The organism is Desulfoferrobacter suflitae, assembly GCF_022603395.1.
Lineage (GTDB): Bacteria > Desulfobacterota > Syntrophobacteria > Syntrophobacterales > Syntrophobacteraceae > Desulfoferrobacter > Desulfoferrobacter suflitae.
Window position 1 is genome coordinate 1 of the sequence record NZ_JAIBKA010000019.1, and the last position, 42,959, is coordinate 42,959.

The 42,959-nt window shown below is 54.3% G+C and carries 38 protein-coding genes and 1 pseudogene; 15 read left to right on the forward strand and 24 right to left on the reverse strand.

Features of this window, described 5'->3' with window-relative positions:
* A partial coding sequence (locus tag K1V27_RS21465; protein WP_258932307.1) for a hypothetical protein occupies positions 1-899 on the reverse strand: 899 nt, incomplete at its 3' end.
* A gap of 424 nt (positions 900-1,323) precedes the next feature.
* On the opposite strand from K1V27_RS21465, the gene K1V27_RS21470 reads away from it, so the two are divergent.
* The 5 genes and pseudogenes from K1V27_RS21470 to K1V27_RS21500 all read left to right on the forward strand — a co-directional run bounded on the left by K1V27_RS21470 (position 1,324) and on the right by K1V27_RS21500 (position 12,053).
* Positions 1,324-6,447 carry an Ig-like domain-containing protein gene (locus K1V27_RS21470; protein WP_258932308.1) on the forward strand — a complete coding sequence of 1,708 codons (5,124 nt, stop codon included), beginning with the start codon at positions 1,324-1,326 and terminating at the stop codon, positions 6,445-6,447.
* Positions 6,448-7,006: 559 nt separating this feature from the next.
* A pseudogene (locus K1V27_RS23205) lies at positions 7,007-8,233 on the forward strand (ISAzo13 family transposase).
* 43 nt (positions 8,234-8,276) lie between these two features.
* Positions 8,277-8,843 (forward strand): TaqI-like C-terminal specificity domain-containing protein, encoded by a 567-nt coding sequence (locus K1V27_RS21490; protein ID WP_258932312.1) that lies wholly within the window; start codon positions 8,277-8,279, stop codon positions 8,841-8,843.
* A gap of 213 nt (positions 8,844-9,056) precedes the next feature.
* On the forward strand, positions 9,057-10,685 hold the full coding sequence (gene hcp, locus K1V27_RS21495) for a hydroxylamine reductase (RefSeq protein WP_258932313.1): 1,629 nt from the start codon (positions 9,057-9,059) through the stop codon (positions 10,683-10,685).
* Between the two features lie 180 nt (positions 10,686-10,865).
* Complete coding sequence (locus K1V27_RS21500; RefSeq protein WP_258932314.1) at positions 10,866-12,053, forward strand: anaerobic nitric oxide reductase flavorubredoxin; 1,188 nt, start codon at positions 10,866-10,868, stop codon at positions 12,051-12,053.
* A 163-nt stretch (positions 12,054-12,216) separates the two neighbouring features.
* Here K1V27_RS21500 and K1V27_RS21505 read toward each other — a convergent pair whose 3' ends face one another.
* The 6 genes from K1V27_RS21505 to K1V27_RS21530 all read right to left on the reverse strand — a co-directional run bounded on the left by K1V27_RS21505 (position 12,217) and on the right by K1V27_RS21530 (position 20,619).
* Positions 12,217-13,263 carry a tellurite resistance/C4-dicarboxylate transporter family protein gene (locus K1V27_RS21505; RefSeq protein WP_258932315.1) on the reverse strand — a complete coding sequence of 349 codons (1,047 nt, stop codon included), beginning with the start codon at positions 13,261-13,263 and terminating at the stop codon, positions 12,217-12,219.
* A 23-nt stretch (positions 13,264-13,286) separates the two neighbouring features.
* Positions 13,287-13,964 carry a respiratory nitrate reductase subunit gamma gene (gene narI / locus K1V27_RS21510; RefSeq protein ID WP_258932316.1) on the reverse strand — a complete coding sequence of 226 codons (678 nt, stop codon included), beginning with the start codon at positions 13,962-13,964 and terminating at the stop codon, positions 13,287-13,289.
* A 335-nt stretch (positions 13,965-14,299) separates the two neighbouring features.
* Positions 14,300-14,842 (reverse strand): nitrate reductase molybdenum cofactor assembly chaperone, encoded by a 543-nt coding sequence (narJ, locus tag K1V27_RS21515; protein ID WP_258932317.1) that lies wholly within the window; start codon positions 14,840-14,842, stop codon positions 14,300-14,302.
* A gap of 195 nt (positions 14,843-15,037) precedes the next feature.
* The gene (gene narH, locus K1V27_RS21520; protein ID WP_258932318.1) at positions 15,038-16,474 is read right to left on the reverse strand and encodes a nitrate reductase subunit beta; all 1,437 of its coding nucleotides are present in this window, start codon (positions 16,472-16,474) and stop codon (positions 15,038-15,040) included.
* Positions 16,464-20,168 carry a nitrate reductase subunit alpha gene (locus K1V27_RS21525; RefSeq protein WP_258932319.1) on the reverse strand — a complete coding sequence of 1,235 codons (3,705 nt, stop codon included), beginning with the start codon at positions 20,166-20,168 and terminating at the stop codon, positions 16,464-16,466. Before K1V27_RS21525 ends, narH begins: the two co-directional genes overlap by 11 nt.
* 13 nt (positions 20,169-20,181) lie before the next feature.
* On the reverse strand, positions 20,182-20,619 hold the full coding sequence (locus K1V27_RS21530; protein ID WP_258932321.1) for a PAS domain-containing protein: 438 nt from the start codon (positions 20,617-20,619) through the stop codon (positions 20,182-20,184).
* Positions 20,620-21,111: 492 nt separating this feature from the next.
* Between K1V27_RS21530 and K1V27_RS21535 the strand changes: the two genes are divergently transcribed.
* Entirely contained in the window at positions 21,112-21,471 is a 360-nt protein-coding gene (locus K1V27_RS21535) for an SHOCT domain-containing protein (protein ID WP_258932322.1), read from the forward strand.
* On the opposite strand, the gene K1V27_RS23210 is transcribed toward K1V27_RS21535, so the two are convergent.
* A complete protein-coding gene (locus K1V27_RS23210; RefSeq protein ID WP_435051689.1) occupies positions 21,388-21,765 on the reverse strand; it encodes a carboxymuconolactone decarboxylase family protein in 378 nt (125 codons plus the stop codon). The genes K1V27_RS21535 and K1V27_RS23210 overlap by 84 nt on opposite strands.
* Before the next feature lie 3 nt (positions 21,766-21,768).
* On the reverse strand, positions 21,769-22,554 hold the full coding sequence (locus K1V27_RS23060) for a methyltransferase domain-containing protein (protein WP_272483575.1): 786 nt from the start codon (positions 22,552-22,554) through the stop codon (positions 21,769-21,771).
* Between the two features lie 591 nt (positions 22,555-23,145).
* Here K1V27_RS23060 and K1V27_RS23065 point away from each other — a divergent pair.
* The gene (locus tag K1V27_RS23065; protein ID WP_353740643.1) at positions 23,146-23,376 is read left to right on the forward strand and encodes a type II toxin-antitoxin system Phd/YefM family antitoxin; all 231 of its coding nucleotides are present in this window, start codon (positions 23,146-23,148) and stop codon (positions 23,374-23,376) included.
* Entirely contained in the window at positions 23,376-23,753 is a 378-nt protein-coding gene (locus tag K1V27_RS21545) for a type II toxin-antitoxin system VapC family toxin (RefSeq protein WP_258932324.1), read from the forward strand. Before K1V27_RS23065 ends, K1V27_RS21545 begins: the two co-directional genes overlap by 1 nt.
* Before the next feature lie 77 nt (positions 23,754-23,830).
* On the opposite strand, the gene K1V27_RS21550 is transcribed toward K1V27_RS21545, so the two are convergent.
* The 15 genes from K1V27_RS21550 to K1V27_RS21615 all read right to left on the reverse strand — a co-directional run bounded on the left by K1V27_RS21550 (position 23,831) and on the right by K1V27_RS21615 (position 37,217).
* The gene (locus tag K1V27_RS21550) at positions 23,831-25,405 is read right to left on the reverse strand and encodes a TolC family protein (RefSeq protein ID WP_258932325.1); all 1,575 of its coding nucleotides are present in this window, start codon (positions 25,403-25,405) and stop codon (positions 23,831-23,833) included.
* Between the two features lie 30 nt (positions 25,406-25,435).
* Positions 25,436-26,566 carry an ABC transporter permease gene (locus K1V27_RS21555; protein WP_258932326.1) on the reverse strand — a complete coding sequence of 377 codons (1,131 nt, stop codon included), beginning with the start codon at positions 26,564-26,566 and terminating at the stop codon, positions 25,436-25,438.
* Positions 26,567-26,568: 2 nt separating this feature from the next.
* A complete protein-coding gene (locus K1V27_RS21560; RefSeq protein ID WP_258932327.1) occupies positions 26,569-27,702 on the reverse strand; it encodes an ABC transporter permease in 1,134 nt (377 codons plus the stop codon).
* Positions 27,699-28,682 (reverse strand): ABC transporter ATP-binding protein, encoded by a 984-nt coding sequence (locus tag K1V27_RS21565; protein WP_258932328.1) that lies wholly within the window; start codon positions 28,680-28,682, stop codon positions 27,699-27,701. Before K1V27_RS21565 ends, K1V27_RS21560 begins: the two co-directional genes overlap by 4 nt.
* Positions 28,679-29,617: an ABC transporter ATP-binding protein gene (locus tag K1V27_RS21570; protein ID WP_258932329.1), complete on the reverse strand. Its 939-nt coding sequence runs from the start codon at positions 29,615-29,617 to the stop codon at positions 28,679-28,681. The genes K1V27_RS21565 and K1V27_RS21570 overlap by 4 nt, the downstream gene beginning before the upstream one ends.
* 108 nt (positions 29,618-29,725) lie before the next feature.
* Positions 29,726-30,730 carry an HlyD family secretion protein gene (locus K1V27_RS21575; RefSeq protein ID WP_258932330.1) on the reverse strand — a complete coding sequence of 335 codons (1,005 nt, stop codon included), beginning with the start codon at positions 30,728-30,730 and terminating at the stop codon, positions 29,726-29,728.
* Between the two features lie 200 nt (positions 30,731-30,930).
* Positions 30,931-31,197, reverse strand: coding sequence for a hypothetical protein (locus K1V27_RS21580; protein WP_258932332.1), 267 nt, complete (start codon positions 31,195-31,197; stop codon positions 30,931-30,933).
* Positions 31,198-31,338: 141 nt separating this feature from the next.
* Positions 31,339-32,904, reverse strand: a complete 1,566-nt coding sequence (locus K1V27_RS21585; protein ID WP_258932334.1) for a hypothetical protein — start codon at positions 32,902-32,904, stop codon at positions 31,339-31,341.
* Positions 32,905-33,015: 111 nt separating this feature from the next.
* Entirely contained in the window at positions 33,016-33,654 is a 639-nt protein-coding gene (locus K1V27_RS21590; protein ID WP_258932335.1) for a DUF6448 family protein, read from the reverse strand.
* 65 nt (positions 33,655-33,719) lie between these two features.
* Positions 33,720-34,085 carry a ferredoxin gene (locus K1V27_RS23070; protein ID WP_353740642.1) on the reverse strand — a complete coding sequence of 122 codons (366 nt, stop codon included), beginning with the start codon at positions 34,083-34,085 and terminating at the stop codon, positions 33,720-33,722.
* Entirely contained in the window at positions 34,024-34,623 is a 600-nt protein-coding gene (locus tag K1V27_RS21595; RefSeq protein WP_258932336.1) for a TetR/AcrR family transcriptional regulator, read from the reverse strand. Before K1V27_RS21595 ends, K1V27_RS23070 begins: the two co-directional genes overlap by 62 nt.
* A 55-nt stretch (positions 34,624-34,678) precedes the next feature.
* A complete protein-coding gene (locus K1V27_RS21600; RefSeq protein ID WP_258932337.1) occupies positions 34,679-34,930 on the reverse strand; it encodes a hypothetical protein in 252 nt (83 codons plus the stop codon).
* 170 nt (positions 34,931-35,100) lie between these two features.
* The gene (locus tag K1V27_RS21605) at positions 35,101-36,192 is read right to left on the reverse strand and encodes a M24 family metallopeptidase (RefSeq protein WP_258932338.1); all 1,092 of its coding nucleotides are present in this window, start codon (positions 36,190-36,192) and stop codon (positions 35,101-35,103) included.
* A gap of 203 nt (positions 36,193-36,395) precedes the next feature.
* Positions 36,396-36,590, reverse strand: coding sequence for a ferredoxin (locus tag K1V27_RS21610; protein ID WP_258932339.1), 195 nt, complete (start codon positions 36,588-36,590; stop codon positions 36,396-36,398).
* Between the two features lie 27 nt (positions 36,591-36,617).
* On the reverse strand, positions 36,618-37,217 hold the full coding sequence (locus K1V27_RS21615) for a TetR/AcrR family transcriptional regulator (RefSeq protein WP_258932340.1): 600 nt from the start codon (positions 37,215-37,217) through the stop codon (positions 36,618-36,620).
* A 310-nt stretch (positions 37,218-37,527) separates the two neighbouring features.
* On the opposite strand from K1V27_RS21615, the gene K1V27_RS21620 reads away from it, so the two are divergent.
* The 7 genes from K1V27_RS21620 to K1V27_RS21650 form a co-directional block, all read left to right on the forward strand.
* The gene (locus K1V27_RS21620; RefSeq protein WP_258932341.1) at positions 37,528-39,174 is read left to right on the forward strand and encodes an IS1634 family transposase; all 1,647 of its coding nucleotides are present in this window, start codon (positions 37,528-37,530) and stop codon (positions 39,172-39,174) included.
* A 181-nt stretch (positions 39,175-39,355) separates the two neighbouring features.
* The gene (locus K1V27_RS23245; protein WP_492226231.1) at positions 39,356-39,559 is read left to right on the forward strand and encodes a hypothetical protein; all 204 of its coding nucleotides are present in this window, start codon (positions 39,356-39,358) and stop codon (positions 39,557-39,559) included.
* Between the two features lie 333 nt (positions 39,560-39,892).
* Positions 39,893-40,105: a hypothetical protein gene (locus K1V27_RS21630; protein ID WP_258932343.1), complete on the forward strand. Its 213-nt coding sequence runs from the start codon at positions 39,893-39,895 to the stop codon at positions 40,103-40,105.
* Positions 40,106-40,108: 3 nt separating this feature from the next.
* A complete protein-coding gene (locus K1V27_RS21635) occupies positions 40,109-40,612 on the forward strand; it encodes a hypothetical protein (RefSeq protein WP_258932344.1) in 504 nt (167 codons plus the stop codon).
* Positions 40,609-40,959, forward strand: a complete 351-nt coding sequence (locus tag K1V27_RS21640; protein WP_258932345.1) for a hypothetical protein — start codon at positions 40,609-40,611, stop codon at positions 40,957-40,959. The genes K1V27_RS21635 and K1V27_RS21640 overlap by 4 nt, the downstream gene beginning before the upstream one ends.
* Positions 40,960-41,567: 608 nt before the next feature.
* A complete protein-coding gene (locus K1V27_RS21645) occupies positions 41,568-42,470 on the forward strand; it encodes an HDOD domain-containing protein (protein WP_258932346.1) in 903 nt (300 codons plus the stop codon).
* A gap of 268 nt (positions 42,471-42,738) precedes the next feature.
* Positions 42,739-42,959: CopG family ribbon-helix-helix protein (locus K1V27_RS21650; RefSeq protein ID WP_258932347.1), on the forward strand; the 221-nt coding region annotated here is incomplete at its 3' end.

Here is a 42,959-nt window from a genome sequence, read left to right on the forward strand (position 1 = left end):
CCTGATGCTTGGATCGAGCCTTGAGAAGTCCAATGATCTTGCGCTGTGCCGTAATGGGTGATCCCTCCGGAGTAGGTGCCCCCACTCAAGGCAACGTTTGTGTTGTAGGCAAATGCGTCGCTTTGAATGGAAAAGGGAGTGTATTTGTAAGTAAGCACGGAACCATCAGCTTGCGTTTCTGTCCAGCTCCTCGAAGTGCCCATGGCTGGATATGCCAGGCCAAAAGTTCCGGTGAGGGTGCCGGCGACAATGCTGGTAATTGAAAGGATAGTCTGTGTCTTCATGTACTGAAAACTGAGAGACCGCGTAAAATCACACCCGTCAAGGGATGTATACACACCATGGCAGGTCGAAATATCGACTTGATGGATCGTCTTTGTGGTAGTGCCGTGTTGGGTTTCCTCGACAGTACAGCCGCCAAACAGGGCATTGGCAGTCGCATCGGTGCCGTTGGAGATCGCTTCGCTGGTCGCTAGAAGATCGATAACGAGCTCGTCTCCGGAAAGGTCGGAAGGCGGATTCTCGCTTGCAGCATTGTTGATCGCCGAAAGTGCGCTGTCAAGGTCCGCAAGTGTAGCATTGTAGTTGTCAATCGAGCCCTGCATCATATTCTCGGGTTCTTCGATGTACCCCTGAAGAGTTGAAGTGTCTCCGGTGCCACCCGGAAGCATCTCTTCGAGATAAATGTTGGAAGCACTCGATTGCTGATCGGGGGTTGGCGTGGTCGTCTGGACGCTTGGCAGCTCGGACGCCTGGAATAGGAGATCTACGCCAAATGACTGCCCTGAGGTGGCGGAATCGAGAAAATCGTCCGCACGGGACTCCCGGCAAAAGGGCGTCCACGCCATCGGTGGCACCACCTGCAAAAGACAAAGAAAAACTACAATCACTGCCCGCATTATTTCGCAACTCCTCAAACTTCTGAAGCATCAATTGCTGTGCGAGCATCCTAAGAGAAAGCTAGAAAACGTTCATTCAATGGGGATTGAAAAGGGTCCGTCGAGAAGCAACTTTTTCCGAAAATCGAGCCAATTTCGAAAGATATGCTTTGTGCTGAGCGTCTCCATAGCTAAAGGCAGGGCGTTGGGCTACGCATTCATTGTTGGAAAAGAGTGTTTTGGCGTTTTTCGCAATCTGCGTTTGCTCCGATATATCAGCAACTAACCGAGACGCTGGATAGTCTGGACAGCTGGAACGGGAAAAGGTGCATTTGGCGAGAGGGTTTTCGTGCCCACGAGGTTTCAGTGTTCCCGCACGGCTTTGTAAGATGGCACTCTGGAGTAGTGTGATAACGACAGAGACTGTAATTACAAGGAGGAGGGAATGGAGAATCTGTTAAACCGGGTAATGGTAGGGCTTGTCTTATTTATGGGCTTGTGTGTTCACGTAGCGCATGCCGATCTGGTGGCGTTGGAATACTCCGACCCATCAGGAACAGCTAAAAGTGATGTGCCGTCGCAACATTACATCAACCCGGCCGGGGAGATCAAGGCGATAGTATCCGCCGGTCTCCAACGAAAAGCCAACCTGCAAGTGATCAATAGATCTGGCGTTTTCGTTTTTGATTCAACCAGTTCGGTGATTGGATCATCTGATACGGTAATATTCGGGGGGCAAACATACTACGGAGCGCCGTTCAGTATCCCCACCCTCGATGAGGGTCAGTACACTTTCAGGGCGCGCATTCTTGATTCTCTCAATAAAGAAGTTGCCTCAGTAGATTATGCAATTACGGTGGATCGCGCAGCACCAACCTATGGTGAGTTTTATTCCAATGCACATGGTACATATGAAATTGTAGGTCGTGGAGATTTGTTTAAGCTCGGCATGAGGGGAGCCAGTACGGATAGTTTTTTTTGGAACGATTTGGATGATAGCAATGGAATTGCAGGTGTTGAAATTGAGATTACAAAGGCAGACGGCAGTGTGTTGACAAAACAGAATATGGATTATTTGCAGGCATCAAAGAGTGCCTCAATCGTTTATATCTATTATGGGAACTGGCAGTGGCCTATGCCAGAAAGTAATCTCGATGAGGAGTTTACGTTAAAAGCTCTTGTTTATGATAAAGCTGGAAATCGGGCCACTGTGGCTAAACATTTCCAGTACGATAATTATGGCGGTGCTCCTGCACCATTTGGAGTATTTGATCCGGACAGCAATAATGTTCTCGGTCCTGGTTTAAATGGTTTTGTAGCATATGCACCTGGGATGACGGTAAAGACAAATCCGATAAAGCTGGCTTATAAGATTATCAAATCTAACTGGCGTGAATACAATGAAGGCGGTTTAAGTATCTATAATGGTCGCGGTGAGTTTCACAAGGTGGGAGAAGACACGGAATATGTTTATTGTTGGATTAGCTTGCCATTCGGATATACAGATACAAATTATTTAAGATTTGTAGATTTTGGCCGATGGATCGCTGGTTCTGTATCTTATTCATTGGTTCTCGCTGATTCGGCGCCTAAAACTCCTGCTTTAGCTGGTGTGGATTTTCTTTTCTCAGACATCGGCTGGGCGAGTGGGATCAACCGTAGATTGGTTCCAGACTCTTCCCTTCCTGTTACCATAAGCCGAGTCCGAATCAGGGCGACACCACAGAACTACATTCAAAAAGCCTACATGTTTGATAAGACATGCAATATAAATCCAGGGGAGGCTTCGTGCGAATTTGTTCATTCAATCACTATGAACAGTGGCACGCGTGGTTATATCCATAATGGAGTGCTAATTTATAATGAAGACGGATCATTGATTGGAAATCCGAGATGGGCTGAAACGTATTGGGATGGTAAGAATTATCCAGTTATTTCAGATTATTCTTTAGATTTCTATAATAAACAGGTGATAGTAACAGCAGAGTTGCCGGAATGTCGCTGGTTCTGGTCTTCTTGGCCCACGATAGGATCTGCTCATTTAAATTATGGGTCGGGAAACATTTCAGGGAGTCTGGTAAATAACATAGGATGTACATTTCAGTACAAATTCGATCTAAGGTCTATTCCTGATGGAAATTATGACATAAAAGCGATTGTCAAACGTACTGATACAAATAAGGCGACAGAGCTGGGCCTGGGGCCTCTCACAATAGACAACACTCCGCCTTCCGCCATTTTTTACACCATTAACGGAACCGTCCTAGACGATGGTGACAGCATTGAATCTCTTGATGGGATGTACGTACAATTGAATGATGCGATGGACAGTGCACCTGTCCTTACAGACGTAAACTTCACCGGGGGGCCGGATTCCATCGACTTTCATGTCGGTTGGCGCGAAACCGTAATCGGTCTGTACAAACTCGAATATCCAGTGCTTCTCCCGACTCTTGACATAGGTTCCAAATACACCATCACCGTGAAAGCGAAGGATGCCTCGGGGAATACCTCGGCGTCTTCCCTGCAATTTGTCTATGCCTCGAAAATGGTGGATCTCTCTACCAACACTTCGCAGACCATCAGTATTCCGGCTATCGGCAAAAGTCTGAAATACACCAAATTATTGTGGCCGCTCACAAGCAAGCAAATTCTCTTCGGCGACAGCACGCTGACCGGTAAATACAACGTGTACGCCTTTTATCGCGGCACTGACCTTGGCATGACCGTAGGCAATGTCGCCATCACGCCCGAGCATAAGATCCTGATTGCCGCGAACTACGACTTTGAAGCAAGTGGGAGCAAGTATGTATTCTCAGTCTCTGCAAGTGAGGTTGGAACCGGAGAGCTCATAATCATGAGCGACGCACCCAGTGCGCCAGTCTTGCGGGTCGCCGTGATCAGTTGGCTGCCAACCCTCACTCTCACAAACGACAACAACTGGCAGATCACTACCGGCTATAATACGACCAACGTATACGCCAGTGATTCATCAAACCATTGCACCCTCGTCAAGGATGAGGAGTCCGCCAGAAACAATCTTTTGGCAACTCCGAAGTGTCTCTTGAGATGGGTGGAAGTCCCCAATGGATTAGGTGCGCGTCAGATTGCCCCGATCGGTCTGACCGGGAAGATCATGACAAAAGGGGAATACCAGGTTGCAGCTCGGCTAATCATGTTCGATATGGATGGCGTCGAGCATAAAGTCGCGACGCAAGAAGCGACTCTCACTGTGGTGGACCCGGATCCGATCTCGTTTGCATTTGAGTATTTGTACTCTTATAAAGATCTATCGGGGTCAGACAACCTGTATACCTATACTGGGACAAATATTGTAGGGAAGGCATTCGTGACGGGGTCTAAGCCGGGTCTGTCGGTCACGATAAAAACTGCGAGCAAATCAAAAACGGCCGAGACGAAGGCAAGCACGTTCAATGATTTTGTGACAACCAACATCACCGATCTATGGGGAACGGAAGATATCACAGTTGAGGCATACTACACGTTTCTCTCCGATCGGGTGTATTCTGAGACGTTTCACTTCATTGCTGTTCCGAAAAGCCTGACCGTAACCCTCAATGCCACTTCCGGCGTAACCACAGAGGACATTGTCCTTAAAGGGAATGCAGGTCTTTACCAAGGAGGCGGCAAGTATCTTTATGCTTCCGCGGCGTGCGGGGTATGGACACTTCAAGCGAACCTGAACAGCTATGCCGGCGGCAAATTGAATCAAACTGCGCTTGGCACAACGGAGACAATCAACTCCGATGGGTCCTTCGAAATCAATGTCGGCAAGCTCGCGGCAGGTACTCACCGGATATCCGTTACGGCGACGCTCAAGGAAACCGAGGACTACTCGCTGTCGAAAAGTGTCGCCAGCATGCCCGTCACGGTGGTGGTGAGAGACGGCAGTGCAATTCCTGCAACGCTTTCCATACGGGAGACCACAAGCGCTACGCCGTTTTACCCGATCATCAGCGTAGTGATGAGCGACTACAAACGCTATCAGGATATCAGCTCAATAACATGGCAGACTTCTAAGAATGGAACAGACTTTGAAAAAGCAGAAGGGATGGGCGGGGTTGCGATCCGCCCGACCATCACAGAATCAGGAAAATTCTGGTACAAGGCCACGCTTACGAACCGATGGAGCAATACGACCGCAGAGACCGATTCTGTCATGGTGCAGACGTTTGCTCGGCCGGTCATTACCGTAACCGGACCAAACGCGACGATAGTCGGGAATCCGGTAACCCTCAAAGCTTCGGTGCAAGATGGCGTAAGCGCCAACTTCACCTGGTTGGTCATGCAAAACATGAATGACACAAGCGGTACGGTCCAATCGGGAGACAGCTTGACCTTCTCGCCGGAATCAACCGGAAACCTTATTGTGCGGGTGACTGCACAGGAGGTGGACGCTCCGGGAACGAACAAGGCCTCAACAGCAACCACCTATTACATTGTGCGCGTAAGTGCACCTACGCTTCAAAAAGCGCTCATAAGCGGGCCGCGTTATGTGGAAACAGGAAAAACCTACACATACGAGGTTACTGTGCCGGGTTTGTTCCCGTCCACTTATGTCTCCAATCTGACAGCGAAGGGTAATTGGGTGCTTCCGGATGGAACAACCGCAGAGGGGGAGACTCTCGATTACACTCCAAAGGCTGGAGAAAACACTCTGAAATATGTGACGTGGATTGAGCAATACCCTGAAATCATTGCCAAGGCGGAGCTCTATTTCAGTTCGTGGACGTACAAGTGGCCGGACTGGCAAGTCATTACACGAATCATTGATAACAGGGTGCCGGCGGAAGTCAGATTGCAGGTGCTCACGAAGAGCTCACAAGATTTGCTGAATCTCGGGGGTGAAACAATCGCCTATGATTGGGTTTTGCCCGAAGGTGTGGAACTTCTGGAAAAACAGAGCTCATATGCCGTCCTTCAGTTCAACACGGTCGGGACCTATCAGCCGGCCGTTACGATTTCTGACACCCGGGGAAACAGTACCACGATCCGAACGGACATGATTCAGATCCTTGCCTCACCGGTACTGGACGGCACACTGATCACGACGGTAGGGGACCGATGGAACCGGGCGCCATCAGATGTGAACGTTCGAGTGATCGTAACGAGTCTGCCAAAGAAAGATTCCTTCGCGAGCGCAACGTACAAGCTGGATGGAGTCACCTTGGTCGAAAGCGGCTCAAGCAGCACCCAGATGAAAGTCCCGGCAGCGGGGGAACATGAAATTGGGGCGACTATAAGATCAAGAAACGGCGCCACGGCAGACTTGAGAACGCAGGTGACTCTGGTAACCGGAGATAATCCTTACTGTACGATCAAACCGGTTGGAGACGGGGTGAAGAGTCTCAGCCTCATAGCTCAATGTAACGTGAGCATGGGATATGTCGCTTCTTATCAATGGAGAGTGAACGGCGAAGAAATGCCATCCAAGGGTGCGACGATCACCTTTGCGGTGTCGGATTTGGAGAAGGGAGTGGATGAAGTTGAAGTAACAGCCACGACAGACAAGGGGCAGACCGGAACCGCAACCTGGAAAAAATCCTGACCTGAATGTCGAGTCTTTGCGGCCTGACTTTGGTGTTGACTTGAAAGTCAGGCCGCCATAACTCGACCTGCCCAGATTTTCTGGCATTTCAAGATTCTCCCCGACTGAATGATGGAATTGGGGCATTACCTCGAACTTGACTGCATGAATCTGTATAATGGATTGATTTGTAAAATGATGACCCTCTGATTGAAATCTGGTGCAAGGCTTAAAAGAGTTGACCCAGTGGAAGCGAACTTGAGATCGAGAATGAACAGGGCATGCAAGAGGACAGCGAATCAACCATAGATTTGGGACCCCACCTCGCCAGAGAGCTAGATGAGGTGCTCAAGATCTTCCGGGCCAAAGAACCTACAACTGAATGGACTCCCGAGCGGCATCTGATCACAGGGTTCACTTCGTGCATGGTGGCAGGCACTGGATTGGCAGGCCGGATATTTTGACCTGTAGCGCGCCGGCATTCATTTTCCAATGGCGGCACAAAAGGAAAAAAAAGGTGTATGGCATGGGAGAACGACTGTAGACAAAGGAGGTTCCCATGCAGGACGTCGTTAGTTCGATGGATTCAATCCCTCGACGGGATGTGCGGCGGCATCTCATAGATGGCATCAAGTCTTTGTTGAAGAGCGCTGCAGTCAAGCTGAAGGGCAGTGCGCGTCGCCGGTTCTAGGCCGAGACTGTTCGAGAGCTCGGACCCGGTGGGCAGACTGTTGCGGAGCGAGAGTTCGGCTGGAACCGTGGCACCATCCGCAAGGGAATGCACGAGCTCACTGCAAACGTTGAATGCGTGGACGCGTTCTGCCTGCGTGGACGCAAACGCTCCGAAAACCACTTGCCCAATTTGCTCGATGATATCCGCGACATCGTTGATCCCAATGTTCAGGCGGATGCTACACTACGTACGTCCCATCTGTACATTAAACTGACAGCTCGTCAGGTGCGAACGCAACTGATCGAGCAAAAAAACTACAAAGATGATGATCTTCCGAAACGGCGTACCATCAGCACGATTCTCAACAGGCTGGGCTACCGCCTGCGAAAGGCAAAAAAACAAACCGTTGAAAAAAATCCCTGAAACAGACGCCATTTTTAACCAACTTCATGAGGTCAACCGTAAAGTCGATGAAACTGAGGGAGTCCTGCGTCTGTCAATGGATGCCAAGGCCTCCGTGAAGCTTGGCTCTTTCTCCCGGGGCGGCTACAGCAGAGTTGAGGTAGAGGCAGGCGATCACGACTTCGGTAGCGAGGGCTCTCTTATACCTTTCAGCATTCTGTTGCCGCAATACGGTGACTTATTTCTCTCCTTTGCACACTCGAAAGTAACGAGCGACTATATATGGGATCGCGTAGAGGAGCAATGGTCCGAGTGGGAAGCCAAGCACCACCCTTCGACACTGGTTATCAATCAAGACAATGGTCCCGAAAGCAGCAGCAGGTGCACGCAGTTCATCAAAAGAGCCGTGGACTTCGCAAACCAGCACGGGATAAACATCCAGCTCGCATACTATCCTCCTTACCACAGCAAGTACAACCCGGTCGAGCGAACTCATGGAGCCCTCGAACAATATTGGAATGGGATGTTACTAACCGACGCCGAAACCACCATCAAGATTGTAGAGAACATGACATGGAAAGGCAAACATCCAGTCGTGACGTTCTGGTAACGCGGATCTACGAAAATGGAGTCAAATTGACAAAGAAGGCCATGGCTGCCTACGAAAAGGTCATCAACCGAAACCCGGGACTCGAAGACTGGTTTGTCGATATCAGTCCCTCACCAATATAGTAGCCGGTGTTTAGTTTTTGCCATTCACCTTAAAGAACGCCTCATGCCAAAACCGAAGGATTGGAAGGCGGGAGCATGGCCAGGCCGGAAGCCCGGACATTACCAATGGCATGAAATCCAAGATACTGTTGCCTATTATGAAGAGTTCGAAAAACCCAAGATCGTCATTCCAGCCATCGTCCAACGAGCCTCCTACACGTTCGAAACGCAAGGATTCTATTCGAACGACAAAACCTCGATCCTGGTGGCCGATGACTTCTATCTGCTTGGCATACTGAATTCAAGAGTTGCCGATTTTGTGATTCATTCGATTTTTTCAACCAAACAGGGCGGCTACTTCGAATATAAGCCAATGTATGTTCAGCAAATCCCCATCCGCGCTGTTGAAGATTCTAGCCCTGCGGGGGTTAGTTTAAGCGATGGCATCGAAGACCAGGTCAGGGCCATGCTGGACCTGCAAAAGCAACTCAAGGCGGCTCGAACCGGCCACGACCAGGCGGTCATCCAGCGCCAAATTGAAGGCGTCGATCGGCGCATCGATCTACTTGTCTACGAGCTGTACGCCCTGACCGATGAGGAAATCCGGATTATTGAAGAGACAATTGTCTGACAATGCAGAAGCTTTCCGCTGGCGTGGTCTTCGTTTGCCGCTTCGAGTCATTTTTGTCACTGGCTCGCCATTGCCACATTCCTTTAGGGCTGTTTAGTTCTTGACTTAAATCAAAGCGTCTATTCTAAGTATTTTAGTAATCTCTATATCGCGTATTGCTCAGATTCAGTCAAAACGATTCACTTTTGTGAACCGGCAAACAAGGAGGATGCGATGTTTTGTTTTCAGTGCGAGCAAACGGCGAAGGGTGAAGGCTGCACCAAGATCGGCGTATGCGGCAAGCAGCCCGATGTGGCCGCCCTGCAGGATCTTTTGATGCATGCCCTCAAAGGGCTTTCGTTGTATGCCGTCGAAGGCCGAAAAGTTGGGGTGAGCGATCCAAAGGTCAATACCTTTACCTGTGAGGCCACCTTTTCTACCCTGACCAACGTGGATTTCGACCCGGAGCGCTTCGTCAAATTGATCGATCGCTGTGTGGAACTGCGCGAAGCCCTTAAGGAAAAGGTACGGGCCGCCGGCGGGAAGGTCGACTTTGCCGAAGGGGCGGCCACCTTCAGGCCCGACCAGAGCCTCCATGGACTGGTCAAGCAAGGTGAGGCCGTCGGCATCAAATCGGACCCCGATATCAATTCGGATATCCTCTCCCTTCGGGAAACATTGGTTTACGGCCTGAAAGGCGTTGCCGCCTACGCCGACCATGCACACATCCTTGGACAAGAAGACGATGCGGTGTACGCCTTTATTCACGAAGGGCTGGCCGCAACTCTAAACCGCAGCCTCGGCCTGCAGGAGTGGGTCGGCCTGGTTTTGCAGTGCGGCGCGGTGAATTTGCGCGCCATGGAATTGCTGGATGCCGCCAATACGGAAACCTACGGTCATCCCGTTCCGACCCGGGTGCCCCTCGGCGCCAAAAAGGGCAAAGCCATCCTGGTCTCGGGCCACGACCTCAAGGACCTGGAAATTCTGCTCAAACAGACCGAAGGCAAAGGCATCCACGTCTACACTCACGGCGAAATGCTTCCCTGTCACGGCTACCCTGAGCTCAAGAAATATCCCCATTTCTACGGCCATTACGGCACTGCCTGGCAGAATCAGGCCAAAGAGTTTGCAGAATTTCCGGGCGCCATTCTGATGACCACCAACTGCATTCAGAAGCCGCGCGAATCCTATCAAGACAACATTTTCACCACCGGACTGGTGGGCTGGCCGGGGGTGAGTCACATCGCCGACAAGGATTTCACGCCTGTCATTGAGAAAGCGCTTGCCCTGCCGGGTTTCCAGGAGGAGAGCAACGGCCGTCAGGTCATGTGCGGATTCGGCAGAAACGCGGTCCTGGGTGTGGCCGACAAGGTGATAGAGGCGGTCAAGAGCGGGGCCATCCGCCACTTCTTTCTGGTGGCCGGGTGTGACGGCGCCAAACCGGGGCGCAACTATTACACCGAATTCGTGGAAAAGGTACCCAAAGACTGCGTGGTCTTGACCCTGGCTTGCGGCAAATTCCGCTTCTTCGACAAAGACCTTGTCGACATCGGTGGCATTCCGAGGCTCTTGGACATCGGCCAATGCAACGACGCCTACTCAGCCATCCAAATCGCCGTGGCCTTGTCCAAAGCTTTCAACATCGGGGTGAACGAACTGCCCCTCTCCATGATCCTTTCGTGGTACGAACAGAAGGCGGTGGCCATCCTGCTCACCCTGCTACACCTGGGCATCAAAGGCATACGGCTCGGTCCGTCGCTGCCCGCCTTCATCACGCCCAACGTGCTCGATGTGCTGGTCACGAATTTCAACATCAAGCCCATCACCACCCCCGACGAGGATCTCCAGGCCATTCTGGGTTAAAGCTCGCTGAGCGGGGTAGATCTGCGGACTCCGCCATCCCCGCGGCGAACCGTTACGAGATTCTCATCGCAACCGGTATGACATGAGCTCAGCCGGCGTCATAACTTGAGGGAACATCACGATCTGAGCCGGCATTAATCACAGCAAGCCGCAATGAACCAAGATAAGCGGAGGAACAACATGAGCTTCAGTATCCGCGATCACATCGCCTGGGTTGGAAAAATAGATTGGGAGCTGAGAAAATTCCACGGGGAAGAGTACTCGACCCATCGAGGAACGACCTACAACTCGTATCTCGTGCAAGATGAGAAGACAGTCCTGATTGACACGGTGTGGGAGCCTTTCAGCCGGGAATTCCTGGAGAGCCTCAGGGCGCGAATCGATCTGAAAAAAATCGATCTGATTGTGGCGAACCACGCCGAGATCGATCACAGCGGCGGCCTCACCGATCTGATGCGGGAGATACCCGACACCCCCATTTATTGCACGGCCAATGGGCTCAAATCGTTCAAAGGACATTTTCACCAGGACTGGAATTTCAAACCGGTGAAAACCGGCGAGAAAGTCTCCATCGGCTCGCGCGAGCTGGTTTTCATCGAGGCCCCCATGCTGCACTGGCCGGACACTATGTTTTCCTATTTGACCGGGGACAGCATTTTGTTCAGCAACGATGCGTTCGGCCAGCATTACGCCTCCGAGCTCATGTACAACGACCTGGTCGACCGGGCTGAGCTTTTTCAGGAATGTATCAAGTATTACGCCAACATACTGACGCCGTTCAGCAGGCTGGTGGACAGGAAGATCAAAGAGGTTGTGGCCATGAACGTCCCCGTGGATATGATATGCACCAGCCACGGAGTCATCTGGCGCGACGACCCGCTCCAGATCGTCCGCCAATACGCACAATGGGCCGACGATTATCAGGAAAACCAGATCACCCTGCTGTACGACTCCATGTGGCAGGGCACTAGAAAGATGGCCGAGGCCATTGCCGGCGGAATCCATGCGGCGGACGGGGACGTGGCCATCAAACTGTTCAACACCGCCCGTTCGGACAAAAACGACGTGATCACCGAGGTCTTCAAGTCCAAAGCCATCTTGGTCGGATCGCCCACCATCAACAAGGGAATCCTCTCGTCCATTGCGGGTATTTTGGAGGAGATAAGAGGCCTGGGCTTCAAGAAGAAAAAGGCGGCCGCCTTCGGCGCCTACGGCTGGAGCGGAGAGTCAGTCAAGATGATTGCCCAAAAGCTCGAGGAAGCGGGCTTCGAGGTCGTCAATGAGGGCATCCGCGAGCTTTGGAGGCCCGATGAGGCGGCGTTGGATCGGTGCGCGGACTTTGGCCGGGATCTGGCGCGCCGGGTGTGACGCCAAGGTGACACGGAGAGGGGGGACGCGTTGACATGGGGCCTTACCATCGTTTGGCAGGTCGCCGCTCAGTGTGGACACCTTGACGTACTCGCCGCCATGGAGTGCTTCGCACTCCCTGTCGTGCGATGTCTCCGCGTCTTTTCCATCGCGGAGAATCGTATCAGGGTCCGGCCTTCAATAATCTCATTTGCGACCGGGCCCAGCCCATAAAGGTGGCGCACCAGGCAAGCAGCGCGGCATAAATGAAATACTTCGGGATGTGGAATAGAAAGTCTAGTCCGGTCACCTGCGCCAGCCTGAATGTGCAGGTGGTGTACATCCCCAGCGGGAAGACCATTCCCCAGTACTGCGGCTCATAGGAGAATCCGCCTCGCCGAACGATGAAGCGCCAGGCTCCGAGCAGCAGCAGCAAAGGTATCCACCAGCTGGCCGTGGCCCAGAAAAAGACCGTCAAGCCCACGGTGAACGGCAGCAGAGGCAGCAGAAACGCAGACTGGGAACTGTTTGCCGCCAGGGTTGCACCGGCCAGAGTGGTGATGGCGACCGCGCCCATGTTGATCCAGTAAGGATGACTCAGGTCCTCCGGTTTCAAATGAAAAAACATGATGCGGTAAAAAATGAGGGTGATGATCATCAGGTAGAGCATGCAGCCGATGGAGAACATGCAGAAAGAGAAAAAAATGGTGATCTCCCGCTCAATCGGCATATGACCGGTCAGCAGTCCGCACAGGATCGACACGGATTGCGTCGCCACAACCGCGACCAGCCACACCCCGTTGATTCCCTCCTGCAGGGTCGGCTTATTCTCCTGCACGGCAAATGCGGCAAAAACCATGTAGAGCAGCATCGCCCATAAACCGATTCCAACCACCAACAGAATAAAGGCCGGTCCGTGGGCACCCCGTAAGATCACCAGCTGGCTTCCCAATATACAGGTCCCCGCCGCCATGGTGAAAAATCCGACTCCGCGGCTGTGACTGCGCAGGTCCGCATAAAAGCGCTCCCGGAACAGCAGCACACGCATCAAGGTCAGCAGCCACAGTCCAGTATAAAACAACATATTCAGCCAGAAAAGCGGCTTGGCAAAAAACGCCAGCCCCATAAGATGCGAAGCGATACAAACGATCCCCGTCGACATCACCATGGCGAAATAGGCCGGCGGGAGACCGGCAATGGAAGATTTTAGGGCATCAGTTAGCACTCGCATACTACAAACTCAAAATTCAAAACTCAAAACTTATAATTCCTTCTGCGGAACAGCAAGTAGCTGCGCGGTAAATACTGTATGGGCAGGCTCCAGATGTGAATCAAGCGGCTGAAAGGGGAAAAGGCGAACAGCAGGAACGCGGCCAGGATGTGAAGCTGATACGCGAACGGCACCTCGGCCATGAGCTCCGGATTGGGGGAGAAGGAGACGATGCTGCGAATCCACGGGGCGAGGGTGTCGAGCAGGTGATAATGGCCGAAAAAGACATTGTAGGTGCCGACCAGTATGACAAACAGCAGCAGCGCCAGTGTGACGGTATCGTTTGCGGTAGACGCCGCTGCAACCCGGTCTTTTGCCCTCCGGCGCCACAATAGCAGAATGACTCCCGACAGGGACATGACGCCGAAAACCATGCCGAGCACAATCGCAATGCGGGTGTGCTCGTCGGCATCGATGCCGACCGCATCGTAGATGGTCTGCGGGATCAAGAGTCCGCCGAAATGGCCTATGAAAGTCAGAACGATCCCATAGTGAAACAACGGGGAGGCATATTTCAAGCTGTCTTTTTCAAGAATCTCGCTCGATTTCGCATTCCAGTGGAACGGATCGGTCAGATACCGCCAGGCATGCCCCACCGTAAAAACCGCAAACGACAGGTAGGGAAAAATCAGAAACGCAAGCGTGTTCCAATCGAATTTCATGTCCCCCTCCCTCCTTACCTTTCAAACCGCTGCGTCAGGGAACTCTCCCCCGGCGCATCAATAATGCTGATAGTGCAGTGATGTAAAACGGATAAAATTACCCGCATCGCGTTGCGCAACCAATCAATAACCCACGCAAAAACGAAACATCCAAACTTAATGGATTACCGCACCGTAGGGTGGGCTGTGCCCACCGAAACCAAGCATTACACCCCTGTCTGGTGGGCATAGCCCACCATTGTACGCAGTCTTATCACTTTTCTGAGATGAGCCATTATTTCTTCCGTGCTTCCCTGCGCCTCTGCGAAAAATGAAAAATAAAGTTGCCGTTGTTTTCAGTCTTTCGTATTTTCGCGCTCCTTGATTTGTACGTCCAAAAGCTCCCCGGCCAACCTTAGCAGCCCGGCGTAGGGGCTTTGCACCTCCTGCAAGCCTGCGGCCAGTGTCGCCAGCGGTTTCCGATATGCCACGGCCATCTCCCTGAAGACCTCGGCAGGGCATAAGGACCAGAACTCGAGCATGACCGGCAGGTAATCGGGCAGCTCGCCCAATAGCGGCTCATAGCCAGCCTCCCGGTAGACCTGCAGCAAGCTCGCCAGGGCGGCGCCCCTCTTTTTGCCGTCTCCCACCAGATGATAGGTCAGGTTCAAGCTCATCGCCGTGTTCATGTCAAACGTTTCGATGTATTCTTCCTGCACTCGAATCAGCGGCCTGCTTTTCAGATAAGCCAAAAATCCGGTCACGATCTCTTTTTCAGGCAGCGACGAAAATCGCCCCATCTCTCCTTCAATTTCGTGCAATGATCCCGCAAGCTCTTCATCCGGATAATGCAGCAGCAAAGCAAGCAGTTTAAGAATGATTCTTCCAGGCTCCGGCATTTTCCATCCTGTCGCACACTAGTCCAATCTCCCCGACCTAGCTCCCAAACTCTGTTTGGGAACTCAAGTGATGAGTAACTCTGTTTCATCGCCACGCCACTTACCCGCCAAACCGCAAACGGTGTTCGGGAACGAGCAGAACGAGATCGATCTTCGCTACTCCTCACTCCTTGCTCCTCACTCCTCACTCCTTGCTCACCCCAGGCTGGCCGGCGGATAGCCGCATTCGCCCTGCCGGCGGTGGAGGTCTTCGACGGTCTCACGCCTTACCGTTGGAATGACGTTGCGCTCATCGTATTTGGCAACGGCAAGAAGAGCGTACATCTCTTTGGCTGTTGCCTCGTCCAATCCGACTTCTTCCAGAAACGACGCATCGGGCTGCAGCTCGACACGGACCGAGCGCATATAACGGCGTAGCGCCATGAGCCGCCTTAAGGCAAGCCGCACGGGAGCCTCTTCGCCGGCGGCCAGAACATTTGCCAGGTATTTGAGCGGAATGCGCATGTTGTCACTGATATCGATCAGTTCCCCGGAACGATCCGCCTGATCCACCAGCGGACTCAATGGCGGAATGTACCAGACCATGGGAAGTGTTCTAAATTCGGGATGTGGCGGCAGGGCCAGCTTCCATTTCACAATCAGTTTATAAACCGGCGAGCGCCGGGCGGCATCGAGGTAACTTTCCGGTATGCCGTTCTCAATCGCCCGAGCTGCAATATCCGGGTCGTTTGGATCGAGGAAAAGCGAAGTTTGAGCTTCGTAGAGAAGCTTCTCGTTTATGGTGGAAGCGGCGCGAAAGATCCGGTCGGCATCGTAGAGCAGCACGCCGATGTAGCGGATGCGCCCCACGCAGGTTTCCGCACATAAAGTCGGCAATCCCGCCTCGATTCGAGGATAGCAGAAGATGCATTTTTCCGACCGGCCGCTTCTCCAGTTGAAGTAGACCTTTTTATAGGGGCAGCCCGACACGCAGTAGCGCCAGCCGCGGCACTGCTCCTGGTCCACCAGCACAATGCCGTCTTCATCCCGCTTGTAAAGCGCCCCCGAAGGACACGACGCGACACAGGAAGGATTCAGGCAATGCTCGCAGATCCTCGGCAGGTAAAACATGAAGACTTTTTTGAACTGCAGATAGGCGTTGTGCTCCTTGACGCTTCGAAAATTGACATCCTCGAGTCCGGTGACGTTCACCCCCGCCAGGTCGTCTTCCCAATTGGGGCCCCACTTGATCTGCAGGTTCTTCCCGGTGAGCAGGGATTTGGGACGGAGCGCCGGCTGGTTTCGTTTGCGCGGGCTGGAAGCGAGGTCGCCGTAGTTGTAGGTCCACGGCTCGTAGTAATCGTCAATTTCCGGAAGGTCGGGATTATGAAAAATGTTGAGCATCTTGTTCGACTTGCCGCCCGCCCGAAGGGAAAGCCTGCCGAACTTGATTCGCCAGCCGCCGTTCCATTCGGACTGATTTTCCCATTTTTTCGGGTAGCCCACCCCGGGCTTGGTTTCCACATTGTTGTACCATATGTATTCGGCCCCTTCCCGGTTGGTCCACACATTCTTGCACGGGATGCTGCAGGTGTGGCAGCCGATGCATTTATCCAGATTCATCACCATGGCGATCTGGGCCTTAATCTTCATACCATTGCACCTCCCTAGCCTTGCGCACCACGATCACTTCATCCCGCTGAGCCCCGGTCGGTCCGTAATAGTTGAAGGCGTAGCTCAGCTGAGCATAGCCCCCGATCATCTGGGTCGGCTTCATGAGGATGCGGGTTACGCTGTTATGGGTGCCGCCTCTTTTGCCGGAAATCTTCGAGCCGGGGGTGTTGATGAGCCGCTCCTGGGCATGATACATGAACGCCTTGCCGGGCGGGATGCGGTGGCTGACCACCGCCTTGGCCATCACCACGCCGTGCACGTTGTAGCATTCCACCCAGTCGTTGTCCTTGACCTCAATTGAAGCAGCGTCCCGATCGCTGATCCAGATGGCCTCGCCGCCGCGAAACAGGGTCAGCAAGGTGAGCACATCGGAATAGGTGCTATGAATCGACCATTTGGAATGCGGAGTGAGATAATTCAAGATGATCTCCCGCTGCGACCGGTCAACCTCGGGCACACGGGTCGAGCCCATGGCCTGCATGTCGAGCGGCGGGCGGAAGATCGGCAAGCCTTCTCCAAACTGCAGCATCCACTCGTGATCCAGGTAAAATTGCGCGCGACCGGTTAGGGTGCGAAACGGGACCTTCTCCTCGATGTTGATGACAAACGGCGAATAACTGCGCTGTTCCGATTCGATGCCGCTCCAGGTGGGACTGGTTATGACCGGCCGCGGACGGGCGTTGATTCCATCGAAAGTATACTTTTCCCCTTCTTCAGCCGCGCTCAGATGCACCAAGTCCAGCCCGGTTTTTTGTTCCACGGCACGCCACGACTTGACGGCGGCCGTTCCATTGGTCTCGGGAGAAAGCACCAGGATGGCTTCGGCCGCCTGCCTGGCCGTCGTCAAATCAGGCATCTGCTGGCTGATCCCGGCTTCGGCCACCGCTCCGTTCCGCCTTTTCAGCTCCTCGTATTCTTCCTCCGCCTGCCAATTGATTCCTTTGGCGCCGATTCCCGCCTGTTTGACCAACGGCCCCAGGGCGGTCATCATCCGATACGTGTTGGGATAGTCCCGGGTCACCACCTTGAGGTTCGGCATGGTCCGTCCCGGAACGGCTTCCACTTCGCCTTTTTTCCAATCTTTCACCCGGCCCAGCGGCTGAGCGATTTCGCCCAGGGAATCGTGCAGTAGCGGAAAGGCCACCAGGTCTTTTTTCACGCCCAAGTGATCGGTCGCCAGGTGCGAGAATTTCTCGGCAATGAATTTGAACTGGTCCCAGTTGGTTTTGGTCTCCCAGGGAGGATCGACGGCCGGGTTGAAGGGGTGGATGAAAGGATGCAGGTCGGTGGTGCTCAGATCGTGCATTTCATACCAGCCGGCGGCGGGCAGCACGATATCGGCGTACAGGGCGCTGGTGCTCATGCGCAGCTCGGTGGTCACCAGAAGGTCGAGCTTGCCGCCGGCGGTTTCGTCCCGGTTCAGCATCTCGCCCGGCTCGACAGCCATCTTCTCTTCGTTCAAAACCGAATGGTCGGCTCCCAGCAGGTGCTTCAGGAAATACTCGTGCCCTTTGCCGCTCGCCCCCAGGAGGTTCGCCCGCCAGAGAAACAAAATGCGCGGGATGTTTTGCGGATGGGCGGGATCCTCCAGGGCAAATTTAAACTCGCCTTTTTTCAGCTTATCCACCGTATAGGAAACAATGTCGTCCTCACTCTCGGCGCCGTTTTCCTCAGCCTCTTTGCAGATATCCAGCGGGTTTTGGTCGAATTGCGGATAGGAGGGCAGCCACCCGAGCCTCGCCGCAACGACGTTGTAGTCCGCCAGGTGCTTTTCCTGCAGGTCCTGATAGAGCGGCGAAGTGAGCGCCTGCGTGCTCAGGTTCTCGTAGCGCCAGTGATCGGTTGCAAAGTAGTAAAACGAGGTGCCGTTTTGCTGGCGCGGCGGACGCAGCCAGTCCAGGGCAAAAGCCAGGGTCGTCCAACCGGTTAGCGGCCGCACCTTTTCCTGGCCGACGTAGTGGGCCCAGCCGCCGCCGTTGACTCCCTGGCAGCCGCACAAGGTGGTCAGGCTGACGATGGCCCGATAAATGGTGTCGCTGTGGAACCAGTGGTTGGTGCCGGCTCCCAGGAAAATCATCGATTTGCCCCTTGTTTTCTCGGCATTTTCAGCAAATTCCCGGGCCACCCGGATAACCTCCCGGCGGTCGACACCCGTTATGCTCTCCTGCCATGCCGGGGTGTACGGCAGATTGGAATCGTAGACCGCCGCCACGTCCCCGCCCCGGCCTCGATCGATCCCGAGCTGGGCCGCCAGCAGATCGAATACCGTGGTGACCAGCATTTCGCCGTTCTCTCCGCTGATCCTTTTAACCGGTGCCGCACCCGTTTTGATCCCGGCGCCCGCAGCTTCGAACAACGGAAATTTGACCGGCACCCAGTTCTCTTCGGCAGCGAAGCTCAGCAGCGGATCGAGCTCGGTGCAGGTTGCACCGTCCCGCATCTGCAGATTCCAGCAGCCGGGCGTGCCGTAGCGGAAGCCGATGCTGCCGTTGGGCACGGCAAATTCGTCCGTCAATGCATCGTAGACCGCCGTTTTCCAATCGCCGTTTTCAACCTCTTCACCCAGGTCCGAGGCGCGCAAAAAGCGATCCGAGACGTAGCCGTCCCCTTCCTTTCTCAGCACCACGGCAAACGGGAGATCGGTGAACCTTTTGGCATAATCGATAAAATAGTCGCACTGGCGGTCGATGTAGAATTCCTTGACGATAACGAACATCATGGCCATGGCCAGCGCCGCGTCGGTGCCCGCTCGGGCCGGCAGCCAGGTATCGGCGAATTTGACGTATTCGGCGTAATCGGGGGCCACCGCAACCACTTTGGTTCCGCGGTAGCGCGCTTCGGTATAAAAGTGGGCATCGGGGGAGCGAGTCATGGGAATGTTGGTCCCCCACACGATCATGTAGGTGGATTCATACCAGTCGCCGCTCACCGGCACATCGGTCTGCTCCCCCCAGATCTGCGGCGAAGCCGGCGGCAGGTCGCAATACCAGTCATAGAAGCTGATCATGGGAGCACCGATCAGCGACAGGAAACGGGCGCCCGACGCGTAGCAGACCATGGACATGGCGGGGATGGGAGAAAAGCCGAAGATGCGGTCGGGCCCAAACTCCTGAAGGGTGCCGACCAGTGAGGCGGCAATCAGCTCAGCCGCTTCATCCCAGGAGAGCCGGACGAAGCCGCCCTTACCTCGCGCCTTCTTGTAGCGGGCCGTTTTGTCCGGGTCGCGGGCAATGCTCTGCCAGGCGGCAACCGGGTCCGGTTGAGCGGCCAGGGCCTGTTTCCACAACCCGTACAGCTCCGAGCGGATGTAAGGATGTTTGACCCGCACCGGGCTGTAGGTGTACCAGGAATAGGTGGCACCGCGCGGACAGCCGCGCGGCTCATAGTCGGGCATATCGGGGCCGGAACCGGGGTAGTCGGTCTTCTGCGTTTCCCAGACGATAATGCCGTCTTTCACATAGACATTCCAAGAGCAGGAGCCGGTGCAGTTGACCCCGTGAGTAGAGCGCACCACCTTGTCGTACTGCCAACGCCTGCGATAGAGGTCCTCCCAGTCGCGCTCGCCGTACCTGAGCTCGGCCCAGCCGTCGGATAATTTTTCCTCCCGACAATGCTCCCCGTCCGCCCGCCGACGGAAAAAGCGCAGCGAGGCAAGCAGCTTGTTCGTTCCCATAGATCGTTCCTTGTCATTTCGACTGCGATTCGAGCGCCGCCAGCTTCTCCTTGAGCTCCTTTTCCTTCTGCCAGCGGACGGTTACGTCGCGAATAACGGCGGCAGAGCCGATCGGTTCGCCTTTTTCGTCCCGCACCAACACAATGGTGAACTCGATTGAGATGCGGGTCCCATCCTTGCGCACCGCCGGTACCGCCAAAAGTTGCTCGCCGTAGCGAGTGACGCCGCTTGCCATCACTTGCCGATAGCCGCTCCAATGGCGGTCCCGTAGCCGCTCGGGAATGATGATGTCCAGAGATTGCCCCAGCGCCTCCGAAGAACTGTAGCCAAACATCTTTTCGGCACCGCTGTTCCAGAGCCTGATAACGCCCTCCCGGTCGGCAAAAATGACGGCGTCCATGGCCCCGTCCACGATCTGTTGACACAATCGGGCATGGTCATAACTCGGCATGTTCTACTCCTCGCAAGCTACCGGTTCTTCACCGCACAGGCGCAGACATTTACGGCCCGGCGCGGATTCCCCTATAACAAAATACAGAAGTCAGCAGTCAGAAGCCAGAATTAATACAAAGTCTTATCCCATATTCATCAGTGTTCTGATTTTTCGCTGTGACCTCGCCCCGGCGGGATCTTGGCAATTCATAGGTGTTGAGCATGATAAGTTGCGCTTTTCCTGCAGAGATTGATTTCATCAGTCTTTCCTTGCGTCCTTGCGGGAAATGAAAAATAAGGATTTCATCCTGCGCAGGTATAGCAGGATTAATGTTAGGTACTAAAGTTAAGATTGGCTAGCCTTCGTGTTGGTTCGAATCGAGCCTTTCCGGTTTGGAGTTGGGTCCCCTTAAGGTTGGTTTTCCTGGCAAGCCCGACTCGGAACCATAGCGGCGCAATGAAATGAAAACGTAAGCGAGAGGGATTTAGTCACAGCAAAGGAGAATAAGAAATGACAGCGAAAATCAGTAAATCTATGTGTACTGGATCGGCAGCAGCGCTATTGTTTGTCCTTGGGCAGGTAAAGGATGGTTTTGCGCAAGCGGGTTTTTGCCCCTTTTGGGGCTCCGGCCCGGGAATGATGGGCGGCACTTGGGGCTGGATTGGAGGGATATTCATGATGCTTTTCTGGATCGTGATCATCGCCGCGGGTATATTCTTCATCCGTTGGTTGATAACTGTCGGTAAAGGTGACGGTACAGTTTCCTTTTCGAATCGGGATTCTGCTTTAGACATATTGAAAAGTCGTTATGCCGGAGGAGAAATCAGCAAGGAACAATTCGAATTTATGCGACAAGATCTCCTCACATAGGCCTGAGTGACACCTCCACTTAGGTTTGCCGGCCTTCCTCTCGGGCATGGGAGCCAGAGCTGACTCCTGCAATATCCGGATCTTGGTTGCCCCCACGGTCATGGCGATTGCCATGGTCTCTTTCAGTTGATCCTCCGTTGCGCCAAGTGCCCTTGCAACTGCAAGGCAGTAACGCGTTCGGGGGTCGCATCCGGCAGCGAGCGATGCTCCAAGCGCGATCAGATGTTTTGTCCTGCGGTCGATGGCTCCCTCCGCGTACACCACATTGAAGAATCGCAGGTACTTGCCGAGCAGGTCCTACGATGACACTTCCACCCTTGCGTCATTCGTGATCGCTGGCCGCCTGGCCCGAAATAAAACCCCTTTGGTCACCGGAGAACTATTGAAGCCGGTTTGGGCACCCAACTCGACCTCCGTAAAACCCGCCTCGCGAATCATGTCCAGGAAATCCTTTCCTGGTAAAGCGCCTCCCTGTCACCTGGCCCAGTTCTCTACCACGGATCCGGTGTCGGCCGGCTGTTCGGCCGTGAGGACCTGATCGGCCAGCATGAATCGGCCATTCGGCTTTAACACCCTGAACACTTCACTGAGTGCTCTCGCCTTGTCCGGCACCAGATTGAAGACGCCGTTGGAAATCACCACATCGAAGCTTGCATCCGGGAAGGGCAAGTCCTCGGCGGAGCCTTCCTGCAAGGTCACGTTTTCAAGCGACACCTTCTTCAAGTTTTCCCTTGCCCGCTCAAGCATCTCTGGTGTGAGATCCATGCCGATCACCCTGCCTTCAGGGCCGGTCATGACCGCGGCAACAATTGTATCCACTCCAGCGCCGCATCCTATGTCCAGGACTGCCTCGCCCTTCCGGACCGGTCCAAGGGAGAAGGGATTTCCCACACCGCAGTATGAGGCCAGAACCTCTTCAGGAAGCGCCCTCAGAATCCCGCGATCGTAGTTCTGCCCCTCAAGCCCGGCCAGCCCGACAGGATACTTGAAGTTCCCTTCCGGGCTGACAGCGACTTTCCTGTATTTTGCGGCGATGCCCTCCCTGATCCGCTTCCTGTCTTCACCAGTAAGTAGATTTTCCACCGTTTTCATCCTTACTTTATTGATCGCACCGTCCATACAAAACCGTCTGTCTCTCTGCCGTTGGAAAAGACGATCCCTTCTCTCAGGGCGTGTCTGAAAAAATGTCGCTTCGGGCGGGTGTAAACTCAGCTCCTACCAGTGGCGTAGCGAATATAACTCAGGGGTGGGCTTTATGACCGCCCGCCGGGCGTTAATTCAGCCAGGCAATGAATTTTTAGACAAGCTCTCAGAATATCGAGGTTCATCCATTCAGCCAATAAAAGGGTGGCTGAATCTTTTTTATTTTACACCTTTAGCTGGCCTCTGCCCACGCTTATTGAGAAGCTGCCAAATTTTAACCGAGCATCCCGAGCACCGCTGCGCATAGATCTTCACTCCCTGTCGCAGCCAGGGGGAGAATTTTGTTTTTGACCGCACAACATTTGGGTGCCCCCTCCGGTCTTTATGACTTGACCAACTTAGTCAATTAGACTAACTTCTCTGAAGAACTGGCAAACTGAACAGGCATGCCGACAGCCTATGATTTCGACTGGGTGTAAAATGATACCCGGCCAAATTTGAACAAGACCGGATTCAGAAAGGAAGGAAATGATGAAGGTTGTCAATGTTCACGAAGCAAAAACGAAACTTTCGGCTCTCCTGGCTGAAGTGGAAAAAAAGGGGGAGCGAATCTCCATATGTCGGAATGGCAAACCCGTGGCTGACCTGGTGCCTCACCGGCGTCCAGATCGTCTTACGCCGCATCCAATTATGGGCGCCATAAAGATCAAGTATGATCCGACAGAGCCTCTAAAAGATGATGAATGGCCGGAGACTGACTGATGCTGCTTGATACATGCGCCTTGCTCTGGTTGGTCCTCGGGGGTGGCGAGCTTTCCCCGGACACCCTGCAAAAGGTGGCTGCGGCGCCGTTTGTCTATGTTTCAGCCATCAGTGGTTTTGAGATCGGCATCAAATATAGAAAGGGAAAGCTCGAACTACCCACCCTGCCTTTCGATTGGTTTAAGGTGATAATTGAGCATCACGATCTTCAGGTCCTGCCCCTTGATCTCGAGCTTTGCATCCGTTCCACACAACTGCCGCCTGTTCATAGCGATCCATGTGACCGTATGATCATCGCCACCGCTCAGATCCATAAACTCCCGGTGGTCACGGCGGACCCTATTTTCAACCATTACGACATTGAAACCCTTAACTGAGCCCGGATATGGAGCCTTGGGAGGACTTTCCCGTAGGGCGCAGATAAGCCATGAGTCGGAAGCACCTTCTTACTACCTCACTGCGCCTTAGCGGCCAGGGCGCCGGTGGCCCGTTCAAATTCCGTCATGGCGATGTGATAGCTCCACTGGGCCGCCACCAGATCGGCTTCGGCCCGGGCCAGAGCAGTTTGGGCATCAAGCAGATCGGTTATGACGGACACTCCCACCCGATAGCGCTCCCGGGTCAGACGCAGACTCTCGGCGGCATCGGCCACTTCCGTGCGCGCCGCATGGATGCCCTCGAATGCCTCCAGGAGTCGCGAATGGCTGTTCCACACCTCGCGGCGAACCTTCAAGACGAGGTCTCTCGTTTTCGCTTCCTCCTGCGCCGCCTGCGCCCGGGCCTTGCTCAGTTGGTGGACCCTGGAGAAACCGGTAAAGATAGGCAGCTCCACAGCGACCCCTACCAGCCATTCTTCATCTTCCGGCAAAAAGTCGGCATCCCGCCAGCCGAAGCCGCCAGCCGCCTTCAGTTTGGGCCCGAAGGCGCTCCTGGCGCCATCCACCTCATAGCGGGCGGCGGCGATGCTGCGCAGTGCGGACTTGACCTCCGGGCGGGTATGGACGGCCCGCTCGAAGCCCTGATCCAGGTCGATGGCGGTGGGCGAAGTAACTTCGCTCAAGGTGGCATCGATTTCCAGGGCGAGCTCGACCGGCAGCCCCATGGAGGTATTCAGCTCACCCCTGGAGACGCGCACCCCGTGTTCGGCTCGCACCAGCGCCAGCCTGGAATTGGATACCTCGGTTCGCGCCCGCAGCACGTCGGCCTGCGGGACCGCCCCCACAACCAAGCGCTCCTCGGCCAGCCGCAGGTTGTCCTCGGCCCTTTGCAGGTTCTCCTTCTGCACCTTGAGGTTTTCCAGGCCGGCCGCCAAGTTGTAGTAGGCCTTGGCTACGTTCAGCAAAATATCCTGGCGAATGGCTTCGGCATCCTCTTCGGCCACCCCCTGCATGGCCAGGGCCGCCCGCAGCTGAGCCTGCCGGTTGCCGCTGTCGAACAGCACATAGCCGGCACTCAGTCCGGCCGACCAGTCATCGGTCGGGCCGATCACGCTGGGAATGTCTTCTCTCACCTCCAGCAGCCCATCGGGCAGGAAAGCGTGCTTCTGCCAGCGGGAGTACCCGGCCTCGAGGCCCAGTTCCGGATAATACGGCGCACGGGCTACCCCTACTTGCTCTTCGGCCATCACTATACCTTCGCGGGCAACCAGCTCCAGCGGGTTTTGCGCCAGGGCGATGCGATAGGCCGAAGCGAGGCTCAAGGGTTGCGGCCTTGCAGTTTCGCCGGCGGCTGCGGACTGCTCTTTTGCAGGGGCCGCCCCCATTTGCCCGGTCGCCGGCGCCGCTGGCGGAAGGTAGGTCTCGACCGGCGGAATCATCGGTTCATTTCGGCCGGCACAGCCTGCCGCCAGGACACTCGCCAAAAGCAGAATGGTAAACAGTGAACGATGCAAGACGAAGGGCGAACGACGAAGAGCTGGAAGCCACTTTCCCATGGTTCGTTGAAACCAGCCGCAAAGGGTCGCGATTCGCCTCTCCGGCATGAATGGTGCGCCGAGGAGTCGATGGTGATGGTGGTGGTTTGGAATCATGATCTTTATCCTTTACTGTTCGCGGGGTCGTTACACACTGGTTTTCTTGAACCGTTTGGAGGCGAACCACAGAGTGATCAGGCCCATCACCAGCAGGGCCGCCATCTGCGGCCACAAGATCAGGGGCCCAATGCCCTTGAGGAAGATGCCGCGCACGACAACCAGAAAATAGCGTAGCGGGTTCAAATAGGTAAGCCATTGCACTGACTCGGGCATGTTGGCGATGGGAAACATGAAGCCGGACAGGAGCACCGCCGGAAAATAGAAGAAAAAGGTGCTCATCATGGCCTGCTGCTGAGTGTCGCTTACGGTGGAAATGAGCAGCCCCACGCCGAGAGTGGTCATCAGGTAAAAGCCGGTGGCGAGAAACAGCAGCGCCAGATTGCCGCGAATGGGAACCTCGAACCAAAAAACCCCGACCACGGTCACCAAAATCACGTCGGCAATGCCGATCAGGGCGAACGGCACGGTTTTGCCTAAAATGAATTCAGCCGGAGTGATGGGGGTGACCATGATCTGTTCCATGGTGCCGATCTCCTTTTCGCGCACCACGGCCATGCTGGTGAGCATCAAGGTGATCAGCATGACGATTATGGCAATGACTCCGGGCACATAAAAGTTACGGCTCTCCAAATTGGCGTTGAACCAGGGCCGGGTGTCCAAAACAACCCGGGGGGGATCCACGGGCTGCCCCTGCAGTCGTGCGTAGCGCCGGCTCAAAACCTGCTTGGAATATTCGCGAGTAATGTCGGTTGTATAGTCGAGTACCGTGCCAGCAGTATTGGAGTCGGTCCCATCGACGATGACCTGCAGCTGCGGAGTTTTGCCTGCGCGCAGATCATCGCCGTAGCCTTCCCGAATGCGGATGATCGCCCGCACTTTTCCATGGTCCAGCAGTTCTGTTACACGGCCTTCATGGTAGATATACTCCGCCACATCGAAGTATTCCGTACCAGCAAATCGACTCACCAGCTCCCGGCTGGCCGGACTGTTATCCTGATCATAGACTGCCGTGGCCACATGCTTTACATCGGTGGTCACCGCATAGCCGAAAACCAGCACCTGGATAACGGGCATCAGGAAAATCACCCCTTTCATCTTCGGATCGCGAAAAATCTGGATGAATTCCTTGATCAGCATGTGTTTGATTCGCTCAAACATGGCTACTCCAGTTTCTTCTTGAACTTGTCATTGGCAAGAATGACCATCACTACCCCAAAGGCTCCGAGCAGTCCCGCCTGGATGGCCATTACCTCCAGTCCCACCCCTTTTAGGTAGATTCCCTTGAGAAGACTCACAAAGTATGTGGCCGGTATGACGTAAGTGATGATTTGGATGGGCTGGGGCATATTGCTGATGGCATACATGAACCCGGACAGTAAAAAGGAGGGAAGAAAGGTCAGCACCATGGCAAGCTGGCTGGCCAGCAGCTGACTTTTAGTCACGACACTGATAAGGATGCCGAGCGATAGTGCCCCCACCAGAAAAACGGCGGCCATCCCGAACAGCAGCGGGACGCTGCCACGCAGGGGAACATCGAACAGAAATTCGCCCATGAGGACCGCCAGCAAAACGTCGAACATGCCGATGGTGAAGTAGGGAAACAGCTTTCCCAGGATCAGCTCGGGCCCTTTGACCGGAGTCGAGATGAGCTGCTCCATGGTGCCGCGCTCCCACTCGCGGGCTATGGTGAGGGAGGTCAAAAGCGCTGCAATGACCATCATGATGACGGCAATGAGTCCCGGCACGATATAATTTTTGGACTCCATGTCCTCGTTGTACCAGGTCCTTGGCCGGTAATCGAGCGGCAGATCAAGGGTGCGTCCCGTTTTCCTTTGAACCTCGCGCACGGCCACCTGCTGCGAGAAGCTCTGGGCGACCGTCTCCGCATAGCCTATGGCGGTGTCCGCCGTATCGGAATCGCTCCCGTCGACGATCAGCTGAACCGGCGCGGCCCGCCCCGCTTCGATGAGCTGCGCGAAATCACGAGGGATAATGAGGGCCGCCAGGGCCTCGGCGGAATTGATGGCACGGTCGACCTCGCCGTAGCCGTGCACAAATTTTACAATCGAAAAATAGGGCGACCCCTGAAAACCGCTCAGAAAATCGCGGCTCACCTGCGATTCACTTTGGTCCCAGACCACCGTCGGCACGTTGTCCACGTCCAGGCTCAAGGCGTAGCCGAACAGCAGCAGCAGGATCACCGGAATGACGATGCCCATTCCCAGGCTGCGGGGGTCTCTGATGATGTGCAGGTATTCCTTGCGAGCGACGGCCCAGGTTCGATAGAGCTTCATCGCTTCACCTCCTGTTGCGGCTGCTCGGCCCGGTCGCGGGCTTCGATGAGGGAAACGAAAACGTCTTCCAGGGAGGGAACGATGCCTTCGACGCGCGTCACTGCGTAACCTCTGCGCTGCAGCAGATCGGAAATTGCAGCGACCGCCCGTTCGGTCTCTTCCACCACCACGTGCAGCCCCTTGCCGAATAAGGCCACCTCTTTGATCCCTTCGATCTGCTCGATCTCACCCATGGCATCCTGCGGACGCTCACAGATCACTTCCAGCACATCTTCCTGCATCAGTTCGGTTTTCAAAGTTTCAGGGGTTCCTGCGGCAATCAGCTCGCCTCGATAAATCAGCCCCAGTCGGTCGCAGTATTCGGCCTCATCCATGTAATGGGTGGTCACAAAAACCGTCACTCCCTTTCCGGATAATTCATAGATCAGGTCCCAAAACTGGCGGCGGCTGACGGGATCCACTCCCGAAGTCGGCTCATCCAGGAAAATGACCGGCGGCTCGTGCAAAATGGCGCATCCCAATGCCAGCCGCTGTTTCCACCCGCCTGATAGAATGGCGGTTCGGGAGTGCCGGTGATGTTCCAGTCCGGCCATCTCGATCACCCATTCTTTCCGCGCCTTTTTCCTGGCGGGATCAATGCGATAGATGCCGCTGTAAAAATCGATATTCTCGGAAACCGTCAAATCGTCGTATAAAGAGAATTTCTGGCTCATGTAGCCGATATGTTTTTTAATTTCTTCAGCCTGGGTGCGAATGTCGAAGCCCGCCACTGTGCCTACCCCGTCCGTCGGCGCAAGCACTCCGATGAGCATGCGGATGGTGGTCGATTTGCCGGCGCCGTTGGGCCCCAGGAAGCCGAAAATTTCTCCTTTTTTCACCTCAAAGCTCACCCTGTTGACGGCGATGAAGCTGCCGAACCGGCGCTCCAGGTCTTGAACGACCACAGCGGTCTCATTCGAGTTCTTCTCGACGCTGTTCATCGGGCTTGCTCACTCCTCTCTTGTTCTGCCAGCACCGAAACAAAAACGTCCTCCAGGCTTGGCTCGATGGGGCGAGGCGCGCTTGCATCAATTCCGGCATCTTGCAGTATTTTTGCGGCCTCGGACTCGACTTTTTGCGGGTCCCTGGTGACGATGTGAATCCGCTCTCCAAAGAGCCCCACCGACTCTTCCCGGAGCTCTTTTTTGAGCAGCTGATAAGCCTTGCGCGAATCCGCAACACGAATTTCCAGAATGGCTCCGGGCATGATTTGCTTGACTTCGTCCGGTGTTCCCAGAGCAAGGATCTGCCCCTTGTAAATGAGGCCCAGACGGTTGCAGCGCTCGGCTTCATCCAGGTAGGCGGTGGAGACAAAGATGGTCACCTTCTCACGCAACAGCTGATAGAGAATGCGCCAAAAGTCTCGGCGTGACACGGGGTCCACTCCATTAGTGGGCTCATCCAAAAAGAGCACTTTTGGTGTGTGAATGAGGGCGCAGGCGAGGCCCAATTTTTGTTTCATGCCGCCCGAGAGATTCCCTGCCAGGCGCTGTTTGAAAGGCGTGAGGTTGCTGAAGGCGAGAAGCTCGTCAATTCTTTTGCTGCGGCCTTTACGCGGAACTCCATAAATGTCCGCATAGAAATTAATATTTTCCATCACCGAAAGGTCCGGGTAGAGGCCGAACTTCTGACTCATATAGCCGATCCTTTCCTTGATTGCCTCGGCTTCTTTGACGACGTGGAAGCCGGCCACCCAGGCATCTCCTGAAGTGGGCTCCATGATCGCAGTGAGCAGCCGCATGGTGGTAGTCTTGCCGGCTCCGTCCGGGCCCACCAGTCCGAAGATCTCCCCCTCGGTTACGGTGATGGTGAGGTCATCGACGGCAACGACTTCGTCAAATGTTTTTTTAAGCTTGGAGGTACGAATGGCACTCATAAGGCGTAAACTCGATCTGGTCTCACCACGGACACGCAGAGGATGCAGAGAAATACACCGAAAAAGCTGCGTGCGGCGGCCTGATCCTTCTAAGGACATTTGTTTTAATTACCGGCAAGATTGGTCGAGTTTTATCTCGGCATCGGCGGGCATGCCGGCCTTGAGCTCCATATCCGGATTTTTGACATCGATTTTCACCCGATAGACCAGCTTGACCCGCTGCTGCTCGGTCTGGACCTGCTTGGGGGTGAATTCCGCTTCCGGGGAGATGAAAGAAACGCAGCCCTCGAAGCGCTTGCCGGGATAGCTGTCGCAGGTTATTTCGGCGCGCCGGCCCACCTTGACCCGGCCGAGATCGGTCTCGTTGATGTAGCCCCGCAGCCATACGTTGACCAAATCGCCAACGGTGACCACAGGGGTACCGGCGGAGACGTATTCTCCCGGCTCCACATTTTCGGACAGCACCAGGCCGGACAGAGGCGAAGCCAGACTGGCATAGCCCAGGCGGGTTTCAGCCAGCCCCAGTTGCTCGCGCGCCCGCTCGAGCTCCGCACGAGCCTGCTCGATTTCCTCCTCCCGCGGTCCGTTGCGCAGCCGCTCGAGCTCCGCTTCCGCTTCACGGGCGGCGGCCGCGGCTACCTGGTAGCCGGCTCGGGAGGCTTCGAATTCGCGCTGCGAAATGACTTTTCTGTTGAAGAGGGTTTGATCCCGCGTATAATCTGATTTCTGCCGGGCTTCCTCGGCCCGGCTCTTGGCCAGCAGCGCCTCCGCCTTGGCAATCTCTTCGGAACGATAGCCGGCCTCGAGCTCGGCAAGCCGCGCCCGGGCCGCTCGCACTTCCGCTTTCCTGAGGGCCGTCTCGCGCTCCAACTCGCGGCCGTCGAGGCGGGCAATCAACTGGCCTGATCGGCACATCTCGCCCTCCGCAACCAGCCGCGCCTCGACTTTTCCCGGAATCTGAAAGGCCACTTCCGCGTCCGTGATCTCAATGTTTCCGGAGGTACGAACGATATTCCGATCTTTCTCAGGCCCCTTCCAGATGAACAGGTAACTCGCTACTCCCCCGCCCGCTAACACAGCCAACAAAACGATCATCCCAATTTTCTTTTTCATCGGCCCCCCCTCAGTGACAATGACCTTGGCTTCCTAATCTGAAACTATTTTGAGCATCTCCGAATATTCGAAATTCAGCCTCTCATCATCGTCCCCGCACCGGCATCCGGGCACATGGCCCGTATTTGGATTCCCGCTCGAAGATCCCGCTACCGTGGTATTGCGCGGAAATGACAGAAGAAGGATATCGATATGTGTGTTTAAGCCACCCGCCTGACGTTTCTGAATGCCGGCTCAGGAACGATATCCGGTTTCGGCGCCAATTCGATCTTCCTCACGGCGCTGCGGTGAATCACGACCAGTCGATCATCCAGCTCCAGGAGTATTAGAGGTTCGGCTCTCGATTCGTGGATCTGGGTCAGGATATCCCTGGGGCGCTCCGGGTGTGACGGGGCAAATTCATAAATTTCTTCAGACCCATCCGTGAAATACAAATGCAACTGTCGTACTTCTGCTGCTTGTGGCATCCCGCCCTCCGTTGAGCCATATTGGCTGCAGTCTGATCACTGAACAATTGCTTTATGTTCGTCATTGATTCCCCACATCCCCGTTATACAGAGGATTGCCGGAACTGACCGATTCTAATTGGATCCGTCCGCATTAATTAGCTATACTTCTATAATTTCCTCACCGTGCTCATACAGAGCCAATGGTCCGTCCGCACTGATCTTGATAACAAAGCCCTGTTTGGATAGCTCGCGAGCCACTCCAGATCGAGTACCTTCAGATCCACTCGGGCGATTTGGAATCACTGCTCCGTACGTGAGGAGCTTTCCGTTATTGCTGACAAGGGTAGCACCATCGATTGAAGCCAGCATTGCAATGGTCGATGCCCCCAGTAAAACCGCATCGTCGGTGGGTAACAACCTGTGAAATAACCATTCGGGATGTACACCTTGAGCCTCCCTCGGTGAGGCTCCGGGGACTTCCAGTCTGCCGCTCGCGCCTGAAGACGACCCCTCAGCGGTTGAGCGAGAAACACTTTCCCTGGCGATCTCGATGCAATCCTTCTCATGCAACCCGTCGGGGTAACTCTCTACCAGACCCAATATACCGCCGTGCCCGTATGCTGATAAAAGTAACGCCGCATCAAACATGACCATCCCAATCTGTCCATACTTCTTGCCTATTATTTCCCTTACAGTCCCCCATAGCATCGCCTTCCACTTCCCGGAGTGTCGAACAAAAAGAGGCTTCCCTTTTTCGAACAGGACAATCGCACCATTTTTACGCAAAGCCAGGGAAAGCCCGCCCAGCGCTTGTGAAGCTTGCAGCAGAAAATCCAGACCCCCGAATCGATATCCTGTTGGGGCAGTATGTATGTTTAGATTCTGCAGTGAATCTGTCGTGATCCACCCGACAGGTTCACCGACGGGTGAAATCCATAGTGCTGCATTGATTCCGTCTGCCAGAAGAGGGGTTCGTTTCAGCTTCCTAAAGTCGTCGGGATAAACACCTTCCTTGAGCGGCCTGGCCGTTCTTGAGGGAGGTGCAATGACAACTCCGTGGGATAATTCTCGATGCTCTACACGACTAGTAGCCAGGCTTTCGAAGTATCTGATAACTTCGGCTACGGTCCGGGCCAACCTCTCTTGATCCACCTGCATACCTCGGTGAACTCCAGACGAATAATAAAGCCCCGCTGCGATGCGAGAGATCAGCCAGAGAGGAAGCTGAGTCGTGATAGATATCTTTATCTCGTGTGCTGCAGCCCTATAGATGCGCATCGACCAAACGCGTGAGGCCTGGTCACAAATAGCAACTGCAAGATCCAGTTCTCCGGGTATATTCTCCCGAAAGGCGATGTCGTTAATCCTTAGAGTCTCACCGACTGCCTGAGCCGAAGGCACTTCGACATTCGATTTTTCCGAAGGAAAACCCAAAAAGCGTCTCCCTGTATCGCTCATTAAAAGAAATCTCTCACGCCACCATCCGTGATGGCCGGGCACCGGCATAATGGTCTTCCTCAATAGACTCAACGGATAAAACGAGCTGTTTCTCAACGTTTTCTTCTCAGGGTTCTTCACGTTTTTCTCCACGTTTTTGTACCTGAGAATGACACGTATGCCCGGGAAAAGCTCAGTCAGGAATTCGGCGGCCTTTTTCCCCACGAAGTCGAAGTGTTCCCCCGCCCTGTAATGCGGCGGATCAAATTCAATACGCACCTTACCCATTTTGTTTCCTTGTGCAATCAAGCCTCCCGTATGACCGGAAAGCTAACTATCGTTGCATCTGCCTTGAGCATCCGGTCCGAGCGACAGGGTCTTGCAGGGCACAATTACTCCTTAATTATGCTGATGCTCAGTTTCAGCTTTACCCGTCTCGGCCTCGCTGTGATGTGCCTTCAACCCCGCAGCATCAAGGTGCAACCGCTCCACGTAGTGAACGAACTCAACATAAGATGCTACAAACTCCCGCCCTGCTTCAAGGCTGTCGCCAGCATGCTTTTTCTTCTCGACGGTTTGATGAAACCGTTCGCGTACTCCGGTGGCCACATTGTTCGTCAACTCGGTCACCAACTGGTCCGCCGAGCCTTTTTCCAACGCCCTGTCGGCTTCTTTGACCGCCGGGTCCAGATCCATCCCTGCAGGCTTCAGGCCCGTGTAGGGCGCACCCTCGCCAGCCCGGTGAATGCGAACCAGCTTCTCGAAAAAATATCTGTCTGCGAGCTTTTCCGCTTTGGGACCTAACTTCCGGACAGCAAGAGTCTCTTGAAAGGATCTCTTGATTTCAACTTCGTCCCCTTCTTGCACCCAAATAAGCACCGGATCAACGTTCTCGGTTTCCAGGGCTTCTTTGGCAGCCTTGACCACGGGGCCGTCCATGGTGTCGCAATGTGCAAAGCACTTTGCGGCCCCCGCAAATGTAACGATTGACAGGACAATAAAGACATTACTCAAAGCGACGAAAAGCTTATTTTTCATAATAGTTTTCTCCTTATCTGCTGATGTCGTTGGCTCATAATCGTCGTGGCTTACCCCATCCAGTGTTACTTGACTGAACCTTCCAACACCCGCCCGAAGACTTGTTGAGCGCCGGCACGAGGTGGCGCATGCAATTCATCCAGGTTGTTATTCCTCCCGGGAAATACACTCCTCAGGGCAGGTGACGATGGCTTCCTCAATGCACTCCTCATCACCGCCCTCGGACAAAATACGTAGGCCTTCTCCGCATCCTCATCCATCTCGAACACCTCTGGGCAGAGCTCAGCACAGCTCCCACAAGCGATACAACACTCTTCGTCCAGCAAAACTCTTCGTCCCATTGCTGGCTCCTTTTCTGCTTGAAAATCTTTATTTCGTCCGGATCGCCTCACAAAAAATCTCCCAGGCCCTGGATACCTGGCCAGTCGCATCGAAGCGACCGGCGCTCACATGCCACAGAATCGCAGCCGGTTGAATCAGCCCCAAAAACATAACCGCGACGGTCGCCGGATCGAGGTCGTCTCTGATGGTGCCCTCCCGCTGCCCCCGGCGTAGGATCTCTTCCACCTGTTTGAGATACCCCTCGATGATGCCGTACAGTCTGGCCCTTCTTGCCGGATCGCCGAAACCCACTGCTTCCGAGAAAATGATCCGGGGAATGGCTTCATTTTCCCGAATCAGTCGGATATGGCGCATCAAAAGCAGCCTCAGGCGCTCCAGGCAATCCGGCGACTCCTGGTAAACCGCCTGCACATTTCCGAGCAGCCGTTGTTCAATAAGCTCCAGCACCGCGACCAGGATCTCGTCCTTGCTTTTGAAGTGGCGATAAATCGCCGACGGCACCATCCCGATGCGCTGGGCCACACGCTCTATATTGAGCCCCTGCAGGCCATGTGCGGCCAGTAGGCTCAATGCGGCCCGGGCAATCTGGTCTTGTCTGACCTGAGTCCCCAGTTTTTTAGTCATCATAGTCTCCTCATGTGAATGCTTATTCACATAAACCATAGCACAAAAAATCCTTGTGTCAAGAGGCTAACGACGGATGCGCTGGACCGGGAATCGCATCAAGGCTGAATTTGAGATCGGGACAGAGCGCTTGCAGTTGGTTGGCCAAATCGCGGCCGTTGATCTCAAGCCGCCAGGCCAGCTCAAGGTCCTCCCCGATCAGAGGCCGGGGCATCTTGAGCATGCCTTCCACAGTCTCGTTCAAATCAAGCACCCGCGTCGCTACGGTCAGCTTGCAGGCAACAGCCGACAGTTGGCTGGTAATGACCACTGAGCGACAGAAGTCCTGGAGGATCTCCTCCAGGCAGGCAGCGTGTTCGACGGGTCCGTCCTCAAGAAGGCCCGCTAAGTTCTCGCACCATGAACAAGGAGATTCTTTCGTGTCGCAAAGCAGGATTAGCCCTCAGGCAGTATAACTTTGCAGCGTGCGCGGATATTCGGTCAAGACGATTGGCCGGTCGGGCCCACCACCACGGTATCTTCCACGCGCACGCCCCACGGGCCGGTGTACAGGCCGCAATTGCCGATGGCTATGACCACATTGGCATCGAGGGGCGGAGGCGCCGCTTCGCCATGGAAGAAGGCATGCCCCGGCGGCAGTGGAGATTCTTCGAATTCGATGCCGATGCCGTGGATCGGCGGGCCGAAGATATGATCTTTGTGCCCTGCCGCTTCGAGCGCCCCGTGCATCGTCCGCTCCAACTCCGTCATTTCCACCCCGGCCCCGGCTTTGGCGATGGTCGCTTCAAGAGCTTCCACATAGAGATCGTGGGCGGCCTGCTGCTCCGAGGCAGGCGTGCCGACACACGCCATTCGACACATGTCCGCACTGTAGCCGTCCACTACGGGATGAATGTCGATCATCACCAGATCGCCCTCTTGCAGCTTGCGTAAAGTGGGCAGCCCGTGGGCGACATTGGTGCGCGGCCCGGACGACACATAACTGCGGTAGAAATCCACCGCTCCGTTCAGCCGCATGGCATACTCGGCCGCCGCCACCACCTGGCTCTCCGTCACCCCATACGTGACCGCCTCCAGCGCAGCCTCCATCCCTTGCACTGCCACTTGCGCCGCTTTTTTCATCGCCTCGATTTCACCTTCATATTTCACCAAACGGAGCTCCGACATGATGGGCGTGCAGTCTTTGGCAACCACACCTTCGGGCTTGGCATGGGGGTGGGTGAGCATCCCCATGCGGGGCTGCGGCAGAAAAGCATACTCCAGGCCCACGACTCCCTGGCGAATGCCGAACCGCTCAAAATAATGGGCGATGGAGTGAATCATACCCACTTCATCTTCAAACCCGGTTAGATGGTCAAAATGGGCCAGCCGCCTGACATCTTCAAGATCGGTTGAGGGGACGCCCAGCGCCAATTCCCCTTCCCGGGTGATCATCGCATAGGCGCACAGGCGGCCGTCGCCCGTCAGATAAAACATGTTGGCCGGTTTGGTGAGCACCATGACATCCAGCCCGGCTGTTTCCATCAAACGGCAGCATCGCCGGATGCGCTCTTGATAGAAATCATTCGCCATCTCCCCCTCCTTTCTTCTTACCTATACCCGTTAAGGTTTGAGAGCTTCGTTTTTGAGCTGTTCGCGGATTACCGGGATATCATCCTATACGCCGCCCTTTGGTTGGTCCAAGTCGTCTTCAGTTTCGTTGGTTCAAGTCTCCGACTTGAACCAACCCGAATGCCGTTAATCCGTGATGAGCCTCAAACCCTCAATTCACCATGTCAATCCTCCCAGGAGATGCACTCCTCCGGGCAGGTGGCAATCGACTCCTCGATGCACTCCTCATCGCCACCTTCAGTGAGAAGTACGCGGGCCTTCTCCGCATCCTCATCCATCTCGAACACCTCCGGGCAAAGCTCGGCGCAGCTCCCACAGCCAATACAGCATTCTTCGTCCAGTACAACTCTTCGTCCCATTTCTTGCTCCTCCCTTGTCTGCAGAAATTATCTGGTCCGGATGGCCTCACGAAAGATCTCCCAGGCTTTGGATGCCTGGCGGGTCACATCGAATCGGCCGCTGCTTACATGCCAGAGAATCGCAGCCGGCTGAATCAGTCCCAAAAACATAACCGCAACGGTTGCCGGATCGAGCTCCGCTCGGATGGCTCCCTCCTTCTGGCCTCGACGCAGGATCTCTTCCACCTCCTGGAGATACCTGCTGATGATACCGTACAGCCTGGACTTTTTGGCGGGATCGCCAAAACCAACTTCTTCCGAAAAGACCACTCGGGGCACGGCTTCATTTTCCCGAATGAGCTGGATATGGTGCATCAGAAGGAGCCTCAAGCGCTCCAGTGAATCCGCCGACTCCTCACAAACCGCCTGCACATTGCCAACAAGCCGTTCTTCGATAAGCCCCAGGACCGCATCCAAGATTTCTTCTTTACTTTTGAAATGGCGATAAATTGCCGACGGCACCATCCCGATGCGCTGGGCCACACGCTTTATATTGAGCCCCTGCAGGCCATGAGTGGCCAGCAGGCCCAGTGCGGCCCGCGCAATCTGCTCTTGTCTCACCTGCGTGCCCAGTTTTACAGTGGTCATACTGTCCTCATGTGAATGGTCATTCACATCAAACATAGCACAAAACATTCGACTGTCAAGAGGCATTGTGGCAGAGGCATTGTGGTGACTTGAGGGACTGTAGCATTCCCGCAACACGATCAAGAAAGTAATACTGATCTTTAACAGCGGAAGGTCCCAAAAGGCCCTCCGGCAGCCGCAAATCCGCATGAAATCTAGGTGATGTTTTTTGGAGGGTCAAAAATGTAGTGCCATGAATAGGTATGAGTTTACTTGTACTTGGCATTGGACCAAAGTATTCTGGGAGCACCAAATTGTAGTGGAGGCTCCCATGTTTGCAGGTATCAAGAAGTCCGGTCCACATCAGTATGTTCAGATCGTTGAGAACCGGCGAGAAGGAACCAAGGTGGTTCAGCGAGTCGTGTCTACCCTCGGCCGCCTTGATCGGCTCAACTCCAAGGGTGACATCGAAAGCATCGTTCGGTCCCTTTCGCGGTTTTCCGATCAGGTCCTGATGGTGATTTCGGGAAAGAGCGAACTCCTTGCCGAGGCAAAGAAGATCGGTCCCGCTTTGATCTTTGAGCGTCTTTGGGCGGAGCTCGGGATCGGAAAGGTGCTCAGGGAGCTTCTTGCGAACCGGCTGTTCAGCTTCGATGTGGAACGAGCCGTGTTTCTCACAGTGCTTCACAGGCTCATGGTCTGCGGCTCCGATAGGTTCTGCGACAAATGGCGAAGCGACTACCTCATTCGGCAAACGGGCGGACTGTCTTTGCACCATCTTTACCGGGCCATGGCTTTCCTCGGAGAAGAGACCGAAGATCAGAAGGATGCCACACCTTTTTCCCCCCGGTGCACCAAGGATCTGATCGAGGAGCGGCTGTTCCGGGGGCAGCGGCACCTTTTCACGGGGCTCGATCTTGTCTTCTTCGATACGACCTCCCTCTACTTCGAAGGCCAGGGTGGAGAGAGCCTCGGGAAGAGGGGGTTTAGCAAGGATCACCGACCGGATCTCAACCAGATGGTGGTGGGAGCGATCCTTGATAGCAACGGCAGACCCATTTGTTGCGAGATGTGGCCGGGCAATACCACGGATGTGAAGACCTTGCTCCCGGTGGCTGAGCGGATCAAGCAACGTTTCCAGGTGGCCCGCTTCTGCCTGGTGGCCGACCGGGGGATGATCAGCCGTGAGACCCTCGCTGCTTTGGATGATCTGAAGACGGGGCTCCCGCACATTCTGGGTGTGCGGATGCGTAAAGTGAAGGAGGTCCGAGAGGAGGTCCTCTCGGATGCGGGAGACTACCGGGAGGTACACACGGAGGGCAAATCCTCCAAGGACCCTTCGCCCCTCAAGGTCAAAGAGGTCAAGGTAAACGGCAGGCGCTACATCGTTTGCCTCAACTCCAAACAGGCACGAAAGGACAAGGCGGATCGGGAAGCAATCATTGCCTCCCTCGAAGAGCAACTGAAGGGCGGAGCAAAAAAACTCGTTGGAAACCGCGGCTATAGGCGCTACGTCAAGACCGAACGAGATGCCTTCTCCATCGACTATGAGAAGATGAAGGAAGAGGAGCGATTTGACGGAAAGTGGGTGCTCACCACCAACACCCACTTTACCGCCGAGCAGGCAGCGCTCAAATACAAGGAGCTTTGGCAGGTTGAGCAGGTCTTCAGAGACGCAAAGTCTCTTCTCGAGACCAGGCCGGTGTTTCATCAGCGGGACGATACGATCCGTGGCCACGTGTTTTGCAGTTTCCTTGCTCTCCTTCTCAAAAAGGAGCTGTACCGGCGCATCGAGGCGGCCGGCCATAGCTTTGAGTGGTCCGATATCAAGCAGGACCTCAGGGCGCTCCAGCAAGTCGTCATCGAAGAGGAAGGCAAGCGGCTTGCCATCCGCACCGAGTGCCGCGGCACCTGCGGAAAGGTATTCCAGGCCGTCGGTGTCGCCATACCTCCGGCCATCCGCCACCTGGAGCCCTGACGATGTGGCCGGGCGTAGATCGGATTTGTAGTGCCAAGAACGAGATGTGTACATCTATGTTAGCAATATTGCAGAATATTTTTATGCGTGCTGTTAAAGATCAGTAATACGCGGTGAGCCATGGAGATACAAGGAGCTGAATCATCAGCCGTTCGCGGCGCTGGGGAATTATCTGGCGATTATCGACAAGTGGCTCGAAAGTGACAAGGAGAAGCCGGCAAAGCAGCGACATACGGCGCATCGGATATACAACCGGCTGGTGGATGAGCAAGGTTTTAAAGGGAGTGAATCCACTGTACAGCGCTATGTGCGACTTGCCAAGATGAGGCTCGGTATTGCAGTTCCTCGCGCGTTTATTCCATGCGACGCCGAGGCCGGTTATTAGGGCGAGGTGGATTGGGGCACGGCGATGGCTATCATATCGGGAGAAGAAGTGCGGCTGAAGTTTTTCTGCATGCGGAGCAAATACTCTGGTAAGCACTTTGTCCGACTGTACCCTTGCGAGCGGCAGCAGGCGTTCTTTGATGCGCATGTACGTGCAGTTGCTTTTTTGGACGGAGTTTTTCCGGTGCTCGTTCCAGTCAAGCTCCGTACGGAAAGTGATGCAAGGCAAGGATCGCCAGGAGCAGGAAGCATTCATCAAGTTAAGGGGTATTACAGTTTTGAGGCGCGTTTCTGCAATCCTGACAGCGACCACGAGAAAGGCCGGGTGGTCGGCATGGCGCGGCGGAACTACATGGTTCCCGTTCCGGAGGTGGGGAGCCTTGAGGAGCTTAATGGAATGATTCTGCGCCAGTGTCTCGCCTACGGGAATCACAAGATATCGGGACGAGATCGGAAAGTAAACGAATTGTATGAAGATGAGAATGTGCAAGTCTGCGACGGACGCGCCGACAAGTACGCCACTGTTATTGTGGACAAGAATCGATAATCCGTGCCGAGTTGTTACGCGGGTTTCAAGGTAAAGGTGCTGCTTCACGTAGATCGGGTGGAGATCTTCACCGGTGGAAAGAAGCTGGCCACTCACGAGCGGATGTATGGCAACAACAAATGGTGCCTCAATCCGGATCACTATCTTGAACTGATCCAACAACGACCGATGGCTTTCTTCCATAGCGCCAGGCCTATCCGGCAGTGGCGGAAGAGTTGGCCAGAGTCCCTACACGTGCTTTTGGAGCGCTTTTGTCGCGCTCAAGGCGAGTCAAAAGGAATCAAGGACTTCATCACCGTTCTTATGCTCTACAGAGATCATACAGCCGACGAGATAGAAGCCGCGGTGGAGTTGGCCGGCAAAAACAATATCAGCACCAGCGAAGGAGTATGTCACATTTTGACCCATGCGGGCGATGCCGATACAACCATCGCTCCCCTGGCCGCCTGGTCGTCTCTGCCTGCTCCCGATGTGGCCGTTTACGGACAACTGGGAGGTATCCAATGACAATAGGAACATTGATAGAGCTTAAAGCTAATCTCAAGGCGTTGAATCTTTCCAGCATGGCTCGAAACCTTGAGGGACATCTTCGGCAGGTCAAAGAGAGCGGAACCGACTACGATGAGTTTCTTTTGGATCTGACGGCCGCGGAGCTTCAGGCCAGAGGGGAAAGCAGGCTGAATCGGCGCATCAAGGAATCGAAGTTCCCCCTCTTGAAGCCCATCGGTATTCTTTTTCATGGCAGCTTCCGTTTTATTTGTGGTTGTGATGACTTAGGAAAATCAACACAACCACATTTGGGGCTGCCTTTTCATCAAAAACCGTTAAATTTCACATGGTTTACATACCCATAACGTAATTAAATGGTGTGCGAAACTCAAGATAATAATTTGTCCAGAGTACGTAAGATTTTAATTTTTCTTATATTTATTATATGCTAGATGGGAACAATTTTTTGCCCAGAAATACCAAAGTTGTTTGAGTATAAGAAAGGGTCAGACCTCTGGAATCTTCCTGAGCAAGGTCCGAGGACGGCTTATGCATATATCTCACGCTTCCCGAAACTTATCGCTTTCATCGAAAAGCACGAAGGGGAAATCCAGTCTGACCTATGGGGGTTGCTGTACGGCTATCCATTGGATGAGGTACACCAGTCCACATATGCGCATAAGAGATGGGAAAAGACCCAGGATCAAGTCAGAAGAAGCAAGGACTCTTCGGGCAAACGAGGATTGAATCAAAGTCCGTCAAATCTTCCTGAAAGATAATCTACAAGCGCCTTCCCATCGCTTAGGACTGCCAGGATTTCGTTGTAGTAGGTCCCCATGACCTGCACTCGATACATTATAATCCATTATGGAATGAAAAAAATTTATGGTAAAAACAGATTGAGCATTGTTTTCGGCGTGCCTATTCCCCCATCCTTTAGATAGAACTACTATCAAGGTGTAACGGATTTGTTATGTCATTTGGACCGATCAGCGATTCGGCCATCATAAAAGACGCGGAGTCTTTGCCGCCCTTTCCGCGGGTGGTGGATAAGGTTATTCCTCTGCTCCACTCGTTGGCTCCAATGAGTGAAGTGGAGCAGGTGGTTCAGTACGACCCGGTTATAGCCGCTCGTGTACTCAGGGTAGCGCGGTCCCCGTATTACGGAGGGTCCAGGGTGAAGACCCTGCGGGACGCTGTCATATTCCTTGGACAAAGAACGCTTTGCGAGACCATTCTTGCCGCATGTTCCATGGGCTACTTTAAAGACCTTGACGCGTACAACGGAACATCTGCCCATCGGGTCTGGCAGCATTCTATCGCCGTGGCGGTCATGTCGCAGACGTTGGCGACCCGGCTGGCGTTACGAACAGCCCTGGCCAACTTCATGGCCGGACTGCTGCACGATTTTGGCAAAATGGTGCTCAACTCGTATTTGCGACCTCATAAAGAGGCCTTCGCTCAAGCTCTCGCTTCCGGTCTCTCGATGAGACAGACGGAAGAAATGATTTTAGGTACCGATCATGCCATCGTCGGTGGGATCATCGCATCAAGCTGGAAGCTGCCGAACGTGGTCATAGCAAGCATCCGGCACCACCACGCACCTGAAGAGGGCGGGGAATTCCGCCGAAATGCGGCAGTGGTCTGCGCGGCTGATGTCATCGCAATGCAGGCAGGCTATGGCTATGAAGGTGAATGGCACACTGAAAAGAACCACCAGTGGGTTTTAGATGATTTAAAGATCACTCCCGAGGGACTGGCTGCACTGGTAAAGCAGGTCAAGCAGGCCGTAAAAGGCGCAATGACCTCTTTTGGTGAGAACCCCGCAAACTCTGCAAAAACCTTTTCAGACTTGCGTGGGATGCCCCGTAGTTAATCTAGAGCTCTTCATCAACAACCGCATTAGTCCTCTCCAAGATGCATGGGATGAGAAACCAGTGAATCATCGGGTGAAAATGTGATTCGAGTTATCCCCCGTGTATCCCCATTGTGCGTGTTGGGTCAATTATGTTAAGGTACAACGTCTATATGAAAATGATGATTGGTATTAATGATTCCGAATAGTTACCGATTATACATTTTCATGCTTCGTTGTGACCTACCGGGTCATGGCCGTTAGTAGACAGAATGATGGAGGAGGCAAAATGTCCAAGGTGGTGACAATCCGCATCGATGAAGAAATTAAAGAACGGCTTGATAGACTGGCAAAGGCGACTGCTCGCAGTCGATCTTTTTTAGCTGCGGAGGCTATTCGTAATTATTTGGATGTGCAGGCCTGGCAGATAGACCAAATCTTGCAGGGCATTGAAGAAGCCGAGACTGGTAAGTTCGTAGAGCATGATCGGGTAGTGCAGCAGTGGGAGAG

Bases quoted from the DNA above. Each gene is read 5' to 3' on its own strand.
- K1V27_RS21470 (WP_258932308.1), top strand. From the start codon at position 1,324: ATGGAGAATCTGTTAAACCGGGTAATGGTAGGGCTTGTCTTATTTATG.
- K1V27_RS21490 (WP_258932312.1), top strand. From the start codon at position 8,277: ATGCCAAAACCGAAGGATTGGAAGGCGGGAGCATGGCCAGGCCGGAAG.
- hcp (WP_258932313.1), top strand. From the start codon at position 9,057: ATGTTTTGTTTTCAGTGCGAGCAAACGGCGAAGGGTGAAGGCTGCACC.
- K1V27_RS21500 (WP_258932314.1), top strand. From the start codon at position 10,866: ATGAGCTTCAGTATCCGCGATCACATCGCCTGGGTTGGAAAAATAGAT.
- K1V27_RS21505 (WP_258932315.1), bottom strand. From the start codon at position 13,263: ATGCGAGTGCTAACTGATGCCCTAAAATCTTCCATTGCCGGTCTCCCG.
- narI (WP_258932316.1), bottom strand. From the start codon at position 13,964: ATGAAATTCGATTGGAACACGCTTGCGTTTCTGATTTTTCCCTACCTG.
- narJ (WP_258932317.1), bottom strand. From the start codon at position 14,842: ATGCCGGAGCCTGGAAGAATCATTCTTAAACTGCTTGCTTTGCTGCTG.
- narH (WP_258932318.1), bottom strand. From the start codon at position 16,474: ATGAAGATTAAGGCCCAGATCGCCATGGTGATGAATCTGGATAAATGC.
- K1V27_RS21525 (WP_258932319.1), bottom strand. From the start codon at position 20,168: ATGGGAACGAACAAGCTGCTTGCCTCGCTGCGCTTTTTCCGTCGGCGG.
- K1V27_RS21530 (WP_258932321.1), bottom strand. From the start codon at position 20,619: ATGCCGAGTTATGACCATGCCCGATTGTGTCAACAGATCGTGGACGGG.
- K1V27_RS21535 (WP_258932322.1), top strand. From the start codon at position 21,112: ATGACAGCGAAAATCAGTAAATCTATGTGTACTGGATCGGCAGCAGCG.
- K1V27_RS23065 (WP_353740643.1), top strand. From the start codon at position 23,146: ATGAAGGTTGTCAATGTTCACGAAGCAAAAACGAAACTTTCGGCTCTC.
- K1V27_RS21545 (WP_258932324.1), top strand. From the start codon at position 23,376: ATGCTGCTTGATACATGCGCCTTGCTCTGGTTGGTCCTCGGGGGTGGC.
- K1V27_RS21550 (WP_258932325.1), bottom strand. From the start codon at position 25,405: ATGATTCCAAACCACCACCATCACCATCGACTCCTCGGCGCACCATTC.
- K1V27_RS21555 (WP_258932326.1), bottom strand. From the start codon at position 26,566: ATGTTTGAGCGAATCAAACACATGCTGATCAAGGAATTCATCCAGATT.
- K1V27_RS21560 (WP_258932327.1), bottom strand. From the start codon at position 27,702: ATGAAGCTCTATCGAACCTGGGCCGTCGCTCGCAAGGAATACCTGCAC.
- K1V27_RS21565 (WP_258932328.1), bottom strand. From the start codon at position 28,682: ATGAACAGCGTCGAGAAGAACTCGAATGAGACCGCTGTGGTCGTTCAA.
- K1V27_RS21570 (WP_258932329.1), bottom strand. From the start codon at position 29,617: ATGAGTGCCATTCGTACCTCCAAGCTTAAAAAAACATTTGACGAAGTC.
- K1V27_RS21575 (WP_258932330.1), bottom strand. From the start codon at position 30,730: ATGAAAAAGAAAATTGGGATGATCGTTTTGTTGGCTGTGTTAGCGGGC.
- K1V27_RS21580 (WP_258932332.1), bottom strand. From the start codon at position 31,197: ATGCCACAAGCAGCAGAAGTACGACAGTTGCATTTGTATTTCACGGAT.
- K1V27_RS21585 (WP_258932334.1), bottom strand. From the start codon at position 32,904: ATGGGTAAGGTGCGTATTGAATTTGATCCGCCGCATTACAGGGCGGGG.
- K1V27_RS21590 (WP_258932335.1), bottom strand. From the start codon at position 33,654: ATGAAAAATAAGCTTTTCGTCGCTTTGAGTAATGTCTTTATTGTCCTG.
- K1V27_RS23070 (WP_353740642.1), bottom strand. From the start codon at position 34,085: ATGCGACTGGCCAGGTATCCAGGGCCTGGGAGATTTTTTGTGAGGCGA.
- K1V27_RS21595 (WP_258932336.1), bottom strand. From the start codon at position 34,623: ATGATGACTAAAAAACTGGGGACTCAGGTCAGACAAGACCAGATTGCC.
- K1V27_RS21605 (WP_258932338.1), bottom strand. From the start codon at position 36,192: ATGGCGAATGATTTCTATCAAGAGCGCATCCGGCGATGCTGCCGTTTG.
- K1V27_RS21610 (WP_258932339.1), bottom strand. From the start codon at position 36,590: ATGGGACGAAGAGTTGTACTGGACGAAGAATGCTGTATTGGCTGTGGG.
- K1V27_RS21615 (WP_258932340.1), bottom strand. From the start codon at position 37,217: ATGACCACTGTAAAACTGGGCACGCAGGTGAGACAAGAGCAGATTGCG.
- K1V27_RS21620 (WP_258932341.1), top strand. From the start codon at position 37,528: ATGTTTGCAGGTATCAAGAAGTCCGGTCCACATCAGTATGTTCAGATC.
- K1V27_RS21630 (WP_258932343.1), top strand. From the start codon at position 39,893: ATGGCGCGGCGGAACTACATGGTTCCCGTTCCGGAGGTGGGGAGCCTT.
- K1V27_RS21640 (WP_258932345.1), top strand. From the start codon at position 40,609: ATGACAATAGGAACATTGATAGAGCTTAAAGCTAATCTCAAGGCGTTG.
- K1V27_RS21645 (WP_258932346.1), top strand. From the start codon at position 41,568: ATGTCATTTGGACCGATCAGCGATTCGGCCATCATAAAAGACGCGGAG.